Origin of the sequence: Aeromonas piscicola (assembly GCF_000820005.1) — a bacterium.
Taxonomy (GTDB): Bacteria; Pseudomonadota; Gammaproteobacteria; order Enterobacterales; family Aeromonadaceae; genus Aeromonas; species Aeromonas piscicola.
Genome location: NZ_CDBL01000052.1, coordinates 168,557 through 224,240 on the forward strand (window position 1 = coordinate 168,557; position 55,684 = coordinate 224,240).

Annotated in this window: 54 protein-coding genes and 1 riboswitch (2 of these 55 cut by a window edge); of the genes, 27 read left to right on the top strand and 27 right to left on the bottom strand. The window is 60.9% G+C overall.

All coding sequences use genetic code 11. The features are described from left to right. Positions 1 to 781: the final stretch of an alpha-amylase family protein gene (locus tag BN1128_RS11420; protein WP_042868788.1), read on the top strand. Its footprint begins 836 nt before the window's first position; 781 of the gene's 1,617 nt are visible here — the last part of the coding sequence; the start codon falls outside the window, past its left edge; its stop codon occupies positions 779 to 781. 55 nt (positions 782 to 836) lie between these two features. Here BN1128_RS11420 and BN1128_RS11425 read toward each other — a convergent pair whose 3' ends face one another. Beyond that, a complete protein-coding gene (locus BN1128_RS11425) occupies positions 837 to 1,373 on the bottom strand; it encodes an MgtC/SapB family protein (protein WP_042868790.1) in 537 nt (178 codons plus the stop codon). 24 nt (positions 1,374 to 1,397) lie between these two features. Beyond that, complete coding sequence (locus BN1128_RS11430) at positions 1,398 to 2,840, bottom strand: RimK family protein (protein WP_042868792.1); 1,443 nt, start codon at positions 2,838 to 2,840, stop codon at positions 1,398 to 1,400. A 186-nt stretch (positions 2,841 to 3,026) separates the two neighbouring features. Here BN1128_RS11430 and BN1128_RS11435 point away from each other — a divergent pair, with 186 nt between their 5' ends. The 3 genes from BN1128_RS11435 to BN1128_RS11445 are packed head-to-tail and all read left to right on the top strand — an operon-like array spanning position 3,027 to position 4,631. Then, positions 3,027 to 3,557, top strand: a complete 531-nt coding sequence (locus BN1128_RS11435) for a GNAT family N-acetyltransferase (RefSeq protein ID WP_042868794.1) — start codon at positions 3,027 to 3,029, stop codon at positions 3,555 to 3,557. A gap of 25 nt (positions 3,558 to 3,582) precedes the next feature. Beyond that, positions 3,583 to 3,828: a DUF3624 domain-containing protein gene (locus tag BN1128_RS11440; protein ID WP_042868795.1), complete on the top strand. Its 246-nt coding sequence runs from the start codon at positions 3,583 to 3,585 to the stop codon at positions 3,826 to 3,828. A 56-nt stretch (positions 3,829 to 3,884) separates the two neighbouring features. Next, a complete protein-coding gene (locus BN1128_RS11445) occupies positions 3,885 to 4,631 on the top strand; it encodes an SDR family oxidoreductase (protein ID WP_042869346.1) in 747 nt (248 codons plus the stop codon). A gap of 61 nt (positions 4,632 to 4,692) precedes the next feature. Here the strand turns inward: BN1128_RS11445 and BN1128_RS11450 are convergent, their stop codons facing one another. Beyond that, positions 4,693 to 6,165, bottom strand: coding sequence for a C69 family dipeptidase (locus BN1128_RS11450; protein WP_042868797.1), 1,473 nt, complete (start codon positions 6,163 to 6,165; stop codon positions 4,693 to 4,695). 474 nt (positions 6,166 to 6,639) lie between these two features. Here BN1128_RS11450 and BN1128_RS11455 point away from each other — a divergent pair, with 474 nt between their 5' ends. After that, positions 6,640 to 7,092, top strand: coding sequence for a hypothetical protein (locus tag BN1128_RS11455; RefSeq protein WP_042868799.1), 453 nt, complete (start codon positions 6,640 to 6,642; stop codon positions 7,090 to 7,092). 228 nt (positions 7,093 to 7,320) lie between these two features. Here BN1128_RS11455 and BN1128_RS11460 read toward each other — a convergent pair whose 3' ends face one another. Further along, a complete protein-coding gene (locus BN1128_RS11460) occupies positions 7,321 to 7,902 on the bottom strand; it encodes a hypothetical protein (protein WP_042868801.1) in 582 nt (193 codons plus the stop codon). A 201-nt stretch (positions 7,903 to 8,103) separates the two neighbouring features. Between BN1128_RS11460 and BN1128_RS11465 the strand changes: the two genes are divergently transcribed. Further along, the gene (locus BN1128_RS11465; protein ID WP_082030403.1) at positions 8,104 to 9,279 is read left to right on the top strand and encodes an iron-containing alcohol dehydrogenase; all 1,176 of its coding nucleotides are present in this window, start codon (positions 8,104 to 8,106) and stop codon (positions 9,277 to 9,279) included. 146 nt (positions 9,280 to 9,425) lie between these two features. Here the strand turns inward: BN1128_RS11465 and BN1128_RS11470 are convergent, their stop codons facing one another. The 3 genes from BN1128_RS11470 to BN1128_RS25385 form a co-directional block, all read right to left on the bottom strand. Next, on the bottom strand, positions 9,426 to 10,052 hold the full coding sequence (locus tag BN1128_RS11470; RefSeq protein ID WP_042868803.1) for a glutathione S-transferase family protein: 627 nt from the start codon (positions 10,050 to 10,052) through the stop codon (positions 9,426 to 9,428). A 110-nt stretch (positions 10,053 to 10,162) separates the two neighbouring features. Further along, positions 10,163 to 11,431, bottom strand: coding sequence for an O-acetylhomoserine aminocarboxypropyltransferase/cysteine synthase family protein (locus BN1128_RS11475; RefSeq protein WP_042868805.1), 1,269 nt, complete (start codon positions 11,429 to 11,431; stop codon positions 10,163 to 10,165). Between the two features lie 158 nt (positions 11,432 to 11,589). Then, entirely contained in the window at positions 11,590 to 11,769 is a 180-nt protein-coding gene (locus BN1128_RS25385) for a hypothetical protein (RefSeq protein ID WP_209428568.1), read from the bottom strand. 97 nt (positions 11,770 to 11,866) lie between these two features. On the opposite strand from BN1128_RS25385, the gene sgrR reads away from it, so the two are divergent. The 4 genes from sgrR to BN1128_RS11495 all read left to right on the top strand — a co-directional run bounded on the left by sgrR (position 11,867) and on the right by BN1128_RS11495 (position 17,252). Beyond that, the gene (gene sgrR, locus BN1128_RS11480) at positions 11,867 to 13,543 is read left to right on the top strand and encodes an HTH-type transcriptional regulator SgrR (protein WP_042868807.1); all 1,677 of its coding nucleotides are present in this window, start codon (positions 11,867 to 11,869) and stop codon (positions 13,541 to 13,543) included. A 192-nt stretch (positions 13,544 to 13,735) separates the two neighbouring features. Next, complete coding sequence (katG, locus tag BN1128_RS11485; protein WP_042868809.1) at positions 13,736 to 15,913, top strand: catalase/peroxidase HPI; 2,178 nt, start codon at positions 13,736 to 13,738, stop codon at positions 15,911 to 15,913. Positions 15,914 to 16,110: 197 nt separating this feature from the next. Then, the gene (locus tag BN1128_RS11490; protein WP_042868811.1) at positions 16,111 to 16,506 is read left to right on the top strand and encodes an acyl-CoA thioesterase; all 396 of its coding nucleotides are present in this window, start codon (positions 16,111 to 16,113) and stop codon (positions 16,504 to 16,506) included. Between the two features lie 32 nt (positions 16,507 to 16,538). Beyond that, on the top strand, positions 16,539 to 17,252 hold the full coding sequence (locus BN1128_RS11495) for a hypothetical protein (protein ID WP_042868813.1): 714 nt from the start codon (positions 16,539 to 16,541) through the stop codon (positions 17,250 to 17,252). Between the two features lie 48 nt (positions 17,253 to 17,300). Here BN1128_RS11495 and BN1128_RS11500 read toward each other — a convergent pair whose 3' ends face one another. Both BN1128_RS11500 and BN1128_RS11505 read right to left on the bottom strand, forming a co-directional pair. Continuing rightward, entirely contained in the window at positions 17,301 to 18,053 is a 753-nt protein-coding gene (locus BN1128_RS11500) for a lipase secretion chaperone (RefSeq protein ID WP_042868815.1), read from the bottom strand. Beyond that, positions 18,050 to 18,961 carry a lipase family alpha/beta hydrolase gene (locus BN1128_RS11505; RefSeq protein ID WP_042868817.1) on the bottom strand — a complete coding sequence of 304 codons (912 nt, stop codon included), beginning with the start codon at positions 18,959 to 18,961 and terminating at the stop codon, positions 18,050 to 18,052. Before BN1128_RS11505 ends, BN1128_RS11500 begins: the two co-directional genes overlap by 4 nt. 290 nt (positions 18,962 to 19,251) lie before the next feature. Here BN1128_RS11505 and BN1128_RS11510 point away from each other — a divergent pair, with 290 nt between their 5' ends. Next, positions 19,252 to 19,677, top strand: coding sequence for a hypothetical protein (locus tag BN1128_RS11510; protein WP_042868819.1), 426 nt, complete (start codon positions 19,252 to 19,254; stop codon positions 19,675 to 19,677). 21 nt (positions 19,678 to 19,698) lie between these two features. Beyond that, positions 19,699 to 20,313: a superoxide dismutase gene (locus tag BN1128_RS11515; protein WP_042868821.1), complete on the top strand. Its 615-nt coding sequence runs from the start codon at positions 19,699 to 19,701 to the stop codon at positions 20,311 to 20,313. Positions 20,314 to 20,385: 72 nt separating this feature from the next. Here the strand turns inward: BN1128_RS11515 and BN1128_RS11520 are convergent, their stop codons facing one another. The 3 genes from BN1128_RS11520 to BN1128_RS11530 form a co-directional block, all read right to left on the bottom strand. Next, complete coding sequence (locus BN1128_RS11520; RefSeq protein WP_042868823.1) at positions 20,386 to 21,312, bottom strand: SanA/YdcF family protein; 927 nt, start codon at positions 21,310 to 21,312, stop codon at positions 20,386 to 20,388. Between the two features lie 216 nt (positions 21,313 to 21,528). Further along, entirely contained in the window at positions 21,529 to 24,276 is a 2,748-nt protein-coding gene (locus tag BN1128_RS11525; protein WP_042868825.1) for a collagenase, read from the bottom strand. Positions 24,277 to 24,794: 518 nt separating this feature from the next. Beyond that, a complete protein-coding gene (locus tag BN1128_RS11530; protein WP_042868828.1) occupies positions 24,795 to 25,127 on the bottom strand; it encodes a hypothetical protein in 333 nt (110 codons plus the stop codon). An 88-nt stretch (positions 25,128 to 25,215) separates the two neighbouring features. After that, positions 25,216 to 25,302: riboswitch (cyclic di-GMP riboswitch) on the bottom strand. 870 nt (positions 25,303 to 26,172) lie between these two features. On the opposite strand from BN1128_RS11530, the gene BN1128_RS11535 reads away from it, so the two are divergent. The 6 genes from BN1128_RS11535 to BN1128_RS11560 all read left to right on the top strand — a co-directional run bounded on the left by BN1128_RS11535 (position 26,173) and on the right by BN1128_RS11560 (position 32,140). Beyond that, positions 26,173 to 26,718, top strand: coding sequence for a fimbrial protein (locus BN1128_RS11535; protein WP_042868830.1), 546 nt, complete (start codon positions 26,173 to 26,175; stop codon positions 26,716 to 26,718). Between the two features lie 99 nt (positions 26,719 to 26,817). Beyond that, positions 26,818 to 27,198 carry a hypothetical protein gene (locus tag BN1128_RS11540; protein WP_042868832.1) on the top strand — a complete coding sequence of 127 codons (381 nt, stop codon included), beginning with the start codon at positions 26,818 to 26,820 and terminating at the stop codon, positions 27,196 to 27,198. A gap of 68 nt (positions 27,199 to 27,266) precedes the next feature. Further along, a complete protein-coding gene (locus BN1128_RS11545; RefSeq protein WP_042868834.1) occupies positions 27,267 to 29,801 on the top strand; it encodes a fimbria/pilus outer membrane usher protein in 2,535 nt (844 codons plus the stop codon). A 10-nt stretch (positions 29,802 to 29,811) separates the two neighbouring features. Then, entirely contained in the window at positions 29,812 to 30,543 is a 732-nt protein-coding gene (locus tag BN1128_RS11550) for a fimbrial biogenesis chaperone (protein ID WP_042868836.1), read from the top strand. A gap of 5 nt (positions 30,544 to 30,548) precedes the next feature. After that, positions 30,549 to 31,577 carry a fimbrial protein gene (locus BN1128_RS24645; RefSeq protein ID WP_082030404.1) on the top strand — a complete coding sequence of 343 codons (1,029 nt, stop codon included), beginning with the start codon at positions 30,549 to 30,551 and terminating at the stop codon, positions 31,575 to 31,577. Between the two features lie 11 nt (positions 31,578 to 31,588). After that, on the top strand, positions 31,589 to 32,140 hold the full coding sequence (locus BN1128_RS11560; RefSeq protein ID WP_042868840.1) for a fimbrial protein: 552 nt from the start codon (positions 31,589 to 31,591) through the stop codon (positions 32,138 to 32,140). 2 nt (positions 32,141 to 32,142) lie between these two features. Here BN1128_RS11560 and BN1128_RS11565 read toward each other — a convergent pair whose 3' ends face one another. The 7 genes from BN1128_RS11565 to BN1128_RS11595 all read right to left on the bottom strand — a co-directional run bounded on the left by BN1128_RS11565 (position 32,143) and on the right by BN1128_RS11595 (position 40,859). Beyond that, entirely contained in the window at positions 32,143 to 33,366 is a 1,224-nt protein-coding gene (locus BN1128_RS11565; RefSeq protein ID WP_042868842.1) for a winged helix-turn-helix domain-containing protein, read from the bottom strand. Between the two features lie 301 nt (positions 33,367 to 33,667). Further along, positions 33,668 to 35,074 (bottom strand): AMP-binding protein, encoded by a 1,407-nt coding sequence (locus tag BN1128_RS11570; protein WP_042868843.1) that lies wholly within the window; start codon positions 35,072 to 35,074, stop codon positions 33,668 to 33,670. 10 nt (positions 35,075 to 35,084) lie between these two features. Further along, on the bottom strand, positions 35,085 to 36,014 hold the full coding sequence (menC, locus tag BN1128_RS11575; protein WP_042868845.1) for an o-succinylbenzoate synthase: 930 nt from the start codon (positions 36,012 to 36,014) through the stop codon (positions 35,085 to 35,087). Beyond that, a complete protein-coding gene (gene menB, locus BN1128_RS11580) occupies positions 36,014 to 36,874 on the bottom strand; it encodes a 1,4-dihydroxy-2-naphthoyl-CoA synthase (protein ID WP_042868847.1) in 861 nt (286 codons plus the stop codon). Before menB ends, menC begins: the two co-directional genes overlap by 1 nt. Before the next feature lie 162 nt (positions 36,875 to 37,036). Further along, positions 37,037 to 37,795 (bottom strand): 2-succinyl-6-hydroxy-2,4-cyclohexadiene-1-carboxylate synthase, encoded by a 759-nt coding sequence (gene menH / locus BN1128_RS11585; RefSeq protein ID WP_042868849.1) that lies wholly within the window; start codon positions 37,793 to 37,795, stop codon positions 37,037 to 37,039. Continuing rightward, the gene (gene menD / locus BN1128_RS11590) at positions 37,785 to 39,503 is read right to left on the bottom strand and encodes a 2-succinyl-5-enolpyruvyl-6-hydroxy-3-cyclohexene-1-carboxylic-acid synthase (protein ID WP_042868851.1); all 1,719 of its coding nucleotides are present in this window, start codon (positions 39,501 to 39,503) and stop codon (positions 37,785 to 37,787) included. Before menD ends, menH begins: the two co-directional genes overlap by 11 nt. Before the next feature lie 36 nt (positions 39,504 to 39,539). Next, positions 39,540 to 40,859: an isochorismate synthase gene (locus tag BN1128_RS11595; RefSeq protein ID WP_042868853.1), complete on the bottom strand. Its 1,320-nt coding sequence runs from the start codon at positions 40,857 to 40,859 to the stop codon at positions 39,540 to 39,542. A gap of 207 nt (positions 40,860 to 41,066) precedes the next feature. Here BN1128_RS11595 and BN1128_RS11600 point away from each other — a divergent pair, with 207 nt between their 5' ends. The 5 genes from BN1128_RS11600 to BN1128_RS11620 all read left to right on the top strand — a co-directional run bounded on the left by BN1128_RS11600 (position 41,067) and on the right by BN1128_RS11620 (position 45,877). Continuing rightward, entirely contained in the window at positions 41,067 to 41,972 is a 906-nt protein-coding gene (locus tag BN1128_RS11600; RefSeq protein WP_042868854.1) for a 1,4-dihydroxy-2-naphthoate polyprenyltransferase, read from the top strand. Positions 41,973 to 42,223: 251 nt separating this feature from the next. Continuing rightward, positions 42,224 to 44,350, top strand: coding sequence for a pyruvate/proton symporter CstA (cstA, locus tag BN1128_RS11605; protein WP_042868857.1), 2,127 nt, complete (start codon positions 42,224 to 42,226; stop codon positions 44,348 to 44,350). Between the two features lie 59 nt (positions 44,351 to 44,409). Then, positions 44,410 to 44,607 carry a YbdD/YjiX family protein gene (locus tag BN1128_RS11610; RefSeq protein WP_025325546.1) on the top strand — a complete coding sequence of 66 codons (198 nt, stop codon included), beginning with the start codon at positions 44,410 to 44,412 and terminating at the stop codon, positions 44,605 to 44,607. A gap of 24 nt (positions 44,608 to 44,631) precedes the next feature. After that, positions 44,632 to 45,645 (top strand): CobW family GTP-binding protein, encoded by a 1,014-nt coding sequence (locus BN1128_RS11615; protein WP_042868859.1) that lies wholly within the window; start codon positions 44,632 to 44,634, stop codon positions 45,643 to 45,645. Between the two features lie 13 nt (positions 45,646 to 45,658). Beyond that, the gene (locus BN1128_RS11620; RefSeq protein ID WP_042868861.1) at positions 45,659 to 45,877 is read left to right on the top strand and encodes a DUF6500 family protein; all 219 of its coding nucleotides are present in this window, start codon (positions 45,659 to 45,661) and stop codon (positions 45,875 to 45,877) included. 72 nt (positions 45,878 to 45,949) lie between these two features. Here the strand turns inward: BN1128_RS11620 and BN1128_RS11625 are convergent, their stop codons facing one another. Beyond that, positions 45,950 to 47,395, bottom strand: coding sequence for a PepSY-associated TM helix domain-containing protein (locus BN1128_RS11625; RefSeq protein WP_042868863.1), 1,446 nt, complete (start codon positions 47,393 to 47,395; stop codon positions 45,950 to 45,952). Positions 47,396 to 47,672: 277 nt separating this feature from the next. On the opposite strand from BN1128_RS11625, the gene BN1128_RS11630 reads away from it, so the two are divergent. Beyond that, a complete protein-coding gene (locus tag BN1128_RS11630; RefSeq protein ID WP_042868865.1) occupies positions 47,673 to 48,086 on the top strand; it encodes a hypothetical protein in 414 nt (137 codons plus the stop codon). 116 nt (positions 48,087 to 48,202) lie between these two features. On the opposite strand, the gene BN1128_RS11635 is transcribed toward BN1128_RS11630, so the two are convergent. Next, a complete protein-coding gene (locus BN1128_RS11635; protein WP_042868866.1) occupies positions 48,203 to 48,493 on the bottom strand; it encodes a YkgJ family cysteine cluster protein in 291 nt (96 codons plus the stop codon). 114 nt (positions 48,494 to 48,607) lie between these two features. Further along, entirely contained in the window at positions 48,608 to 49,987 is a 1,380-nt protein-coding gene (gene dbpA, locus BN1128_RS11640) for an ATP-dependent RNA helicase DbpA (protein ID WP_042868868.1), read from the bottom strand. Between the two features lie 563 nt (positions 49,988 to 50,550). Between dbpA and BN1128_RS11645 the strand changes: the two genes are divergently transcribed. Next, a complete protein-coding gene (locus BN1128_RS11645; RefSeq protein ID WP_042868870.1) occupies positions 50,551 to 51,756 on the top strand; it encodes a NupC/NupG family nucleoside CNT transporter in 1,206 nt (401 codons plus the stop codon). 111 nt (positions 51,757 to 51,867) lie between these two features. Here BN1128_RS11645 and BN1128_RS11650 read toward each other — a convergent pair whose 3' ends face one another. From BN1128_RS11650 to BN1128_RS11665, 4 genes are all read right to left on the bottom strand, one after another. Further along, complete coding sequence (locus BN1128_RS11650) at positions 51,868 to 52,368, bottom strand: metal-dependent hydrolase (RefSeq protein ID WP_042868872.1); 501 nt, start codon at positions 52,366 to 52,368, stop codon at positions 51,868 to 51,870. Positions 52,369 to 52,459: 91 nt separating this feature from the next. Further along, positions 52,460 to 53,017, bottom strand: a complete 558-nt coding sequence (locus tag BN1128_RS11655) for a cytochrome b/b6 domain-containing protein (RefSeq protein ID WP_042868874.1) — start codon at positions 53,015 to 53,017, stop codon at positions 52,460 to 52,462. A gap of 48 nt (positions 53,018 to 53,065) precedes the next feature. Then, on the bottom strand, positions 53,066 to 53,335 hold the full coding sequence (locus BN1128_RS11660) for a PepSY domain-containing protein (RefSeq protein WP_042868877.1): 270 nt from the start codon (positions 53,333 to 53,335) through the stop codon (positions 53,066 to 53,068). Between the two features lie 119 nt (positions 53,336 to 53,454). Next, a complete protein-coding gene (locus BN1128_RS11665; protein WP_042868879.1) occupies positions 53,455 to 53,907 on the bottom strand; it encodes a YaiI/YqxD family protein in 453 nt (150 codons plus the stop codon). Between the two features lie 104 nt (positions 53,908 to 54,011). Between BN1128_RS11665 and zntB the strand changes: the two genes are divergently transcribed. Both zntB and BN1128_RS11675 read left to right on the top strand, forming a co-directional pair. Next, positions 54,012 to 55,004, top strand: a complete 993-nt coding sequence (gene zntB, locus BN1128_RS11670; RefSeq protein WP_042868881.1) for a zinc transporter ZntB — start codon at positions 54,012 to 54,014, stop codon at positions 55,002 to 55,004. Between the two features lie 9 nt (positions 55,005 to 55,013). After that, positions 55,014 to 55,532 (top strand): mechanosensitive ion channel domain-containing protein, encoded by a 519-nt coding sequence (locus BN1128_RS11675; protein ID WP_042868883.1) that lies wholly within the window; start codon positions 55,014 to 55,016, stop codon positions 55,530 to 55,532. 42 nt (positions 55,533 to 55,574) lie between these two features. Here BN1128_RS11675 and BN1128_RS11680 read toward each other — a convergent pair whose 3' ends face one another. Next, on the bottom strand, positions 55,575 to 55,684 hold the 3' portion of the coding sequence (locus tag BN1128_RS11680; RefSeq protein ID WP_042868885.1) for a hypothetical protein. The gene runs 139 nt beyond the window's last position; the window shows 110 of its 249 coding nt (coding positions 140-249); its start codon lies beyond the right edge, outside the window; the stop codon is at positions 55,575 to 55,577.

Here is a 55,684-nt window from a genome sequence, read left to right on the forward strand (position 1 = left end):
TCGCGCCCAGGCTTACGGCAGCAGCGACAATCCGGCGCTCTCCTCGGCGTTCGACTTCCCGTTGCGCTACGGCCTGGTGCAGGCGCTAGCGGTGGAGGAGTCCGGCAAGGGCGGGCAGGGGGCCAGCGTGCTCGATGCCAGCTGGAACAAGGTGGAGAACTACCCCAGCCACGCCATGCCGAACCTGATGCTGGGCAACCACGATCTGGTGCGTTTCGGCGATCTGCTGGAGCGTGGCAATTTCAATCCGGCGGACTACTGGCAGCGCCACAAGGCGGCTTTCAGCTTCCTGGCGGCTCGCTCCGGTCCCATCACCCTCTATTACGGCGAGGAGTTTGGCGACGAGGTGCCGGGCTTTGCGGCGCAGGTGAGCGGCGACTGTGCGGCGCAGGGGCTCTGTGACGATCACGTGGCCCGCAGCGATGGCAAGGTGCCGGTTGCCACCGGCTTCGTGCCGAGCAGCGATCAGGCCGAGCTCAAGCAGTGGCTCAGCCAGCTGCTGGCCCTGCGTGCCAAGCATCCCGCCCTCTATCAGGGTGAGCGGGTCAAGCTGGTGGCCGATGGCAGCATCTATGGCGACATCAAGCAGACGGCGGCGGAGCAGATAGTCTACCTGCTCAACGTTTCAAGTACGCCCCAGAGCTATGCCCTGCCGGTCGGCAAGCTGCGCAGCGGCAGCGCCCTGCTGGATCTGCAGAGCGGCGAGAGCCTGGCCATAGGTGGCAGCAGCGTGACGGTGGACTTGCCGCCGCTGAGCGGTCGCTTCCTGCTGTTGCAATAAGGCTGGCGAGTAACAACAAGGGCTCCGATATGGAGCCCTTGTTCATTGTGGCGGGTTACTTCTCTATGCCGCTGCCCAGTTCGTCCTGATGGGCATTGGTGGCGGGGGCGTGACCATTGCCGTGGCGCCAGCTCTCCAGCCGGTTGTGCACGCCGCGGCGCAGGCTCTTGAAGCTGGTTTCGAGATAATCCACGCCTACCAGTATGGCCAGGGTGACGCCGGTAAGCAGCACGGCCTGGTGCAGCATCTGCATGCCGATGAGGGCGCCGAGGGCAGCCAGCATCCAGACGGTGGCGGCCGAGGTCACCCCCAGTACCTGGCCATCCCGGGTCATCATGACGCCGGCGCCAAGAAAGCCGATACCGGTGATGAGCTGACCCAGTACCCGCGCCCGATCGGCACTCTCCGGGCTGACGGCGGCACCGATGGCGAGAAAGCAGTAGGTGCCGAGTACGATGAGCGAGGAGGTGCGGATGCCGACCGGCTTGCCGCGCAGTTGCCGCTCCAGCCCCACGAGGGTGCCACACACCAGGCAGGCGAGGATGTTCTCCCAGCCAAGGGGCGCTATGTCCCACCAATCCGTTGTCATCATAATCACCTCTGCTGTCGATGCTTGTTATCCTGCCGCGCTCTGCCCCCGGTTTTCCAGCCGTTGCCGGAAGGCCTTGGCCAGGCGCTCGTAGAGGTCCTTTGCCTCCCTGTCTTCAATATCGCCACGTATCCAGGGATTGTCGATGATTTCCAGCAGCACGCAGTCGCGATCCTGCTGGCGCAGATCCACCCCGAACAGGCCATTGCCGAGCTGGTGTACGGCGCGCCTGGCGGTCTGCAGCACCCGCTCCGGCACCTCGGTGAGTGGCAGCGCCTCGATCCGACTCATGTCGAGGGGATGCTTGCGGCGGCGGATGCGATTGCCTGGCTCGGGCCGGTATCGGCGACAGGCGAACAGCGGCGAGCCGTCGAGAAAGCCGATGCGCCAGTCGAATTCGGCGGGGATCCGGCTCTGTACCAGCAGCAGGGCGGAGCGGCCCAGCCCCTCGTCCAGCAGGCGGGCCAGCTGCTGGGCATCGCTGGCCATGGCGAGATCTCGCCCCTGGGCGCCGTCGGGTATCTTCACCATCAGCGGCAGGCCGAGCCGCTGCACCAGCTCGTCCACCTGATGACGGCCACGACGGGTCACTACCATGGTGGGCGGCATGGGCACGCCGCTGCGCACCATCAGCTCGTAGAGGTAGAGCTTGTTGCTGCAGGCGAGGATGGCGCGGGAGCTGTCGATCACCGGCATCTTGAGCTGCTCGGCGCGGCGGGCAAATTCGAAGGTGTAGTGGCCGACCGCCGTTTCGGAACGCAGCCAGAGAGTATCGAACTCCGGCAACCGCTCGATGGCGGACGGCGCCAGCCTCTCGGCCTGGATCCCCTGGGCGGCGGCGGCCCGGATGAAGCGATCCAGCGCCAGGGCATCGCTGCTGGCGCGGCCGTCATCGGGATCCACCAGGATGGCGAGCTGGTAGAGCGGGGCTGCGTGCTCCTCGTCGCCGGCACCGACCAGCGCCTGGGCGTGGTGCAGCATCAGCGCCTTCTCGCTTTGGCTCAACTCCAGCGGCGACAGGCTCTGTTGCTGGCGCACCGACCAGCCGTGGCGGCCGCGTTTCAAGGTCAGCTCCTGCAGCGGCAGCTGGCTCAGGCCGTAGTAGTAGCGGGCCAGCCCCGCCAGCTCGCTCTGTTCGCTCTGGCCGAAGATGGCGCGTACCCGAATGCGATCCTCGCTCTGCTGGGCCAGCCAGCCCTGTACCTTGCGCCACAGCTTGGCCGGCGGCTGCTGGGGTTGCAGCACGCTGATGGCCTGCAATCCCGGCAGGCAGTGGTGGCCACGGGCCTGGGCCAGCAGAGAGCAATAGTAGCCCGCGCTCAAGTGCTCCAGATTGCGGCAGAGGTTGATGATGCGGGGTCGGCCGCCAGTGGTCGGCACGCCGTGTTGCAGATAGGTGCGGGCAGTCAGCAGATAATCGGCATGGCAGGGCCAGTCGCCCAGCTCTTCGACGATAACGTAGGTACTCATATTTTCGGCTCCACAGATCAGACTGCCTTGAATGGCAGGATCCCCAGTGGGCTTCGATGCACCGACAAGCACGACAATGGCGCGAGGGGAAACAAGAGGTTACAGTGCCTAATATTCTGCTTTGGTAACTTGTGATACAAGTCGCATTTCTGGTGCTGAAGATAAATAACCGAACAAGGACTCTCCGTGTTGACCGTACGAGCGGCCCAAACCGATGATTTGGGCGCCATCGTTAAGCTGGAACGCTACTGTTTTCCCCCCGAAGTCGCCTTTGGCCGCAGCCGCTGGCACTATCTGCTTACCCATGCCAAGGGACGCACCCTGCTGGTGCTGGATGAGAAGGATCAGCTGATGGGTTATCTCAGTCTGCTGGAGCACAGGGGCTGGGATCGACTGGTGATCCAGACCCTCGCCATCCGCTGGACCATCCGTCGCCAGGGCTGGGCCCGTCGCCTGCTGGAGCAGGTGATCCGGGAGGGGCTCGAGGCTGGCTGGGGGGCGATCCGCCTCGAGGTGGGCGATGCCAATGAAGAGGCGCTGGCCCTCTATCAGGCGCTGGGATTCAAGGCTCAGCAAAGGTTGCCGGACTATTATGGCCGCGACCAGCATGCCCACCGGCTGGTGCTGCCGCTGGTGAGCGACGAAGTTCGCACCCTCAGGCGCCAGCGGCGCAGTGCCGTGCACAAACAGCATGGCGCCGCCAAGCCCGCACCTTGAGCAGCCATGAATCTGGAGGATCGGCATGAGCTGTGATGACTGTCTGGCCACCGCCATCAAGGTCAAACTGGGGCGCTGCCCGGTCTGCGCCGGCCAGACTCTCGTCATCGGCATGGTCGGTTGGCTGGCGTGGTGGTGGTTTGGCGCCGATACCTCGGTCAATGCCCTCACCGGCCTGCTGTTCGCGCTGGGGGGCTCGGGCCTGTTGCTGCTCCATCTGGTGGTATTTGTCTGGCGCAAGGCGACCGGACGTGAATTGAGCGATGAATGAATCTGAGTGGATTCAAATACATAAATAACAATATCGGTGTAGATATGGAGGTTCAGATGATTGCAATGGTAACGGGCGCCTCGTCCGGTTTTGGTGAAGCCATCAGCCGCCAGCTGGTGCAGGCGGGCTACAAGGTGATAGGTACGGGTCGCCGCGCCGAGCGGCTGGCCGCACTGGCTGACGAGTTGGGCGAGCAGTTCCTGCCGCTGGTGTTCGACGTGCAGGACAAGGGCGCTACCCAGGCCGCCATCGCTGGTCTGCCTGCCGCCTGGAGCGAGGTGGATCTGCTGGTCAACAACGCCGGTCTGGCGCTGGGGCTGGAGCCCGCCCACAAGGCGGATCTCGAAGACTGGGAGCAGATGATAGCCACCAACATCAGCGGTCTGACCCTGCTCACCCGACTGCTGCTGCCGGGCATGGTGGCGCGCAATCGCGGCCACGTGGTCAACATCGGTTCCATCGCCGGCACCTACCCCTATCCGGGCGGCAACGTCTACGGCGCCACCAAGGCATTCGTGAAGCAGTTCAGCCTCAACCTGCGCGCCGATCTGGCGGGTACCGCCATCCGCGTCACTAACGTGGAGCCGGGTCTGTGTGGCGGTACCGAGTTCTCCAACGTGCGCTTCCACGGTGACGACGCCAAGGCCGCTACCGTCTATCAGGGGGTGCAGGCCATTCAGCCGGAAGACATCGCCAATACAGTGCTCTGGGTCAGCCAGCAGCCCGCCCACGTCAACATCAACAGCATAGAAATAATGCCGGTGGCCCAGACCTTCGGTCCGCTCCATATCAGCCGTGGCTGAGTTCCCTGCTTGATGAAATGAAAGAGGAACCCCGGGGTGCCTCTTCTGTTTGCTGAGCCGGTCAGAGGCTCATGATCTTCTTGAACTCCTCCTCTGAATATTTCTTCTCCGTGCTCTTGGTGAGATCCGTCATCAGCTTGTAGCGCAACTCTTTGGCCATCTGGTAGGTCTGCTCCAGCTGGCCGTAGGAGTAGTCGGCGGCCAGCCCGAGCGCGGTGGGCTTGTCGCTGGCATAGGTCTGCTTGAGGGTCTTGTCGAGGACGGCGACCTCCTTGTAGAGCTTGGCGCTCTCCTTGCTCCAGACGCCCCGCAGCAGCGGCAGGTATTTGTCCGGGTTGGTGTTGGCCAGCGCGGTCAGGCTGCGGAACTGCCAGTAGGCGGAATCATCGGAGTAGCTGTCGCTGCCGGTGCGATAGGGCAGGGGGTAGGATTCCAGGGTGTTGTAGAGTGGCACCATCACGGATTCGGCCAGCACGCCGTAGCTCTGCCAGATCAATCCCTGCAGCTCCTTGGGCATCTCCTTGCGCAGCTGGATGACGTGGGATTCCAGCTGGCGATCGATGCGGATCGGCCGCTCCGCCTTGCCAGCGAGCGGCGTGCCGTCATAGGTGGCGCTTAGCACTTTGGCCACGTCCGGTACGGCTATGGGGGTATCCGGCTTCATGAACAGCGGGTATTGCGCCTGCCGGGTCGCCTGCTGGTGGGAGGCTGTCAGCATTTGTTGGCCGAGCCACTCCCGATCCACGTTATAGGGGTCGGCAATGACCCCGAACGCCTTGGCGAAATTGAAGTCCTTGGGGTCGGCGTTATCCAGCAGCTTGTGCTCGCGCACGAACTCCAGCAGCTTGGGCGAATGGAGTACATCGGCGCTGTCGAGATTGATGCCGTGGATGCGCAGGCCGTTGGCCACCATGGCGTAGCTGTCGTCCGGCACCCGCACCGCGATCCAGTGGTGGCCGGAGCCGATCTCCATCAGCCAGGCCTCGTTCACATCCGCCAGATAGAGGCTGTTGCCCTCACCGGCACCATATTGTTCCACATAGCGGCCAAGCAGCTCGACCCCCTCCTTGGCCGTTTTGGCCTGCGGCAGGATCAGGGTTGGGATGATGGCCTCGATGACCCCCTTCTCGATCAGCGGATCCGCCTTCTGGGCCTTGTCGTTGACCTCGGCACTGGTGGTGGCCGAGAGGGCGACGTTGAACTCGTTGATGCCGCGCTCCTCATAATATTTGCCCGCCGGGTCGCTGGTGGCTGCGTCCCAGTCGCGAATGGCGGAGTAGGCGAGGAAGGCCTTGGGCATGGGCACTTCCAGCCCGTTGCCGAGCTTCCAGATCTTGCCCTCGTTCTGCTGGGCGGGTCGGAAGGCCAAATACTTGTTCCAGTTGTTGACGCCAAAATCCTCGTTTCTGGCGATCATCACGCTGCCGTCGGCACTGGCGCCCTTGCCGACGATGAGGCCGGTACAGGCGTCGGCACTGGTGCCAAGCAGGGTGAGCAGGGTGGCGGAGAGGAGACTCAAGGTGTGTTTTTTCATGGCATTGCCCGAAGCGTAACTGTGAGTGAAAGTCAGGCGGTGGGATGGGATGCGCGCTGCCGCAGGCCGACGGCGGCATGTGAAGTATGCCGGTGGATTGGTCTGCCGATCATTGATGTCGCAAACATTTCATCCATAACACTGCTTGCTGGTTCTATCGTGCGCCAAAATTGTATGCTTCTGTAGTTGTTTGTTTTGTGATCTACGCGCTAATCCTTGGCTTTCTCTGGCAGAGGCATTCGAGTGTAGAGAGATGTGCCGCAATATCATGACAGGGCGGCGCAGGAGTCATGATTCTGACGCTCGGCTGCGGCGCGGTATGGGCGTGGAGCCAGCCTGGATGCGGGATCCCGGCTCATCTGGCAAGTTGGCCTGTAACTTGCTGGTTTAATTGACAATGGTGGGGCCTGCCGCCCCATGTGACCGGATCGGCCAACGCGCCATGCCGGATATGCGTACCGAATTGGAGCCCCCATGGATATCAAACCCTACAGCCAGCAGCTTGCCCAGAGTGCGTCCAATTCCCGCGCCCTCGCCACCCTCAGCGGTGCCGACGGTGGTCAGGGTGGCGGCTGGGAGGAGCTGGTCAACCTCTCCTCCCAGCGGCTGACCAGCAAGGCCCAGCAGACGCTCACCTATGAGCACCTGGCCAAGAACAGCAAGCTGCCGCCGGCGCTGGACATAGGTTCAGACAAGGGCGGCATGATGCAGCAACTGGTAGACAAGGCGCTGGGGTTTGATCGCAAAAAATTCAATGAGATAGAAGGTAAGCTCAAGGAGATCGCCGACAACAGGCAGCTCTCTGCCGAAGAGCGCGAGCAGCAGAGCAAGGCCTTGAACGAGCAGCGGGACGCCATGCTGCAGGATGCCATGGATCGCCTCACCGGCAAGAAGAGCGAGCCAAAGGAAGAGACCAAGAGCGCCTGAGTGCTGGCCGGCGTGACTCGAACGGCAATCCGTGGTCGCCGGGGCAAGCAGTTGCCCCTGTCGGGTGTCATGGCCGGGTTGATGACCTGGCAACGTATGGGCCAGCCGGCGCCGCAAAAGAGGCAGCAAAAAAGGGAGGGGGGATGCCGCTCCCTTTTTTGATCGGGCTGAGCCGGCTAGCGCGGCCCAGGCGCGCCAGCAGAGGGATTTGCTACTTCTTCTCCGTCACTATTTTTTCTCGGGTACTATGCCGATGCCCACCGCCTGGGTCTGGACAGCCTTGATCTGATCCCCCTTGGCGATCAGGGCAAACTGCGCCGGGTTGTGTACCTTGAGCACCAGGGTGTGATCCACCCCTTTGACCGTGACCGTCTGCTGCGCCTTGTCGACGGCGATGACGTCCCCGTACAGGGTTACCTTGACGCCAACCCCGGCCCCCGGCTTCTGGCCAGCGGCGGCCTTGTCCGCATCCACCTCGACGACGCGCTGTCTGACGCCTGCCGTGCCCTTGAGCAGTTCCAGATCCAGCATCTGCAGGTATCTCAGCGCCACCACGTCGCCAACCTTGAGGTTTTGCAGGTTGGTGACCTGCTCACCGGCGACTATGTCGAACGCCTCACCGGCGGCATTCTTCAGGCTGACCTTGCGGCTCGCCATGTCGATGGCGGTCACCGTTGCCTGGGCGGTCACGGCTTCCAGCAGATTGGCCTTGCCTGGGGCGGTCGCGACTTCGGTGACCACCTCGGCGGCTTGCACCAGACAGGTCGAGAGGGAGAGCAGACCGGCAATCCATGCATGCTTCAATTTCATGTTTCAGACCTTATGACGGGAAAGGAGGATATGAGATGGGAGGGGTGAGCATGTGGGCCCGGATGGGGCATGGCACCGCCTTCCTGACAGACCATAGCAGAGTCGCATCTGGCCACCCTGCCGGACTCGAACGCAATGCGTGTTTTGATAGCCAGCTCCCGTTTTTTGACCTCATGGAGCCACAGGCGCACAATTCCCTGCATGCATTCAAGCGAGGGCTCTGCCGTGTACAACTTCCAATATGCCAATCCTACCCGCGTCTGTTTCGGTGAAGGCCAGATCGCCAGCCTGCCCGATCTAATCCCGGCGGGCAGTCGCCTGCTGGTGCTCTACGGCGGTGGCAGCATCAAGCAGAATGGCGTCTATGAGCAACTGACCCAGGCATTGGCGGGGAGGGATTGGCAGGAGTTCCCCGGTATAAGTGCCAATCCCCAGTACGATCAGCTGATGGAGGCGGTGGCACTGGTGAAGCGCGAGCGCATCGACTTCCTGCTGGCGGTCGGCGGCGGATCCGTGGTGGATGGCACCAAGTTCGTGGCCGCCGCGGCCTGCTTCGAGGGGGCGGATCCCTGGGAGATACTCCTGCACAAGGCGCCCATCAAAGCAGCATTACCCCTGGGTTGCGTGCTGACCCTGCCCGCCACCGGCTCGGAGAGCAATCCCGCTGCCGTGGTGAGCCGGGGAGAGGCCAAGCTCTCCTTCATGAATCCGCTGGTGCAACCTGTGTTTGCCGTGCTCGATCCCACCACCACCTACAGCCTGCCCGCCCGCCAGATCGGCAATGGGGTGGTGGATGCCTTTGTCCACATCATAGAGCAGTACCTCACCTTCCCGGTGGGGGGCGAGGTGCAGGACAGGCTGGCGGAAGGCTTGCTGCAGGTGCTGGTGGACAACGGTCCGCGGGCACTGCGCGATCCCACCAACTACCAGGTGCGCGCCAACCTGATGTGGGCGGCGAGCCTTGCCCTCAATGGCCTCATCGGCCGTGGCGTGCCGCAGGACTGGTCCACCCATGCCATCGGCCACCAGCTCACCGCGCTGCACGGGTTGGATCATGCCCAGAGCCTGGCTGTGGTGCTGCCCTCCCTGCTGCGTGAGCAGGCGGCCCAGAAGCAGGAGAAGCTGGCCCAGTTCGCCGAGCGGGTCTGGCATTCGAGCCGGGAGGACAAGGCGCTGCGCATCGAGGAGGCTATTATCCGCACCGAGCAGTTCTTCCAGCAGATGGGGGTGGGCACCCGTCTTGTCGACTACGGCCTGAGCGAGAGCTGCATCCACGGCATCTGTTCCAACCTCAAGCGCTTCGGCCTGACCGCGCTCGGGGAGCAGCAGGATATAGATCCGGACAAGGTAGCCAGGATCCTTTCCCACGCTCTTTAAGTCTGAGGTGCCAGTGCCGGGCAATAAATAATAGTGGAGCGGATATTCTCCCACGCACTCTGATCATTTGGCTGACGAGCTGCAAAGAAAACGCCCCGATTGTCGGGGCGTTTTGCATTCCGGGGTGAGGCGCCGGGGGGATAGGATCAGGCGCCCAGATCCAGCTCGCGCTCCAGTGTCACCGCCTTCTGGCGGGCCGGATGGGTATTGAGGCGCTGCCAGTAGGCTTGCAGGTGCGGGAAGTGGGCCAGCTGGCCGCTTTGCGCCAGCAGATCCACCAGGAAGGAGTTCATGATGTCGGCGCCGGAGAGGCGATCCCCCACCAGATAGTGGCGGCTTGCCAGTACATCGTTGAGGTAGCCCAGCACCTTGGCACACTCCGCCTTGGCGTAGTCCGGCAGGAAGCGCATCGGGCTGCCATCTTTTCTCACGAACATGTCGAGCAGCAGCGGCAATATGCCTGAGCTCTCGGCAAAGTGGAGCCACTGCAGGTATTCGGGGTAATCGGGACTATCCTGGGCCGGCGCCAGCCGTTCGGCCGCGTATCGAGCAATCAGGTACTCGGTGATGGCGCCGGACTCTGCCAGTACGCGGCCTTCCAACTCGATGACCGGCGACTTGCCGAGGGGGTGGATGGCCTTGAGTTCGGGCGGCGCCAGAAAGGTGGTGGCGTCGCGCTGGTAAGCCTTGATCTGGTAGGGCAAGCCCAGCTCTTCGAGCAGCCAGATGATGCGCTGGGAGCGGGACTTGTTCAGGTGGTGCAGGATTATCATTGAAACCTCGATTCGGTGGCAGGAGTCCGTATACGCGTCGGCGGGGTGGCTGGTTCACCGGCATGGAGAAATCAAGAGAGCGGGCAGTGCCCGCTCTCTTGTTGGCTGACTCAGGCCTCCAGCGCCTGATCCAGATCCGCCAATATGTCCTCGATCGCTTCTATCCCCACCGACAAGCGGATCATCTCCGGCTTGACCCCGGCCCTGACCTGTTCCTCCTCGCTCAACTGGCGATGGGTGGTAGAGGCGGGGTGGCAGGCCAGCGACTTGGCGTCGCCGATATTGACCAGCCGCTTGAAGATCTTGAGCGCATCGTAGAAGCGCACTCCGGCCTCATAGCCCTCCTTCAAGCCGAACGAGAGGATGGCCGACGGCCGACCGCCCATGTACTTCTCCGCCAGCAGATAGTGGGGATGTCCCGGCAGACCGGCGTAGCTGACCCAGGCTACTTTCGGGTGATGCTTGAGGTGGTGGGCGACCTGAAGGGCGTTGTCCACGTGGCGCTCCATGCGCAGGCTCAGGGTTTCAAGCCCCTGCAGCAGCAGGAAGGCGTTCATGGGGGCCAGCGCCGCGCCGGTATTGCGCAGCGGCACTGTGCGCACCCGGCCGATAAAGGCGGCGGGGCCGAAGGCCTCGGTATAGACCACACCGTGGTAGGAGGGCTCGGGCTGGGTGAGCTGGGGGAAGCGTTCGGCGTTATCCGCCCAGGGGAACTTGCCCGAGTCGACGATGACGCCGCCCAGCGAGTTGCCGTGACCGCCGACATATTTGGTCAGGCTGTGCACCACTATGTCGGCGCCGTGTTCGATGGGTTTGCACAGCACAGGGGTGGCGACCGTGTTGTCGACGATGAGCGGCACGCCACGGGCGTGGGCCACCTTGGCGAAGGCGGCCAGATCGACGATGTTGCCCGCCGGGTTGCCTATGCTCTCGCAGTAGACCGCCTTGGTCTTGTCGTCGATGAGGGCGGCGATGGCCTCGGCGCTGTCATCTTTGGCGAAGCGCACCTCGACCCCGAAGCTCGGCAGCATGTGGGCGAACAAGGTGTAGGTGCCGCCATAGAGCTGGGGGGTGGAGACGATGTTGTCGCCGGCGGCGGTCAGCGCCTGAATGGCGTAGGTGATTGCGGCAGAACCCGCCGAGACCACCAGACCGGCAATGCCCCCCTCCAGCGCGGCCATCCGCTGTTCCAGCACATCGTTGGTGGGGTTCATGATGCGGGTGTAGATGTTGCCCGGCACCGCCAGATTGAACAGATCCGCCCCGTGCTGGGCGCTGTCGAACTCGTAGGCCACCGTCTGGTAGATGGGCACGGCGACCGCCTTGGTGGTGGGGTCGTGGGAAAAGCCGTGGTGCAGGGCCAGGGTCGCATCTTTCATCACACACTCCTTGTTGGATGTTGCTGGGTAGCAGTTATAGATGGATAGACGTCCAATCTATCAGGCCCAGCGCCGATGTAAACCACCCAATCCGGCAAAGTAATTGCGCCCGCTGACGATGTGCGTCTTCCTTGAGCGCCCCGTGTGAGGGATGGCACTCAGAGACGGCGACGATACTCCCGATCGTCTATCTGGTGCATGTCCCACTGCATCAGGCGGTTGAGCTGGCTCATGGGATCCTCGATCAGGGTTAGCGGCTTGGGCAGTATCCGCTTGAAGTAACGACACAGGGTCTGCTGGATCCGGTTCGGTTTGAGGGGGCTGGCGTGGCTCATCATGGTGTTCCTCTGCTGTGGTTCTCACGTTCGCCAGCAGTATTGAGCTAAAATACGGAAGTAAAAACTGATGACTTACAGCAACAGGATTTCCTCTTTTATGCCGACCGGTCGCCTTTACCAGCAGTTTCAACGACTCTCCCAGCAGCTTGGCTGCGATGAGCGGGAGGCAAGCCTCGCCGAGGTGGCGGATCTGCTCTGTTGCACCCCGCGCAACGCGCGCCTGCTGCTGCGCCGCATGCAGGATCAGGGCTGGCTCAGCTGGTCGGCCGAAGCCGGACGGGGGCGGCGCTCCCGGCTGGTGCTGCTTGACAGCCAGGAGAGCCTGACCCGGCGCCGGCTGCGGGATCTGCTCAGTCAGGGCCAACTGGCGCAGGCGGTGCGGCTGGCGGAGGATCGCCTCGATCTGCTCACCCCGCTGCTGATCGAGCAGCTCGGTCAGGCCACCCGCGAGGGGCGCCAGATCCTGCGGGTGCCCTACTACCGGCCGCTGCCGCAGTTGCTGCCTACCGGCCCGATGCGCCGCTCCGAAATCCACCTGAGCCGGCAGATCTTCAACGGCCTCACCCGGCGAAATGAGGAAAATGGGGAAATCGAAGGGGATCTTGCCCACCACTGGGAGTGTCTGGGCCCCTGTCACTGGCGCTTCTACCTGCGTCCGGCGGTGCGTTTTCACCACGGTCGCGAGCTGGTGGTGGAGGATGTGATAGAGAGCCTGCTTGCCCTGCGGGATCGCCCGCTGTTCGCCCATCTGGATCGGTTGGATAGCCCCTGGCCACGCACTCTGGATCTCTTTCTCGACAGTCCGGATCCCTGGCTGCCCCACCTGCTGGCAGAGCCGGTGGCGACCATATTGCCGCGGGAGCTCAAGGGGGAGGCGGGCTTTGCTCTGCAACCGGTGGGCACCGGCCCCTACCGGGTGGCTGCCAACGATCCGCTGCATCTTTGCCTTACGGCATTCGACGACTACTTCGGCCTGCGAGCCCTGCTCGACGAGATCGATATCTGGATGCTGCCGGAGCTGGCGGATCGACTGGAGACCCACCTGCAGCTGGGGCGCGACAGCCCGGAGCTGGGCACCATGCGCGGCGAGTCGGAGCTGGAGTCCGGCTGCTACTTCCTGCTGCAGGATGATCGTTCCGGATCCTTGCAGGATCCCGCCCTGCGTCAGTGGCTCGGTCAACTGCTCAATCCGGTGGCCCTGATGGGGCGGGTCGCCCCCGAGTTGCAGCGGGGCTGGACCAGCGCACTCGGCCTGCTCCCTCACTGGCGCGAGGCCCAGCCTGCGTCATTGCCAACGCCGGAGCAACTGCCGACTCGACTGGTGCTGGCCTGTTTCAATCAGCACCTGGAGTTCAACGAGTGCGCCAACGCCATGAGCAGCCTGCTAGGGTCGCAGGGAATTGAGCTGGAGGTGCGCACCCTGGATTACGGTCGCTGGGTGAGCGGGGTGGATGAAGACGTGGATCTCTGGCTCGGCACCCTCAACCTCGAGCACGCCGGTTCCTTTGCCCCCTATGCCTGGTTGCAGGGCACCCCGCTGCTGCGCAAGGTGTGGGCCAGTCAGTACGAGCTGTGGCAGGGGTTGATGCAGTGGCGGGCCAGCGGTGCTGAGCCGGGCCCGCGCGCCCTGCTGGCCCGGGGGCAGCAACAGGGCTGGTTCGTGCCCCTGTTCCACCACTGGCTGGAGCTGGAGAGCCGGGTCGGTGTGCACGGGGTGCGCATGACGGCGCTCGGCTGGTTCGATTTTCGCAGTGCCTGGCTTCGCCCCGAGTAAGGACGAGCTTGTGTTGCGGGTTGAACCTGTCTCGCCTCACCTTGTACCTTTCAAGGTGCTCTTCCGGCAGATCGTCATCCTGTTTTGATTGCCGTTTTTACTATGGGTCGGCGGGTCTCAGTTCATTGGACATTCAATTCCAAAGTGCCATGCTGGTTCAGGTTATGGAAAGCAGAGCAAATGAGGAAAAAGATGAGCAACAATTCAGAACGTTCCCAAGGAAAATGCCCGGTCATGCACGGTGGTACCACCTCCGGCGAGCAAGCCAACATGGCATGGTGGCCGAAAAGTCTCAACCTCGACATTCTCCATCAGCACGACACCAAGACCAATCCGCTGGGGCCCGGTTTCAATTACCGGGAAGAGCTCAAGAAGCTCGACATGGCCGCCCTCAAGCAGGATGTGACTGCCCTGATGACTGACAGCCAGGATTGGTGGCCGGCAGACTGGGGCCACTACGGCGGCCTGATGATCCGCATGGCCTGGCACTCGGCCGGTACCTACCGTATCGCCGACGGCCGTGGTGGTGGCAGTACCGGTAATCAGCGTTTTGCTCCGCTCAACTCCTGGCCTGACAACGCCAACCTGGACAAGGCCCGGCGTCTGCTGTGGCCCATCAAGAAAAAGTACGGCAACAAGATCAGCTGGGCCGATCTGATCATTCTGGCCGGCACCGTGGCTTATGAGTCCATGGGGCTCAAGACGTTCGGCTTCGCCTTTGGCCGCGAGGATATCTGGCACCCCGAGAAAGACATCTATTGGGGCGCGGAGAAGGAGTGGCTGGCACCGAGCAGCAAGCCCGGTGGCCGTTACTCTGGCGAGCGGGATCTGGACAACCCGCTGGCGGCAGTGATGATGGGGCTCATCTACGTCAACCCGGAAGGGGTCGACGGCAATCCGGATCCGTTGAAAACAGCCAAAGACATGCGGGTCACCTTTGCCCGCATGGCGATGGATGACGAAGAGACGGTCGCCCTGACGGCCGGGGGGCACACGGTAGGCAAATGTCACGGCAATGGGGATGCCAGGCTGCTCGGGCCCGAGCCGGAAGGTGCCGCTGTCGAGGATCAGGGGCTGGGCTGGCTCAACAAGACCCAGCGCGGCATTGGCCGCAATGCGGTGACCAGCGGCATTGAAGGTGCCTGGACCACCCACCCCACCCGTTGGGATAACGGCTACTTCTACTTGTTGTTCAACTATGAGTGGGAACTGAAAAAGAGCCCGGCCGGTGCCTGGCAGTGGGAACCCGTCAACATACGGGAGGAGGACAAGCCGGTGGATGTGGAAGATCCCGCCATTCGCCATAACCCCATCATGACAGACGCCGACATGGCGCTGAAGTTCGACCCCGAGTACCGCAAGATCGCCGAGCGTTTCCGCGCTGATCCGGCGGCCTTCTCCGATGCCTTCGCCCGCGCCTGGTTCAAGCTGACCCACAGGGATCTGGGGCCGAAAACCCGCTACGTGGGGCCTTATGTGCCGGCTGAAGAGCTGATCTGGCAAGATCCGGTGCCCACCGGGCGTACCGATTATGACGTGGCTGCGGTGAAGGCCAGGATTGCCGCCAGTGGCCTCTCCATCAGCGATCTGGTCAGTACTGCCTGGGATAGCGCCCGTACTTTCCGGGGCTCGGATCTGCGTGGCGGTGCCAACGGTGCCCGTATCCGGCTGGCCCCGCAGAAGGAGTGGGAAGGCAATGAACCAGCCAGACTGGCGCGGGTACTCAAGGTGCTGGAACCCATCGCCGCCGCCAGCCAGATCAGCGTGGCGGATGTGATAGTGCTGGCGGGTAACCTGGGTGTTGAGCTGGCGGCCAGGGCCGCCGGGGTCGAGGTGACAGTCCCCTTCAAGCCGGGTCGCGGTGATGCGACTCAGGCCCAGACCGATGTGGCGTCATTCGACGTGCTTGAGCCGTTGGCCGACGGTTACCGCAACTGGTTGAAAAAGGACTATGCGGTCACGGCGGAGGAGCTGATGCTGGATCGTACCCAGCTGATGGGGCTGACGGCCCATGAGATGACGGTACTGGTAGGTGGCATGCGAGTGCTCGGAACCAACCATGGCGGCACCCGGCACGGTGTCTTTACCGAGAGGGAAGGGGCCTTGACCAACGACTACTTCGTCAACCTCACCGACATGGCCAACACCTGGCACCCGTCGGGAGAGCGTCTGTATGAAGTGCGCGATCGCAAGAGCGGCAAGCTGAAATGGACGGCGACCCGGATCGATCTGGTGTTCGGCTCCAACTCGGTACTGCGTGCCTACGCCGAGGTCTATGCCCAGGATGACAACAAGGAGAAGTTCGTCTGCGATTTCATCAGTGCCTGGAACAAGGTGATGAATGCGGACCGCTTTGATCTGGTGAGTTAAGGCTGACCCGACGGCCCCGCACACCCGGGTGTGCGGGGTATTTTTTTGTCCTGAACCAAGGCTTGCCAGGGGTTGCGACAAAAATTGGCCAGCACCGGGGTAAGCGCATCCCCTGTCCTTTTGGGCGGGATATCAGGTAACATCTTGATTCATTGATGATGGCTAGCTGCCAAGCCCTTGCTGACAAGGAGTCGCCCATGCTGGAAATGCAGATCCAACCCCGTTTTCAAGAGACAGATGCCCTCGGCCACATCAACAATACGGTGCCGGCGGTCTGGTTCGAGGCGGCGCGGGATCCCCTGTTTCGCATCTTCTCTCCCGAGCTGGATGTGCATAACTGGCACCTGATCATCGCGGGCTATACGGTACAGTTCAAACGGGAGCTGTTTTATGGCCAGCAGGTATCGATCAACACCGGGGTGCGCCGCATCGGCTCCAGCTCCTTCACGCTCTGGCAGGAAGCCTGGCAGGGCGGTGAGCTGGCCGTCACCGGCGAAACGACCCTGATCCATTTTGACTATCAGACCCGCCAATCCCTGCCCTTGAGTGACAAGCACAGGGACGCACTGCGGGCCTGGTTGATAGAAAGTTAACCTTGGCCTTCCGGCCAATCACAGGACACTTAATGCGCAATACCGTGATCGCCCTGAGTCTGGGCTTGGGACTGGGGCTCTGTTCCCTGCCTTCCGTGGCTGCTTCTCTTGCGGAGCAGTTCACCCTGATGGAGCGGGGGGCCGAGAGCGCCCTCGACACTCGCCTGTTCAGCCACGATGGCGTCGACATCAAGGCCTGGATCGATGGCACCCCCGTTATCATAGCCGTGCCCATCATGAACGAGCAGGGCAAGCTGGAAGGGGAGAGCCGTTACTACTTCAAGGGCGGCAAGCTGTTCGGGGTGAAGGAACCAGCGGCACAGTTCGCCTTTGACGACAGCGGCAAGCTGACCCGCTGGCTGGACAACAAGGGCCAACCGGCAGAGTTCGTCAGCAAGATCAGTATGCAGCAGCGCGAGGCCTGGCTCACCAAACGGGCCGCGGAGCTGAGCCAGCTGTTTGCCCAGAGCCCGGCCGAGCAGAAGGCGGCTAAGGGGGGCGTCAAGCTGAAGGGGGCGGACCTCGCCCACTGGCTCTGCAATGGCAAGCTGATGGATCTCGCCAGAGGGGACAAGGTGATCTTCGAGCAGGCGAAGCTGAAGATTGCCAAACAGGGTGTAGAGGGAGAAGTGTCCCTGCGCCAGGATAAGGGGTGGCAGGATCTCTGCCTCAAGTGCGAGGTGCAGGGCACACAAGTGACCCGCCTCACCTGGCAGCCGCTGCCCGGTGCCAACAAGCCGCAATAAGCACGGTTGCAGCATGAAAACAGGGGGCCGTCAGGGCCCCCTTGTTGTTTATGGTTGTTCCCCGAGCCGCAGCCGGGTCAACGCCTCCACCCGCCGCCATTGCTCGGCGGGAAACCAGCGCGCCAGTATCTCCTGCTGCTGCTCGACCCGATCAAGGGTGGGCAAGGGCTTGAGCTCGGCCAGATAGCCCGCCAGCTGTCGCTCGAACCCTTGTTGGCCCTGCTCCAGCTGATGCAGCCGATCCACCGCCTCAGGCCCCAGCCTCTCCAGCAGCACTGTGTCGCGCTCGGCGGGCGCCAGTGGCTCCAGCGCCTGCAGATCGCCGAGCAGGCGGCTGTTTGCTTCGGCCTCCCTGAACCACTGGGGCTGTTCCGCCAGCCAGAGATCGAGCTCACCGGCCAGCATCTTTTTGTCGGCCTCGCTCGTCTCTGCCAGCGCCTTGCGGCGCAGGGTCCACTGCTCCATCAACCTGTCCTCGGCAAACAGCTGCTCCTGCTCTGCCGGGGTGAAGCTCTGCTGGCGCAGCTGCTCGCGCTCGTCAAACAGCACCTGCAGACTGGCGAGGCCTGGATCCGCCGGCACCGTCAGGCTGCCCTCCGCCGCCAGAAAGCTCTGGTAGCGGGCCAGCAGTTCGTCCTCCGCGTTCGTCTCCCCCCGTTCCAGACGCTGGGCCAGCTGGTGGCGCAGGACTCCCTGTTCGGGGGCTGCCGTCAGATCTGGCGGCGGGTCGGGCCAGAACAGAACGGCTCCCAGCAGCAGGGCCGACCCCAGAGACACGGCGATCAGCAGGGATCTTTTCATAGCCCCAGCCCCTGCAAGCGATTGGCGTGCTGGCGATAGAGAGTGACAGGATCGGTTTCAAACAGGTGGTGGATGCCGAACGACTGGTTCACCTCGTCCAGATGGTTCATCCGGTAGCCGGTGCCGATCACCTTGCCGAGATGGCTGCTGCACACCCCGACCAGCCCATCGTTGGGCTCGCTGAAGAAGTTGCCGGTGAGGGCCAGCGCGGGATCCACCGGATCCAGGATGTTGGTCATGTTGCCGCGCCCGCTCCAGGAGAAGTAGTAGACGCCGTTGGCGGCCTGCAGCGGCCCTTCACCGCAATACTGGCCGGGTAGCCCCTCGGGGTAGCGTTGATTGAAGCGTTGGGCACCCGAGCTGGTCAGGGCATCGAGGGCGGCGAGGGGATCCTGCGGCAGCTGGCTGCCGCCGGAGAGCAATGAGATAACGCCGGACAGCGCCGAGGCGGCGGCCACCGCCAGCTTCTCGGCCACCGAGCCAGGCGCCACCCTGGCGCGCACCAGATCGGCGATTTCTGAGCCATAGTTGACCCCTCCCACACTGGTGGCGGAGGCGACCAGCTCGGGGGCGACCGAGGCGACGTAGCGTATGGTGGGGCCGCCGTGGGAGTGGCCGATGAGGTTGACCTTGTCGGCTCCCGTGATGGCGAGCACCTGCTGCACCTGCTTGAGCAGCTGTTCACCGCGCAGCTCCGAGCTCTCGGTGGCGGAGACCTGCGCCACGTAGACCTGGGCGCCGTCCCGGGTCAACGCCTGGGGGATCCCGTAGAAGTAATCGACCCCGAGCAACCTGTCGAAGCCGAACAGCCCGTGCACCAGCACTATGGGGTAACGGGTCTGGGTATAACCTACCGCCTGGCCCAGCATGGGCAGGGCGCACAGCAGCACCAATAGCCATCTTTTCATCGTCATCATCCTTGTGAAAACAGGCTGTCGCTCCGACAGCCACCGGCTTCATGCCAGTGCCAACCAGCATGGCGAATCGGGCGACTTGCATCTGTGCAAGTGATCACTAAACAGACAGATTCAAAAAAGCCTTACCCATATGGGCAGGGTAGTCGGGGGCGCTGGCACAAGTATCCCTTGTGTTCGGCATCCACATAAGTTAAATAATAATTATTATCATTTGAGTGGTCGGGATCATGACGGGAACCTGGGTGAAGGGATGGGTCGGCACGAACGACGCGGACAGCAGCATGGTGCACTGGAAAGTGCAGACCCTGAGTGGCAATCGCCACTTCGATGCCGGCGAGCACGCCAAGGCGCTCTCCTATTACCAGCAGGCGTTGTGGCTGGCGCGCCAGCAGTTTGCCTGCTGGCACGATGCGGACGAGGCGGTGGCCGCACTGGTGGTGGCTCACCACAATCTGGCGGATCTGCTGGTGGCCATGGCGCTGCCGGAGCGCGCCGCCGATCTGCTGTGCCATATCCACGACTGTCTGCTTGCCACCAGCCAGTCCCCCGCCAGCCCCGGCCCCTTGCGGGATGCCGCCCTGCGCCACACCCGCAGCACCCGTACCGAGCTGCTCGCCTTCGTGCGCAAGCACGGTACCCAGGCTGCCATTCAGCGCTGTCTCGGCCAGTGTCTATGTCAGACCGAGCCCGCCCATCAACTCCATTAACCACAATAAAAAGAGGTGATCATGAGCCATACCTTGCCAGCCCTTGCCTACGGCTACGATGCGCTGGAACCCCACATAGACGCGCTGACCATGGAGATCCATCACAGCCGTCACCATCAGACCTACATCACCAATCTCAACGCCGCCCTGGCCGAGCACCCCGAGTTGGCGGCCCTGTCGGTGGATGCGCTGCTTGCCCGCTTCGACAACCTGCCGGTGAAGGTGCAGGGGGCGGTGCGCAATCACGGCGGTGGTCACGCCAACCACAGCCTGTTCTGGCTGGTGATGAGCCCGCAAGGCGGCGGTGAACCGGGCGGCGAGCTGGCCGAGGCGATCAATCGGGAACTGGGCGGACTGGATGCCTTCAGGCAGGCGTTTACCCAGGCTGCGCTGAGCCGGTTTGGCAGCGGCTGGGCCTGGCTGGTGGTGGACAAGGAGGGAAGATTGCGGGTGGAGAGCAGCGCCAACCAGGACAGCCCCCTGATGCAGGGCCATGTACCCATACTGGGGCTGGACGTGTGGGAGCACGCTTATTACCTCAAGTACCAGAACAAGCGGCCCGATTACATAGCCGCCTTCTATCAGGTGATCGACTGGGACGAGGTGGCACGCCGCTATCGTGCCGCGCTGGCATGACCGCCGGCAGGATTGTGCACTCAGCCAAATGAAAGAGACCCGCCTGATTGCGGGTCTCTTGTTTCTCTCTTGTCAGGGCGTCGAAGCGGGGGCGGCGCCACTGGTTGCCGGGCCGGTCGAGAGCGCCGCGCTGGCTGCGGCGGCAGCCTTGGCTGTATCCGCCTCCTTGCTTGCGGTGGCCGCGCTGGTCGACATGGTGGAACTGGCGGTGAGCGCGGCGTCAGTGGCGGTGGCTGCACTGGTCGCCGTGGCCGTGCTGGCGGCAGGCGCAAGCGGCGGCTTGTGGGCTACGGGCGGGATGGGCAGGCAGGGCTGGCTTGCGCCTATGGTGCTCAGGGCCTGACAGGGGGTGGGGCCACCGATGACGATGGGCTCGCCGAGGAACTTGGGCCCCTTGTCCAGCACGTAGAGATCGAGCAGCCCCATCAGGCGAGCGAATACCTCGCGTACCCGGGTCTTGATGCCCTGATAGGCGCTGGGATCCTTGGCGTTGAAGCCGACGGCCTCGATGCCGAAGTGGCGGGCGATGAAGATGGCGCGCTCGTTGTGAAAGGCCTGCGACACCACGGTGAAGTGGGCCTGACCAAACACCTCCTTGGCGCGCACTATGGAGTCCAGGGTACGAAAGCCGGCGTAGTCGCTGTAGATCACCTTGGCCGGAATGCCGGCCTGGATCAGGGCCCGTCGCATCTGGCGTGGCTCGTTGTACTGGACGGTAGCGTTGTCACCGGACACCAGTATGTAGTCCACCTTGCCATTGTTGTAGAGCTCGGCGGCGGCCTTGATCCTGTACTTGAAGTAGTGATTCGAACTGCCGCCAATCAGGTACTTGGAGGTGCCGAGCACCAGTGCGACCCTGTTGTAGGGCACTGCATCGACGTCGTCATAGGTGTAATGACGGGCGTCCGAGACGGTCCACTCGCTGTAGCCCAGCAGCATGGCGGCAGCTACCAGCAACAGGCAAAAGCAGGCGAGGAGGATCTTGGCAAACTTCTTCATGCGCGGTGCAGTTCGGGTCTGAAGTAGGAGGTGACAGAGGGTCATTCTATTACAAGTTGCCGCTGCACGTCAGGCTTGATAACTGCCTATGGCGTCACTCGGGCAGAGGCTGTCGCATCTGGCTGTCTTCTAACCGCTTGATCCCTCACCCATATAAAGTACTCATATAAAAACAGAGGGCAGCCGTGGCTGCCCTCTGCCGCTAACGCCTCACCCTCAGTGGGAGGAGTCGTTGGCCTTGCACTCGTCAGATTCCTTGTTGGCCTCCCACCAGGGCAGCAGATCGTGGCTCAGCCAGCTCTGGTAGGCTTCGCTGTCGCTCGCGATCAACTGATCCAGCTCGGCTTCGAAGGCGCTCATCGCCTGCTGCTGGTCCGGGTTGCGCAGGGCCTGAGCCATGGCAAGCCAGTTGGCACCGCGGCCGGTCTCGTTCAGGAAGCGATGCACCGTATAGGACCAGGAGTAGACCATCTCGCCACCCTTGTCGTAATCCAGGTGGAGTATGTCGGCCAGGCTCGGTCGTTCGGTCGCTGGGCGACCCGCCACATTGTCCATGCCACGGGCGAAGCACTGACCGTGGGCGATGAACTCCGCCAGCCCTTCCGACCACCAGGTGGTGCGATTGAGCGGGTAGTGACCGAAGCTGCCGTACTGGTTGAAGCGGCCATCCAGATAGTGCACGTACTCGTGGCGCAGGTTCCACACCTGGAAGGCGGGGCGCTTCCACTCAGCCTCATAGGCGAAGAAGCGGGCCTGATTGCCGGGGCGAGCCGGATCTCCTTCGATATAGATGCCGCCGTTGTCGGTGGAGACACCACCAAACAGGGCGCCGCCGTAGCGTTTCCAGTCGGCGGAGGAGTTGAAGATCACCAGCTCCAGTGCCTCGTTGTTGTCATCCGCCACCGGCTGCCAGCCGGTTTCCATCTGCTGATGGAACTGCTGCTCCTCGGCGCCCAGCTCGCGGCAGATGCCGTCGGCTTGATCCTGGCTCAGTTCTTGGGCCCGCAGGCGCAGGGTCGGCGAGCAGGTGTGCTCGAACGGCAGCACATCCTCCAGCCGTATCGGGGTGCAGAGACCGGCAAACTCGCCGCTGATGCAGGCTTCGCTGGTGCGGTCCGTGTAGGTCAGATAGTAGGTGGAGAGGGTCAGTGACATGTCTTCCAGCAGATCCTGGCTCTGCTGGCCACCCGGGATCAGGCTGTGATGACGGATGAGGTCGATGACTGAACCATCCAGCAGCTTGCGATAGTTTTCGCTCTCGTCGGGACGGGTATAACGGGCGACCCGATAGAGGCGGGTGTAGGCATCCAGCACGTTGTTGAGCAGGAACAGATCCTTGCCATCCCGTCCTTGCCACAGCGACAGCTCGCTCATGCCGAGGGCATGCAGCTGTTTGCGCAACTCGCCATCCTGCTGGCGGAAATCGGCGGCGAAGGCATCGCTGTAGTCACTGGCGAAGTCGAGGAAGTTGAGCAGATCGAACAGACCCGTTGCCCAGGCATGCTGACCATTGATCTCGCTGGCGTGGCGGGTGCTGTAAGCCAGCATCTGGTTGAACTGGCCGAGCAGGGTACCGAACCGGCTCTGTACCGCCGGGCTCTTGAACTGGCCATGCAGGGCGATACTCCAGGCACCCATGACGGCTCCCACCTCATCGCTGGCCTGCTCCGGATAGAGCAGCGGATGGGCGCCGAGCGCGGTCAGGGCTTCGGCCAGCGCCTCGGCGGCGGCCGGGCCATCTTCCTTGTGCTTGCCGTAGTTGTGATAGTTGTGGGCGCGCACATACTCGAGCAACAGCTTCATGGCCGGATGGGCGGGCTGATTGGCCGCCAGCAGGCTTTGTATACCCCGCGACACGGCCAGCAGCTTGGTGTCATCGTGGCCATAGTTTTCCTGCCAGACGGGAGCGGGCTGGCCGCTGGCGTCCTGCACTATCCTGGCGGCGTCGGCATCCAGCAGATCCGTGCCCGGTTGCTCGGGCTCGGAGCAGGCGCGACCATCGGCGCGGCGGCAATCGAGCTGCTCCTCTTTGCTGGCCAGCACTATGGGGCGATTGAGCACTCGGCTCTCTTGCCACTCGTCGGTCTGTGGCAGTGTCTGCCATTCGTTGCCACCGACCGGGTATTGATAGCCGGTGTCTTTCAGTACTACCTGCACCTCGCTGCCGGCGGGCAGGGTCTGGCGGCAAACCCGATAGCTGATGGTCTTGTCCCCTTCCTGGCGGGTCTGGGGTTCATCGCACTCCTGCTGGGCCCTGGTTTCGTCCAGCTGCCAGCTGTACTGGCGCCAGACGTGGATCTCGCTCACCTGGCTGGCGGCCTGACTGCCTGGCACGGGTTGCAGGCGGAAGAAGATCCGCTCGAGGCGGCCGTCCCGCTCGTTGGGCGTCTCTTCCAGCACGCTCAGTTGCTGCCAGTTTTGTGGCTGATATTGCCAAACCTGCTCGGCGCAGCGACCCTGGGCGTTGAGCTCGCAGCGATCCAGCTCCTGCTCGCTGTGACCCAGTATGATGCGCTCGGCCAGCGGCATACGATCCTGGCGCGGTGCGGTCGGGGTGCCGGTCAATGGCTCCCAGCGGCCCTGCTCCAGGCCGTAACCATAGTCATAGCTGCTGGCCGGGATGGCCTTGCCTGCCGGCACCACCTGCTCGCAGCTGAGGTAACGGATCTGCCAGCCCTGCTCGATCTTGAGCTGCGGCTCGCCGCACTGCTGTTCTGCCTGCGCGGTCAGATTGACATCGCTCCAGTCGAAGCGGCGGTAGACGCGCAGTTGCTGATAGGGGGCATCGTCATTGCGGGCGCTGAGCTCGTAGGTGACTTCGGTGACGCGATCGCTTAGCTGGCGGCTCGATTCACCGCTCAGCCGGTACTGTTGCCAGTCGGCGGGGGAATAATTGGCCAGCGCCGAGGTGGCGAGCAGGCCCGGTGCTGCCAGAAGCAGCAACCTTGTACCCAGATTGTTCATTTTTATCCCTTTGGATGAGAGTCTGCGTGGTTATCGCGGGCAATGTACTCAGTTCCAAAAGGGTATCAACTCACCAATCAGGCCATATAAATCATTTATTTAGCTTGGTTCATAACAAAGTCAGCCCCATTGGGGGCTGTAGTGATAGCAAGGACTCATCTGCCATCTGGGGGGGATCTCAGCATCCAGTCGGTGAAGGCTCGGTTCCAAGTGTGGACGGTACGGCGTGGACCATGGATCCCGTGCCCGCATAGTGCATAGGAATAGGAAAAGCAGGCAGGTGTATGCGATTGAGGGTGCGTGGAGAAAAGGCACAACATAGAGGGCCCCCTGGCGCAGGGGAAAATAACAGTACGGGAGGTCAGTAAGCGGTAGCGCAACGCCGACAAGAGTCCGACAAGATGGAGCAGGGACCTGGGTCCTTCTTGTCTACAGCGCTTGGTCAGCAGGTCGTGGGCAAGCTGACGCACTTGCCCGGAATCGCAAGCGCCTTGGCGCTGCGGCTCGATCCTTGTGAGTTAGAGGTAGCTCACTGTCACTATGGCCATCTTGGTGCTGCCCTCTGACAATTTGTAATTCAGGGTGCTGCTGAGAGTGTTGAGGTTGCCAGCTTGCTGCAGGCTGGCCAAATCCAGGGTCTGGCGTTGAACGCCGGAATAGCAGGTCACGCTGTTGTCGGAAAAATCACACGGCGTTTCGTAGATGGTCCCGGTGAAGGTCACGCTGCCATTCTGAGCCGAGGCTGTGCCGGGCAGCAGTGCGGCGCCAAGCAGCAAGGCGGTGGCGGCAGAGGAGGCGTAACTGAGAATGCTTTTGCGGACGGAACCGGCAGAGGTGTTGGAGGTGTTCATTTTATGTCCTTTTCGTTACATGTTGTTGTACGAAAAGGGCAACGCAATCAAAGAGAATGGCATACAGCTTATGACATCACTCTTCTCAGATGGCAGCTCCGCTGTCTTAGGCATTTAAACCCTTAGACCGGTGGCTTTGCGTCCCGACCTTTCGACCGGTTTGCCCTTTACTCTATGTTTAGATGATAACACCCTACTTTGAGAAATCAATCGGCATAAAAAAGCATGAGATATGGGTCACAGATAGCAGGAATAATGAATGCCTGATTTGGGTATATATTGCTGACCTACTGCGGGAATGGAATTGTTGAGTGTCAACATAATCGTCATAAAACAGCGCGATAGTGCCCCCTCCCATCAATTGAGCCATGTAGGTATTAATGAGAAGGTTATTCATACCAGGTACGTAACAGCGGCCATTTACTGCTCATATGCCATAGGCTGTCATTATGATTACCTGATTACCTGATTACCTGATTACCTGATTACCTGATTACCCAGCTACTTGGTGAAGATGAGAGAGACAATTTGATTGGTCAGAGACGTTTATTTTTATTGGCTGATGTTGTTTTTTTGTTAATTTGGTTTGCAGTGTGAGTTGGTTGTGAAATTCACTATTGTTGGTCGAATGACTTGTATGGTGGTTAATTATTTTTCATTGTTTTGAAATGTCATGTATGTTTGTAAGTCCATGATTTTAAAGTGTTTATAAATGAATTTATAAAAATCAAAATGTATTTGATGTGCATCAAATGTGTCGTTAATTTATCCACCGAGCAAAAGTTGAATTCGGTTTTCTGTGCAGATGACATGGATGTATGCAGTCGTGCAGATGAGAGGTGGCGGGAACTGCCTCTAATACTGTAAACAGCCTTTGCTTGTTTGATATGCACAGATAATTGCACCAGTGGCCATATCTCATTAATGAGGCGTCGGTCTGCTGACAGTTGCTGAGCAATAATATCGCGGCATCATCGAAAATCATGACTCCAGCTTGATCCAGATGATGCCGCACAACAACACACGTTAATGTAGGTATATACGAATGAACGCTAATAAAATCTTGGTTGCTATGGGTGTTGGTTCCATTCTGCTGTGCGGCTCCGCTGTTGCTGCCGGTGGCGCTGGTTCAGGCAAAGTCACTTTCAACGGTGAAATCATCAATGCTCCTTGCTCCGTTGCTCCCGAGTCTGTTGACCAGGTTGTAGAGATGGGCCAGATCAGCACCAAAGAGCTGGTCAGTGGCGGTGAGTCCAACTCCAAGCCGTTCAGCATCAAGCTGCTGAACTGCGAAATCTCCGACAAGGAAGATGCCGTCAAGGTGACCTTCAGTGGTGCCAAAGATCCGGTAGATTCCAGCCTGCTGCTGATCGGTGGTGGTCAAGCTGCCGGCGCTGGCATCAAGATGACTGCTCCAGGTACTGGCGCAGATATCGTACTGGGTGAACCCACTGCTGCGTTTGGTCTGGTAAACGGTGACAACGAGCTGCCCTTCAGCGCCGTGCTGAAAGGTTATGCCGATCAGACTGCCAACCCGCTGAAAGCCGGTGCTTTCACTGCAGTGACCAACTTTACTCTCTCCTACGAGTAATTGGCTGCCTTAACGTGTGACAAGGGTTGTGGTGGTGCAAGCCACCACAACCTCACACATTCTGTTTCCTCGTATCGAACCTTGATCATGAAAACTTCAATGATGGTGCCGGTAGTGCTGCAGATGGTGATGATGGCGGGGCCTGTTCTTGCCAATGAGATAACGGATGGCCTGGCTGAATCTGGGTGTACTCTGGATGTTTTACACAGTATCCCTCAGCAAGCCCAACACCAGGGCACGCTGAAAATCAGCGGGTGTCAGGCTGAAGGCACATCACTGCCTTTTATTGCCATGTCCGTGCGCAGTGCCATGAACGATGAATTGAGCATCATCAGCAATGGCCAATATTACAAGGTATCCGGCGAACGCTTTATTGTCTCGGATATTGTCAACAGCGATCTGGAATTCAATTTGAAAATAAATGGCAACCAGCTGTTTATTTCAGATAGAACGGCGCTGTTTGAACTCGATTATATGTAAGCAAGTTCATTGCTTAGTGTAGATACCTCATTAATGTGAGACCGTTATGCCATCCCTAGAGTAAATTTATGAGCGTTTCAACATCAAACTCTGCAAGAAAAAAACATTATTCAAAGATGGCTTTTATGTTATGCGTGCCCGGCCTGATGGCGGTGGCAAACCACGCATGGGCAGAAACGGAGTTTAATATTGACGCGCTCGATCTGGACGAACGGACCAAGATCGACCTCTCCCAGTTTGCCGATGAAGGCTACATTCTGCCCGGTGACTACTACCTCGAGATCGAGGTCAACAAGAACAAGCTGCCCCTGCAGAAGATCCCTTTCTACGAGACCGATGGCGGCAAGGGCAAAGGCGGGGTTGCCTGTCTGCCGCAAGAGGTGATCCCCAAGCTGGCGCTGACCGATGAGGCCATGGCCAAGATAGATACCTGGCACGATGGCCAGTGTGCCAACCTGCTGGCGCTGGACGGGGTCGTGATCTCGAACGACATCGGCAATGGCCTGCTCAGGATTGCCGTGCCCCAGGCGTGGATGAAATACAGCGACCCCAACTGGATTCCACCTGAGCAGTGGGACGTGGGTATTACCGGTCTGATGCTGGATTACAACATCAACGCCCAGGTCAATGAAGGGAGTGACTACTCCAATAGCAATATCAGCAGCTATGGCACCCTGGGGGCCAACTATGGCGCCTGGCGCCTGCGTGGTGACTATCAGGCCAGCTCTTATTGGGGTGATGATGAGCGGTCGTCAGCCGAGCTGAATCGTATCTATGCCTATCGCCCCTTGACCGACATGGCGGCCAAGCTGACGGTCGGCGAGCAGCAGCTCAACTCCCAGCTGATCGACGGCTTTCGCTACACGGGCGTGAATCTGGCCAATGACGAGCGCATGTTGCCGCCGAGCCTGCAGGGTTATGCGCCCGAGGTGAGCGGCATCGCCAAGACCAATGCCAAGGTCACCATTTCCCAGTCCGGCCGCATCATCTATGAGACCAACGTGCCAGCCGGCCCGTTTCGTATTCAGGGGCTGGACAGCTCGGTGCGCGGTCGTCTCGACGTACGGGTGGAGGAGCAGGATGGCAGCGTCAGCTCGTTCCAGGTAGACACAGCGACCGTCCCCTACCTGACTCGCCCCGGCTACGTCAGATACAATCTGGCCGTCGGTGCTCCCTCCGAGCTGGGGGATTCCGCCCACGACGTGCATGGCCCGGCGTTTGTCACCGGCGATTTCTCCTGGGGGGTGGCGAACTCCTGGTCACTTTACGGTGGCAGCCTGGTCGCTGGCGAATATAACTCCATGGGCCTGGGGATTGGTCGCGACCTTTATGCATTCGGCGCCATCTCTGCCGACCTGACCCAATCCATTTCGAAATTGCCGGGCCTGTCGACCAAGATTGGCCAGTCGGTACGCGTGAACTACGCCAAGCAGTTCGATGAATACAACAGCTCGATCACCTTCGCGGGTTATCGCTTCTCCCAGCATAACTTCATGACCATGTCGCAATTCTTGAGCAACAAGGATCGGCTGGAGAACAACAATACGACCTCGAGCGATGACTACAACACCTGGGGTGACAAGGAGCTATATACCATCACTGCCAACAAGACCTTCTGGGCGGATGATGCGGCCAAAGCTCTGACAATCTATCTGGACTACACCCACAGAACGTACTGGGATCACGAGGCAGAGGATCGCTACGGCCTCTCCATCAACAAGAACGTGAGCATCGGCAGCTTCAAGGATATCTCCGTCTATGTATCAGCCTACAAGACCAAGACCGAGAACTACGAGGATGACAAGAGCGTCATGTTGACCCTGAGCATGCCGATCGGGGACAGGAAGAGCGCGGGATACAGCGTGCAGTCCTCTAATGGCAAGGTAACCCATCTGGCTACCTATCAGGATTACAGTCGGCCGGATGATACCTATCAGCTGGGGGCGGGCGTGCAGAGCAATGGCCACGCCGTGGCGCGTGGCTACTATAACCACAACGGAGATGTAGGTGCCGTCAGCCTCAACGCCTACAGCGTGCAGAGCGAGTACACCTCGGTCGGAGCCAGCCTGCGCGGCGGTCTGACGGCGACCGAGCATGGGGCGGCGCTGCACCAGGCAACCCGACGCGGTGGCACCCGCATGATGGTGGACACCGACAAGACCTCCGGCGTCTCTTTCAACAACGGCCGCGCCGTGACCAACCGTTTTGGCGTCGCTGTGATCAGTGACATGACCGACTATCGCAAGAGCGACACCCGGATAGACGTGGATCAGCTGGGCGATGACATAGATGCCATGAATGCCATCAAGCAGGGGACCCTGACCGAGGGTGCAATTGGATATAATGCCTTCGAAATGGCCGAAGGGTTCAAGTTGCTGGCCAATGTCAAACTGCCCGATGGCTCAGTTCCGCCGTTTGGCGCCACAGTCGTCAAGGATTCCGGTCGGGTGCTCTCGGTGGTGGATGAGGATGGCCTGGTCTATCTGACCGGGGTGAAACCGAATGAAGCGTTTGAACTGTCCTGGGGCGGGGCTCGCCAGTGCAAGATAGTGGCGCCGCAACAAGTAACCGATCTGTCGATGAAGACTCTCACTTGCAAGTAATGGGATACCGATGAAAAAGCTGCTCTCTTATACCTGTCTGGCCGTGCTGGGCATGACCTCGCTCAACGTCAGTGCTGCCATAGTGCTGGATCGTACCCGTGTTGTGTATCCCGGCGGTGCCAAATCCATCAGCCTCAACATCAAGAACGAGAACCAGAAGCTGCCCTACCTGGCGCAGGCCTGGATTGAAGACACCCAGGGCCAGAAGATATCTTCTCCCTTCGTGATATTGCCGCCGGTACAACGGGTGGATGCCAATCAGAAGTCGATCGTCAGGATCGCCAGCGTGCCCGCCATTGATGCGCTGCCCAAGGATCGTGAATCCATCTACTACTTCAACCTGCGCGAGATCCCGCCCAAGAGCGAGAAGAGCAACGTGATGCAGATTGCCGTGCAGTCCAAGATCAAGTTGTTCTACCGCCCCGAGGCCATCATCCCGGAGCGCGGCGCCGTCTGGCAGGATCAGGTGTTGATCACCAAGCAGGGCACGACCCTGAAGGTCAACAACCCGACCCCTTACTACATCACCTACGTGGGCCTCGGCCATCCGCAGGGCAAGGAGCGGACCACCATCAAGGGTTTCTCCGCCTTTATGGTTGAACCCAAGTCAGAGCAGACGGTCACCATCCCGGAAGCGTTGGGCAACCAATTTGTGATCAGCTACGTCAATGACTACGGCGGATATATGGATATCAAATACCAGTGCGCAGGCAATGCCTGTAAAGCCATCAAGAGCGAGTAAGGCCTATGCTACGTTCCATCTTCTGTTCAAGCCTTATGCTGTTTGCAGGAACGGTATTGGCAAATGGCTATGTGACGCCCAACCCAACCCATGATTACTATATATCGTTGGACAAGGCTGATATTCAAAACAAACCTGGTTTTACTACCAAGGCATTTGAGTGGAACTTGGGTGGGCAATATTCAGGTATCGTTACCTGCCCGGATAGAAGCATTCCACAATCACCTGTGTACTATAAGTCAACTATGACGGATGGCTTGCCTCAAGCTGGTGATGGTTTTGTAAAACTAAATGACTTTCTGGATATGAAGGTCGAAATTTGGATAGCCGGTTGGAAGAAAAAATTTGTTACAGCCCCATTTCCGAATGAAAGTAACGATTACCCAAATTACTCTTGTACTAAGGGGAAAGAGACAAGAATAAGTAATTTCGAAAGTGGTAGCCGCGGGCGAGTAACCTTCCGTGTAAGAAAACAAATAATTAACGGCGTACAAATATCAGATCGTCAAGTGGTAGAGATGTATGGCCGCTTAGGGTCTACCACTACAGATTTCAATAATTTGCCAATGTCTCGAATTACGATTACATCTGCAATTTTATATGTGCCAGAAGAGTGCGTGATTAATGGTGGGCAGACTATTGAAGTAGAGTTTGGTGATTTGCCGGGCTCGGGATTGGATGGGAATAATTTTGAAAAGACGGTCCCTCTGACATTTCAATGCCGTGGTGGTGTTTTCGAAGGGGATGCCTTGAAGATCAATCTTGGTATTTCTGGAAAACCGACCTCTTTCAGTCAAGACTATCTGCGGACAACCCGGGATGGCTATCAAGGTGGAAATGTCATTTCCGATTTGGGGATCAAGTTCAAGCAGTTGGATGGTTCTCAGCTGCATTTGAATACGTTTTATCCGGTTTCCATGCAGGGAAATATTGGTGACTGGGGCTTTATTGCCGCGCCGGTAACACTAGCAGGTGCGGATATCCCAGCAGGTGACTTTTATGCTACTGCTACTATTGTTGCCGAGTTCCAATGAGGAGTTGTTTTATGCTACGGACATTGTGGATAGGCTTGGCGCTGTGCCCGTTGTTGGCGGTAACGGCAGCTCCCCGTGCCAGCAATGACCTGGAATTGCTTGGCAATACGGTCCATCTCCATGGCCGGATCATCGACCAGCCCTGTGTGGTTGCCCCTGAATCCCTTGAGCAGGAGGTCGAGATGGGGGTGGTCGATGTCAGGGAACTCTATGCCAACGGGGCTGGGGCTCAGGTGCCCTTTGTCATCCGCCTGACCAACTGCAAGCCGGGTATATTCCGCATGGCCAAGGTGACCTTTACCGGTGCACAGGATGCCCAGCTCAGCGGCGGCCTGGCATTTTCGGCAGGCTCCGCCAAGGGCGCCGGCATCCGCCTGTATGACGTGACCCAGTCCCCCTTGACGCTGGGAACGCCCTCCCGTGGTTATCTGCTGGGTGGCACGACGGAGAATGAACTACAATTCTCTGCCCGGGTGGAAGGGTACCCGGCAGCCTTGGCTGCCAAGAATATCCAGCCCGGTGACTATACAGCCGTGGCCAACTTCATCGTCTCCTATGAATAACCTCAAAGGTCATTGCGCTGGATGACCTTTAAATTATCTCTGCTGGGCCAGGAGATAACACCGCCCATATAGCTGGACAGATATATCCCGCCTGGCAGCTGAATAAACAGCGACTTCTGTTTGGGTGGGGTCAGGGCAGCTACCAGAGTGGCGACCATACCATTGCTGATCAGTGCCTTCTGGTCGATAAAGTTGACTATGGTATTCTTTATTTCGACCGCAATATCATCCTGATCCCGCTCTATATCGCCAACGGAATCCAGATTGAACAGGGTTTGCCCCTGATGATCCGTTGCTATCACAGTGGCCACGACAATTTCTCTGTTCATGGTCACTATGATTTTGCTTTTTCTGGTGATCTCGACCCAGTTATCCGGGGCCTGGCAATTGCTGTGATATCTGACGGTGGCATTCGGATAGTTATAGTAATTATGGGAAACGTTCTTTCCCTGCAATGCAATGGTAGTCATGACGCATTGCAATTCCTCGGCGATTGAATGGCCAGCTCTCAGCAGGAAGACATTTTCTGACAACTCTTTGTTTTTATTATCAATGGAAAAGTAGCTGATAGCTTCCTTTCCGATGAGAATGGAAACACGTTCGTCTTCATAATGCGGCACTCTTTTGACAAGCGGTGCCAGCGTATCAATCTTCAATTTCAACGCATTCTCTGTCTCGCTGGTCGTATACAGAGAAACATGGCCGAGGTTAATCGTTCTGAGGGTATTTTCATTGCTGTAATGATAAATAAACGCTGCCAGCGAGGAGGCCACCACAATCAGCAGTGCAAACAGCATGATGCGCTTTGGGTTGAAATAGCGATCGTATTTTCTGCGAGAGTATTGTCTTCTGGCCAGCGGTGAGGCTGCTGGTGTTTCTGCCCTTGCCTCCGTATTCTCAGCCTCCCCGGTGACCTCAATCGGGGCACAGAAGATATAACCTACCCTGGGGATGGTATCAATTGCGTCCAGCAAACCAAATGATTCCAGTTTTCTCCTCAGGGAGAGGATCTGTCGATTAAGGTTGGTGTCAGTATTATCCTGATTTGGCCACAAGGCTTCCTGCAGTATGTTTCTGGGAATGACACTGCCTGCCTCATCACACAGCATTTCGAGTAGCTCGGCCTCTTTGTTACTGAGTTTGATGTCTTTCTCGTTCTTTGAGAGCCTGAATATTGCAGCGGAGAAATAAATATCCTCTGCAATCTTATAAATTTTGTTACTCATGTGTGACTCGTCTTACCGCCAAGGAGTGCATTTTACCACCATGTCGCAGTTGTTCAAATAATGAAAAAACTACAATATCTTTAATTATCAATCGTTTATGTTTCCATTGAGGTGCCTGGCAGCGGGTATGGTACTACAGGTTATTAATTTGGTTCAAAAAATGCTCAAAAAGATGACCATTTATGTAATCGTTCTCACTCAGGATGAAGATAGAAGGATAATATTGGCCTTGAGCGGGGTTTCTCTTGAATAAGGTGCGTACCAACGGCTCCTGCCGTGTCGGAAACTGTCGTATGACACCTTATTGCTTGAAGATAGATGGCTGATGCAGCTTTCGCTGTGGCTTGAGAGCCCCGCCCATGTCGGGCCAGGGTTGCCAGAGGTCGGGCACCATGAAGCCGGGCAGAGTGGCGCGGATCCAGGCGGCCAGCTCAGGATAGGGTACAGGCTCGCCGTGCCAGTCGATGAAGGCGGCGGGGCGTTGCCCCCACTCGTCGCTCGGCATGGGCACTACCAGTGCCTGCGCCACGGCGGGATGATCCACCAGCCGCTGCTCTATGGTTTCGGGCTGTATATTCTCCCCGCCCGAGATGAACAGATTGTCGATCCGCCCCTCCACCACCAGCTCGCCGTCGGCGGTGACATACCCCTTGTCGCGGGTGTGAAACCAGCCAGTCTCGTCGAGGGGCCGCTCTAGTACGCCCTCCTTGAAATAACCGGCAAACAGGGTGTCACCGCGCACGCAGATTTCATCTTGCTTGATGCAGACTTCCCGCCCCGGCAGCGGTTTGCCAACCACGCCGGCGGCGGATGGCTGGCCGGTGCAGACCTGGCTGCCCATCTCGGAGAGGCCGTAACTCGACTTGGGGGTGAAGCCCATGGCCGCGAGGCGAGCAACCAGCGGCTGCGGGATGGCGGCTCCGCCGAGCAGCAGCTCGCGCAAGCGGGTGCGGGCGGGGTCGAAGCCCTCCGCCAGCAGCCGCCAGAGCTGGGTCGGCACCAGCGAGAGGTGGGTGATGGACTGGTGCTCGAGGCGCGCCTTGAGGGGCTGGCTGCGATCGTCCAGTACCAGGCTGGCGCCCGCCAGAAAGACCCGGAACAGGATGGCGTAGCCGCCGACGTGAAATAGTGGCAGGGAGAGTAGCCAGCCGCACTTCTCATCCAGCGGGATCAGAGAGGCTGAGCCTCGCGCCGAGGCCAAGTGATTGGCGAGGCGATGCACCACGGCTTTCGGTGTGCCGCTGGAGCCCGAGGTGAGGATCATGTTGTTCAACTGAGCAGGCGCGAGCGGCCAGGGCTGATCGGCCGCCACCAGTTCAGTGTTGAAATCCAGTCGCAGTGAGCACCCACTTCCCGCCGGAATTTCGCCCGCCGACCAGAAGGCGGCCACGTCCAGCTGCTGCGCCAGTTCGGCTTGTCTGGTCAATGGAAAGGCGGGATTGAGCGGGCAGAAGACGATGCCGCTGCGCACACAAGCCCAGGCCAGCAATACGTCCGGCAGGGCGCCACGTACCACGGCAGCCAGCCGGTCGCCGGCTTTCAAGTCAGCCAGCGCCAGCTGCCGACACAGGCTGTTGAGCCGTGCATCCAGCTGCTGATAGCTGAGGGGGCTTGCTGTGTGGATGGCGATCCGGTGGGGCGCGGCTTGTGCCCAGTGGCGCACCGGACATGGCTCTAAATGGGAGTGATGGTCAGATGTCGGCAGCATTAAGGCCCCTTCAATCACGGTGAAACAGGGGCTCCAGCAGGCCAAGGTCGGGTTTGCCTTGCTTGTCCAGCAGATCGCTTGCCAGCCAGCGTTTGGTGTCCAGCCCCGGCGCCTGATCCGGCGCCCATTCACCCGCGAGACGGGCGAGCTGGCCGAGGCCGACCCCGGACTCGAAGCAGGAGGAGACGATCACTTTCAGGCGCAGCTCGCGGGCGCGGGCCACCAGGGCCTCGCTGTTGGCCAGCGAGCCAAGCAGCGTGGGTTTGAGCACCAGGGCTCTCAGCTGCGGGATAGGCTCCCAGGGTTTGCCCTGTGCCAGCAGCTCGTCGATGGCCACCGGCATGCCGGTGCGGTTTGCCACGAAGGCGATGTCGTCAAAGTTGGCGCAAGGGTCTTCCAGATACTCGATCCGGTTCGGATCGAGATGGCCGCAGAAGGCCCAGGCCTCCTCACGGGTCCAGCCCTGGTTGGCGTCCAGCACCAGCTTGAGGGTGGGGATGCGATCGCACAGCAGGCGGATCAGCGCCAGCTCGTCGCGCATGGGATAACGGGCCACCTTCAGCTTGGCCTTGCTGGGCGTCTGATGCAGCCAGTCCTTCCAGTGTTTGAGCAGCTCCTGGGGGGAGCCTTGAATGAGGGGATAGGGCTCGGGCAGGGTGGCCGTCTGTTCGGGCCAGACCCGCCGCGCACAGTCCAGACCAAATTGCACCGAGGGCAACAGGGGCGCGATGGGCTGCCCCTGAGCCAGCTGCTCCAGACAGCCGATGGCCTCGGCTTGCGCCTCGGCCAGGGTCTCTTTGGAGAAACCGGGCAGGGGGGCTATCTCCCCCCAGCCCTTGTCGATGCGAACCAGCAGGCCCTCTCGCGCCACCTCCACCTTGCCGTGAAAGGTCAGGGGCTGGGTAAAAGGCAGTTGGTAGCGATAGAGAGCGAGTTTCATCAGGGATTCCGCTTGTATTTGGAGAAGTCGGGACGGCGTTTCTCGTTGAACGCGTTGCGCCCTTCCTGACCCTCTTCGGTCATGTAGAACAGCATGGTGGCATTCCCCGCCAGCTCCTGCAAGCCGGCCTGGCCATCGCAGTCGGCGTTGAGGGCCGCTTTCAGGCAACGCAGTGCCATCGGGCTGTTCTGCAGCATCTCGCGGCACCAGCGCACGGTTTCGCGCTCCAGTTCCGCCAGCGGCACGACAGTGTTGACCAGCCCCATGTCGAGCGCTTGCTGGGCATCGTACATGCGGCAGAGGAACCAGATCTCGCGGGCCTTCTTCTGGCCGACGATGCGGGCCATGTAGGAGGCGCCCCAGCCGCCATCGAAGGAGCCGACTTTCGGGCCTGTCTGGCCAAACTGGGCGTTGTCGGCAGCGATGGTCAGGTCGCACATCATGTGCAGCACGTGGCCGCCACCGACCGCATAACCGGCCACCATGGCCACCACGGGTTTCGGGCAGGTGCGGATGTCGCGCTGGAAGTCGAGCACGTTGAGATGATGGGTGCCTTCGTCATCCTGGTATCCACCGTAGTCGCCACGGATCTTCTGATCGCCACCGGCGCAGAACGCCTTCTCGCCGAAGCCGGTGAGTATGATGGTGCCGATATGATCGTCATAGCGGGCATCGGCCAGCGCCTGCAGCATCTCTTTGACGGTGCGGGGACGGAAGGCGTTGCGGACCTGGGGACGATTGATGGTGATCTTGGCAATGCCATCGCCGGACTTGTGATAGAGGATGTCCTCGTAACCGGCGGAGCAATCGCGCCACTCGACAGGTGCGTACAGTTCCGCTTCCGTCATTGCCTCAATCATGTTTTTTTCCTTCTGGTCTGGTCGAACCCAGATTGAGCAATCGCGTCATTTGAACGGGGGCATACAGTTCAGCTTTCGTCATTGCTTCAATCATGTGCACGCTCTTTTTCTTGTTGGTAATAAGCCCGCAATGCCGGCTCGGGTAAAGGGTGTCATGCCGTTTTATGGCGTACTCGCAACCCACTCCCGCAGGAGTTGGGCAAAAGTCTCGGGCTGGCTGGCGTGCAGATTGTGGCCGCCATCCAGGGTCAAGTGATTGATATTGCAGCCCTGATTCACCAACTGGCAAGCCAGCTGATGGAATTTGTGATCCCGGCTGCCGGAGAGCCAGGTCACTGGCAACCGGGTGCTGACGAGCCAGGGCGCGAGATCCGGCTGCTGGCCCAGCGAGGTGGCGCGCAGCATGGTCGCGATGGCAGTGCCCTGGTTGCCAAGGCGACGAGCTGCCTGGCGGGCACGAGCCGCCTCATCGAGGTCGGCGAAGACCACCTGCTGATACCAGTCGGCCAGCACCTCTGTCAGCGGTTCGCGCTCAAAGCGCCGGGCCCAGCCCTCATCGTGTTCGATGCGAGCTGCCCGCTCGGCCAGCGGCAGGCCGGGATGACAATTTTCCAGCAGCAGGGCCTGCAATCCGGCAGGGGATTGGCTGGCGTGATAGAGGGCGAGCCGCCCGCCCAGCGAATAGCCGGCCAGTCGGTACTGCTCGATGCCGAGTGCCTTTAGCGCATCACAGAGCCACTGATGAGCCTGCTCGAAGCCGGTCACGCTCAGCCCTTGATTGCTGCCGTGGCCAGGTAGATCCAGCGCGTGGCAAGCTATTCCTGGCACGGCTTCAATGACTGGCTGCCAGTCGCGACCATCGCCGAGCAGACCGTGCAGCAGTACCAGAGGCAGTTCGCGGCTGTTCGGGTTAGAGGCCACGAATAGCCGCTCCCAGCGCCTTGAGATCCTCGGCGACTTCACTGCTCGGTACCTTGATTTCAATCAGGGTTACTTTCTTTTCCAGCGCCGGTTTTTTCAGGGCTGCGGTGTAGGCCTGCTCGAATTCAGCCAGCGTGGTTGGCGCCCGATAATGGAGGCCGAACATGGCTGCGGCATGCTCGAAGTGCAGGCCGTGGGGCAGGCAGTAGTAGGTCTCCAGCAGCCGATCGCCGGTGGGCACCGGCAACATGCGAAAGATGCTGCCGCCGTCGTTGTTGAGCAGGATCACCACCAGCGGCCGGCTCGATTTGCCGAGCAGGGCCAGACTGTTGAGATCGTGCAGGGCACTGAGATCGCCAATCAACAGGGTCGTTGGCTGCTCGCTCGACTGGGCAAAGCCATAGGCGCTGGCGATCAGGCCGTCGATGCCGGAGGCGCCGCGGTTGGTCATCACCCGGCTCGGTCCCTTGCCCGCTTCGCCGAGCATGTCCATCAGCCGGGCCGGCATGCTGTTGCCAACAAACAGCTGACCTTGAATGAGGGCGCCCAACCGATGGCAGACACCGAGCTCGGAGAAGCGATCGCAGGCGCTGCGGATCTGGCGGGTGGCGCTCTGCTGGCGCTCCGCCAGCCGGTGCCAGGGCAGGTGGCGAGTGCTCACTTTGTGGGTCGCGGCGAAGATGGCGGGCTCGCACACCAGACGGCGGCGCAGCCGGTAATCGGGATCGAGTCGCGCCGGCTGCGGGTCTATTAGCCAGTAATCCTGCCAGGGGTGCTGCTTGATGAACTGGCCGAGCCGCTTGGAGATGAGGCGGGCACCGAATTGCAGCAGTACTTCCGCGCGGGCCAGCTCGGCCACGAAGCAGCTGTTTTGCAGGGCGAGATCCATGTGGATGAGGTTGCGGGCATCGAAGCGGATCTGGCTCTGCAGATCCGCCAGCAGCGGCCAGCCTAGGCGCTCGGCAAGCTCGGCCACCACCTGCGCCTGGGCGGGATCCTGAATGCGTCCGGCGACTATGATGCCGCGTTTGCCCTGCAAGGCCGCCCAATCGGGCTGGCGGGGACAGATCTGCTCGTTCTGCTGCCAGGGGCTCCAGGGTTCGCTTGAATGCAGCCAGTCACCGAGGGGGGCCAGGTAGTCGCTGAAGTCTTGATATGCGTCGCCGGGGTAGAGCGGTTCCGGGTACATGCAGTTGAAGTGCACCGGCCCCGGCGTCAGCGCCTGCTGGGCCAGCGCCTGATCCACCGAGCTCAGCACGAAGGCCGCGGGTATGGTCGGGGTGGGGCTCGGCAGGTTCTGTTGATAGACGGGGTAGCGACCGAAGATCCCCTGCTGATCGATCGCCTGGTTGGCGCCGTTGTCGATAAGCTCGGGCGGGCGATCGGCCGAGAGGATAATCAGCGGCACGCCTGTGAGTTGCGCCTCTGCCACTGCGGGCCAAAGGTTGGCGACCGCTGTGCCTGAGGTCATGATCACTGCCACCGGTCGGCCACTGCCCTTGGCCAGCCCCAGCGCCATAAACCCCAAGCCCCGCTCGTCAAAATGGAGGTGGCGGCGAAAGCCTGCATGGGCGGCCGCGGCCATGGTGAGCGGCGCGGAACGTGAGCCCGAGGCCAGCGCTATGTCTCGCACGCCGAGGCGATAGAGCTCTTCCAGCAAGAGGGAAGACCAGACGTGATTGAAGGTGGCATGTTGACTGGCAAACATGAGGCTCTCGCTGAATGAGGGGTCGATGAGAAAACGCTATCCCAGCAGGGAGAGCACATTGGCGATCTTGTTGTCGAGTTCGGCCCACTCGGCGGCGGGCTCGGATCCCGCCACTATGCCAGCCCCGGCATAGAGTGTGATGGTCTGCGCCGTGACGCGGGCGCTGCGGATGGCGACCGAGAACTCCGAGGTCTCCCGGCTCAGCATGCCGCAGGCGCCGGCATACCAGCCGCGATCATGGGGCTCGAACTCGCGGATGAAGGCCAGTGCGGCTTCGCGCGGGGCGCCGCCCACCGCGGGGGTGGGGTGCAGGGCGTCCAGTAGTTGCCAGTCACACACCCCGGGTTTGAGTTCGGCCTCTATGTCGCACTTGAGGTGCTGCAGTAGCCGCAGTTTCAGAATGCGCGGCTCGGTCAGGCTGGCGCCCGTGGTGAGCGGTGCCAGTCGGCTGAGGATGTCGGCGTGTACCAGCCGGTTCTCCAGCCGGTTCTTGCTGTCGGCCAGCAGCTCGGCGGCCAGGGCCGCGTCGGTCGCCTCGTCGCCGGAGCGGCGTATGGTGCCCGCCAGTGCCTCGGTGAAGAGGTGGCTCCCTTCCCGGCGGTAGAGCCGCTCGGGGGAGCAGGAGATGAAGCTCTGCTCGGGGGAGAACTGAAAACCGAAGTGGAAGCAGTCCTGGGCGTGCTGCGCCCACTGCGCCAGCAGGGACCAGGGGCAAATGTGATCGTCGTGCAGCTGGCGGGAGAGCAGGCTTTCCCGCGACAGCACCACCTTGGGGGTGTGCGCCTGAAAATCGGGCGCCGTCACTCGCTCGACCAGCGTCTGCCACTGGGTGGGGCCTGGGCAATCCTGGCGCTGCCAGCTGTGGGGCTGCAACGCAGGCAGGGGCGCCTCCGGTTGCAGGGCCGCGAGGGCCGTCTCGGCCGCCTGCAGCTCGGCATCCAGATTGCCGTCGGTCAGCCAGAGATTGAGGCAGAGGCTGACACACTCGCCCCGGCGTACCAGCTCGATGCGGGGCAGCACGAAGCGGCAGGGGCCAAAACCCTGCCAGCCGGGCTGAGCGGGATCGAACGCCAGTCCGCCGTAGTAGCGCGGGCTGTCGTCGTGGGGCTGGCCCGTGTGCGCGCAGACCTGCTGTATGTCCTGCGGCCGGGTCAGCTCGCGAATGCAGCCCAGCGCCACGTATTCGGGCTTGTCGTGCCCTCTGGCATGCCAATAGATACGGGGATAGAGGGTCTGCGCCGCGAGCCAGCCCAGGAAGGAGCGGATCTCGATCGCCACGCGCAGCCGCACGAAGCCGCTGGCGTTGCCATGACGCAGGGCGTCCAGTTGTTGCTTGATATGGGTCTGAGCCAACATGGATTTCGTCTATGAGCCGATAGTGACGGTCAATCCTGCAGAAGGATGCCGTTGGTTTATGCCAAAGGAGCGATTATTCCTATATATTATCTGCCCATTCGTCCATGTAAATCGCCCGGGGAGCTGACTCCCGAGGGGCCAAGTATACCGAAATCCGGTTCGATAACCCTTAACACGATCAATATCTGATTGTTTGGCCATCACAATATGACAAATACCTTCTCTATCTGGTTGCTGGCGGCGCGTTTGCGAACACTGCCGCTCGCGTGCTCCTCCATCTTGCTGGGATCCGGGCTCGCGGCCAGCCGTGGCGCCTTCGATGGCACCATAATGGTGCTCTCCCTGCTGACCGCCATACTGCTGCAGATCCTCTCCAACCTGGCCAACGATTACGGGGATGCTGTCTCCGGTGCCGACAATGGCGAACGGATCGGTCCCCAGCGCGCCGTGGTCTCGGGCCTCATCACCCAAAAGCAGATGTGCATGGCCATGGGGCTGACCGCCCTGGCCGCCGTGGTGAGCGGCCTCGCCCTGCTGGGCTGTGCTTTTGGCGATCAGTGGCTGCAGATCCTCACCTTCGTGGTGCTGGGTGGCGCGGCCATAGTGGCGGCCATCACCTACACGGTGGGCAAGACCCCTTACGGCTATCGGGGCTTCGGCGATATCTCGGTGTTCCTGTTCTTCGGTCTGCTGGGGGTGCTCGGCTCTTACTACCTGTTCACCAAGACGCTGCAGTGGGATCTGCTGCTGCCCGCCACCGCCTGCGGCCTGCTGGCGACTGCGGTGCTCAACATCAATAACGTGCGGGACATAGAGACGGACGCGGTCAGCGGCAAGATCACCCTGGCGGTGCGGCTCGGTCGCAACCGCGCCATCGCCTATCACTGGCTGTTGCTGGGGGCGGCGCTGGTCAGCACCATCGCCTTTCTGCTGACCCAGCCCGCCAGTTTCTGGCCCTGGATCTTCCTGCCCGCCATGAAGCCGCTCACGGACGCCGCCAAGACATTGCGCACGAGCTTCGATGGCGAGGTGTTGACCGGCGCCCTCAAGAAGACCGCCATCAGCGCCTTCCTGTTCAGCCTGCTGCTCTCCATCGGGCTGGCGCTCTCCTGATGAGGTGATGACGTATAAAGGGCTCCGAACAGGGGCCTTTTTTATAGGCATCTCCGCCGGTTTTTCCAATCATTTCAGTCTCATCAAGTTCACCATTCCCCAAACGGCCGTGATCCGGTCGGCAATATTGAGAAATTTTCCGGCCAGCGAGTTGAGTTGTGACAGGCCCCGATTGTAGCGCCAGAGCGATTGCTATAGAGATGTAACCGTATCTGGTTGCACATGTAAAAAATGATGGCGGGAGCAGACTGATGGACAAGTTAGGGAAACACCTGGGATGGGGGCTGATGGCGCTGGTGGGCGCCAGTTCGCTCGGCTATATCGCCCTCAACCGGGGCGAACAGATAAACGCACTCTGGATCGTGGTCGCGGCTGTGTGCGTCTATCTGATCGCCTATCGCTATTACGGCCTGTTTATTGCCAAGCGCGTGCTGGCGGTCGACAGCACGCGCATGACCCCGGCGGTGCGTCACAACGACGGTCTGGACTATGTGCCGACCGACAAGAAGGTCTTGTTTGGCCACCATTTCGCCGCCATTGCTGGCGCCGGCCCGCTGGTCGGTCCCGTGCTGGCGGCCCAGATGGGTTATCTGCCCGGCATGCTCTGGCTGCTGGCCGGGGTGGTGCTGGCGGGGGCTGTGCAGGACTTCATGGTGCTGTTCGTCTCCACTCGTCGAGATGGTCGCTCCCTCGGTGAGCTGGTCAGGGCGGAGATGGGGCCCACGGCAGGTGTCATCGCCCTGGTCGCCACCTTCATGATCATGGTGATCATACTGGCGGTGCTGGCGATGATAGTGGTCAAGGCGCTCGCCCACAGCCCATGGGGCACCTACACGGTGGCCTTCACCATACCGCTCGCCATCTTCATGGGGATCTACATCCGCTACCTGAGGCCGGGTCGCATCGGCGAGGTATCTGTGATCGGTTTGGTGTGCCTCATTTTTGCCATCATCTCCGGTGGCTGGGTGGCCGAGAGCAAAACCTGGGCACCCTATTTCGACTTCGACGGCGTGCAGCTGACCTGGATGCTGGTGGGCTATGGCTTCGTCGCCTCGGTGCTGCCGGTCTGGCTGCTGCTGGCGCCCCGTGATTACCTCTCCACCTTCCTCAAGATCGGCACCATAGTTGGCCTCGCCATCGGCATACTGGTGACCCAGCCGACCCTGCAGATGCCGGCGCTGACCCAGTTCATCGACGGCACAGGCCCGGTCTGGGCCGGGGATCTCTTCCCCTTCCTGTTCATCACCATCGCCTGTGGTGCCGTCTCAGGTTTCCACGCGCTCATCTCCTCCGGCACCACACCCAAGATGCTGGCCAACGAGAATCAGGCCTGCTTCATCGGTTACGGCGGCATGCTGATGGAGTCCTTCGTCGCCATCATGGCGCTGGTGGCCGCCTGCGTCATCGATCCGGGTGTCTACTTCGCCATGAACAGCCCGATGGCGGTGCTGGCGCCGGCAGGCACCACAGACGTGGTGGTCTCCGCCGCCGCCGTGGTGAGCAACTGGGGCTTCCAGATCACCCCCGAGACCCTGACCCGCATCGCCAGCGAGGTGGGTGAGCAGAGCATCATCTCCCGTGCCGGCGGTGCCCCGACCCTGGCGGTCGGCATGGCCTACATACTGCACGGTGCCCTCGGCGGCCTGATGAACGTCGCCTTCTGGTATCACTTCGCCATCCTGTTCGAGGCCCTGTTCATCCTCACTGCGGTGGATGCGGGGACCCGTGCGGCGCGCTTCATGCTGCAAGATCTGCTGGGGGTCATCTCCCCGGCCCTCAAACGTACCGACTCCCTGCCGGCCAACCTGCTTGCCACCGCCCTGTGCGTGCTGGCCTGGGGTTACTTTCTGCATCAGGGGGTGGTGGATCCCCTCGGCGGCATCAACACCCTGTGGCCGCTGTTTGGCATCGCCAACCAGATGCTGGCGGGCATGGCGCTGATGCTCTGCGCCGTGGTGCTGTTCAAGATGAAGCGTCAGGCCTATGCCTGGGTGGCCCTGCTGCCCACCAGCTGGCTGCTCATCTGCACCCTGTCTGCGGGTTGGGAGAAGACCTTCAGCGACAATCCCAAGCTCGGCTTCCTGGCCATCGCGAACAAATTCCAGGCCATGATCGACAGCGGCACCATCCCGGCCCAGTACACCGAATCCCAGCTGGCTCAGCTGGTGTTCAACAACCGGCTGGATGCGGGGCTGACCATCTTCTTCATGCTGGTGGTGGTGGTGCTGGCCGGTTTCTCCCTGAAGACGGCCCTCAAGGCGCTGAAAAATCCGCAGCCGACCGCCAACGAGACGCCGTATCAGGCTATGCCGAAACAACCGGGTTCCGCCCGTCCCACGTCTGACGACGACGCCGGGCTGGCCCCCAGCCTCAAGTAAGTCAGCAGGCCGGCACCCCAGGGTGTCGGCCCCTCATCGATGGCGAACAAGGAGCAAGCATGTTCGATACCCTGGCCAAGGCGGGCAAGTATCTGGGGCAGACCGCCAGACTCATGGTGGGTGTGCCCGATTACGACAACTACGTGCAGCACATGCGGCTGACTCACCCGGAGCAGACCCCCATGAGCCATGACGAGTTCTTTCGCGAACGCCAGGATGCCCGCTACGGCGGCAAGAATGGCGGGCGCTGCTGCTAGGTTTCACATCACAGGATCCCCATCATGACGAATGCTGTAGCGGTCACCTTGCTGACCGGTTTTCTCGGCGCCGGCAAGACCACGCTGCTCAACCATTTCCTGCACCACCACGCCGATGCCTCCGTGGCCATCCTGGAGAACGAGTTCGGTGCCGCCAACATAGATGGCGACTTGTTGCTGCGGGGAGAGGGGGTGAGCGTGGTCGAGCTCAGCAACGGCTGCGTCTGTTGCAGCGTGCGCGGTGAGTTTCGGGCCGCCCTGAGCGATCTGTTGGCCCGACGTGCGGCGGGGGAGCTGCAATTCGAGCGGCTGATTGTCGAGACCACAGGGCTCGCCGATCCGGCCCCCATCATCCAGACCTTCTTTGTCGAAGAAGAGTTGTGCGATGCCCTGCGCCTCGATGCTGTCATCACCCTGGTCGATTGTGAACACATAGGCCGCCAGCTGGACGAGCATCCGGTGGCGGCGGCCCAGATAGGCTTTGCCGATCGCATCCTGCTCACCAAGACAGACCGGGTGGACGGGGCGACGCGGGAGGCGGCCATAGCGCGAGTCCACGGCATCAACCCCAAGGCGCAGATCCTCGACATAGTGCAGGGGGAGTGCCCGGCGGAGCTCTGGCTGGATCTGGATGCCTTCAGCCTGAGCGACGAGCTGGCGCTGAGTTCAGGCCTTTGCATTGTGCGGGCAGGGCAGCAGGGCTTCGAGGCGTTTCGCCCGCTTTCGGCCCGACCGCGCTCCTGGCAGGATGCCATCTCGGCCCATCTGTTCGAGGGGGGCGAGCTGGATTTGAAGCAAATAGGCGCCTTCATGGAGCAGTGTATCGAGTTGCATGGCAATGACATGCTGCGCTACAAGGGAGTGCTGGCCATCGCGGGTGAATCGCGCCGGCTGATAGTGCAGGGAGTACACAGGGTGGCGGGGTTCGATTACGGCTCTCCCTGGGAGGAGACGCCTCCTCAATCTCGGCTGGTGATCATCGGCCGCTACCTGCCCGTCGAGGCGCTGCGGGCGGGGTTTGCCCGCACGCAAGCATGAGGGGAAAAAGCACATGCGCGGATCATTGAAAAAGAAAATCATCCAGGTCTGCCACCAGAAGATTGCGCAGAAGGGGGAGGCGGTGGGCGTCTCCTTCTATGCGTTTTTTGCCAACCGCAATGATGATCCCGAGTTGTTGATGGAGGCGGCGACCTGGTGGATCCAGACCCAGAGACTCGACCATTTCGAGAAGGCGCGGAAGATCATCGCGCTGGTCGAGGCGATGGAATAATAGGGGGGATGAAACAAGAAGGGCTCCTGATGAGGAGCCCTTCTTGTTTGCCGCCATCGTCGGCGAGTGCCCTCAGCTGGCCCGTGCCAGGCGGGTGGCGCGGCGGGAGAAGATCAGGTTGTCCAGCAGCCAGATGATGACCATGGAGGCGCCCACCAGCGGGAAGCAGATGCCGAGCAGCACCAGCACGGCGATGGCGCCGCGCATGGGGGGCAGTTTGGCCGGCAGCGGCGGGGCGGCGAGACGGCCCTGCGGGCGGCGGCTCCACCAGATCCAGAGGCCGCTCACGGCGCTCAGCAACACCATCAGGCAGATGAGCAGCATGGCGAGCTGATGGGGCCAGCCGTAGAGCTTGCCGGTGTGCAGCATGACGCCGGTTTCCACCGTCTTGGCGACTAGGCCGTAATCCTGCCAGCGCACGTCGGCCAGTACCTTGCCGCTGTACTGATCTATGTGCAGGGTGGCATCGTTGCGCGGATCATCGGCGAACAGGGCTATGGTGTAGACGCCGCTCTTGCCGGCCGGCGGCGTGATGCTGTAGCCCGGGGTGACCTGGCGTTCGTTGGCAATGTCCACCACCTGTTGCAGCGGGATGCGGTGTTCGGCCATCACCATCCCCTCGTGTTCCCCGCCATGGTTCATGGCGCTGTGATCGTGACCTTCCGCACTCTGCGGCATGGCCGTGTCAGCCATCGCCATGGAGGCCATCTCATCGGGCTGTGTCGAGCTCGGCATGGGGGTGTTCTCCATCGCCCAGGGCACAGTTTGGTCGTGGGCCTGGTTCAGGCTGCGGGCAAGCGGCGTGGATGCGGGCACCTGGTTCCACATGGCGGCCGGGAAGCGGTTCCAGACGTTGGCGAACTGATCCCCCCAGAAACCGGTCCAGGTCATGCCGCTCAGCAGCAACAGCAGCAGGAAGCCCGCACCCCAGAAACCGACTACGGCGTGCAGATCGCGCCACCAGAGGCGTCCGCGCTGGTTCATTCTGGGCCAGAGGATGCCGCCCACCCCCGGCCCCTTGCGTGGCCACCACAGATAGAGGCCGCTGACGAGCAGCACGATTCCCCAGCCGGCGGCCAGCTCGATCAATCTATCCCCCGTGGTGCCGAGCAGCAGCTCGGCGTGCAGGGCACGGGCCACCGCCTGCAGATTCCATTGGTTGTCCAGGGTGCCGAGCAGGGCGCCGCTGGCAGGATCGAGGAACAGGGTCAGCTCGCGGCCGCCCTGGCGGACGATGAACTGGGCGCTGGCATCCTGGCTGACTGGCGGCAGGTACTTGCTCAGGCTGGCGTCCGGCATGGCCACCATCGCCTTGACCAGCAACTGATCTGCGCTCAGGGTCTGGCTGGCTGGCGTCACCTTCATCAGCTCGGGATACATGAGATTGTCGAGCTGGGGCTTGAACAGGTACACAATGCCGGTGAGCGAGAGCAGGATCAGGAAGGGGGCGACGAAGAGGCCGGCGTAGAAGTGCCAGCGCCAGATCCGCTGGTAGTGACTCGAGTCCCGGTTTTTCATCTCTGATCCTTGCGTTGATGACCAACGTTTCAGCTGGTGGAATGTTTATGGCGGCGCGAATGATAACAGCAACGTTTTGTTAACTGCAACAGAACATGATGGGAGGGGCGGCGGATCAAAATTGCCGGGGTAGCTGTGCCGGTCAGGGGCTTTCAGGCGATGGAGCCTGGGCTTGGCCATGCGTGGTGGCGTGGACTTTTGGTAGATAAATCCTTACCTTGTTGCAACATGTCACCGTTTTGGTGCAGTGGGAAAGGATCCAAGGAAGGAGACTGGCGTGAAGTTGCAACCACACGGCCATTTTGAGATGCAGCGGCGTGGACAGGTGCTGATCTGTCAGCCGAGCGGCCCCTTCAACCTGGCGGGGGCCATAGCCTATGAGGCCGCCTTCAGCCGACAGATAGCGGAATTGCGCGATGCGCCCTGGGGGATCGTCGAGGTGGCGACCGAGTTTGAGGCAGCAGGGCCCGAGGTGCTTGCCCGCTTTCGTCGGCAGTTCGGCTGGTGCGCCGCCAATGGCTGCGCTTTTCTGGCGGTGGTGCTGGCGGGAAGCTTCAAGCAATACCTGGCCGATCAGGTCTTCAGCGAGCTGCCATTCCAAGCGATCCGCTACTTCGAGCAGGCCGACGAGGCGCTGTGCTGGCTGGAGCAGCGGCTGGCCGCCGATCCGGCTCCGCTCACTCCAGCTTGATAAACCATTTGTCGCGCTCGTCGACGTAATCGGGTTCACCCATCTCGAACTCGCGGCAGATCAGCGGTCGTATTTCATAGAAGCCGCCCGTCGTTAATAGGCTTGCTATCCCTTGGTCAACTCAGGTTGATAAACCATTTGTCTCGCTCGTCGATGCAGTCGGGCTCACCCATCTCGAACTCGCGGCAGATGAGGGGGCGAACCTCATAGATGCGGCACATCATGGTATTTCGGTCCAGCGCCGCACACCAGCCATCTTCCAGCCGGTGCATCACGGGCACCTGTCCCTCTATCTCGTCCACGTAGCGATCCGGTACGCCGGTATCGGTAAACAGCATGACTTCGAGGCGGCAGCAACAGGCTTCGCAGTTCTGGCAGCTGACGTCGGCTTGGGGTTCTCTGTTCATCTGTGTTGTCCATGCCATGGGAATGGCACATGTGCGATAAAAAACAGGCGCCTGCAAAGGCGCCCGTGCTGTGGTTCGTGACGAGTCGGGCAGGTGTCATGCCCGACTGCATCGTTAACCCAGTTTGCGGGCGCGGTAGGTGCGCCCCTTGATCTTGCCTTCCTGCAACCGCTTGAGGGCGGCGCTCGCCACGCTGCGCTTCACCGCCACGTAGGAGTACTGCTCGGAGATCTGGATCTTGCCAACATCGGCCCCGGCAATGCCGCCTTCGCCAGTCAGGGCGCCCAGGATGTCACCGGCGCGCACCTTGGTCTTGCGGCCCGCATCGATGGAGAGGGTGGCCATCAGCGGCGCGATCGGTTTGATCTCGCGGCCAATCTCGGCCAGATCCCCTTGCGGGATGGGAGCCTGCTGGTACTCCTCGATAAAGTTGACGCGCTGGGCCTCGTTCGGCTGATACAGGCTCAGGGCCAGACCCTGCTGGCCGGCACGACCGGTACGACCGATGCGATGCACATGCACCTCGGGATCATAGGTCAGCTCGAAGTTGATGACGGCGCCCAGCTCCTTGATGTCCAGACCACGGGCGGCCACGTCGGTGGCGACCAGTATGGTGGCGCTGCCGTTGGCAAAACGCACCAGCACCTGATCCCGCTCGCGCTGCTCCAGGTCGCCGTTCAGCGCCAGCGCCGAGAAGCCTTTGGCAGCCAGGTGGTCGGCCACGTCGTTGCAGGCCCGCTTGGTGTTGCAGAACACCACGCAGGAGCTCGGCTGGTAGTGGCTCAGCAGCCAGGTCAGGGCGTCGAGGCGCTGGCCGGCCGGCACTTCATATAGCTTCTGTTCGATGGCGCTGCCTTCGTGCAGTGACTCCACGCTCACCTCGACCGGGTTGCGCTGCACGCCGCGGCTCATCTGGGCTATCCCTTCCGGGTAGGTGGCGGAGAACAGCAGGGTCTGGCGGCGCTCGGGCGCATAACTGATGACCTTGTTGATGTCTTCGCCAAAGCCCATGTCCAGCATGCGATCCGCTTCGTCCAGCACCAGCGTCTCCAGGCTGGACAGCTCCAGGGTGCCCTGTTCTAGGTGCTTGAGAATGCGGCCCGGGGTGCCGACGGCTATGTGGGCACCGAAGCCCAGAGTGGCCGATTGCGGCGCGGTCGGGGTACCGCCACACAGGGTCACCAGCTTGACGTTCGGCAGGGCGCGGGCCAGACGACGGATCTCCTGAGCGACCTGATCCGCCAGTTCGCGAGTCGGGCAGAGCACCAGCGCCTGCACGTCGACGCGGTTGACGTTGAGTCGGGAGAGCAGACCCAGGGCGAAGGCGGCCGTCTTGCCGCTGCCGGTTTTTGCCTTGGCGATCAGATCTTTGCCATCGAGCACCAGGGGCAGGCTTTGGGCCTGGATCGGGGTCATCTGCAGATAACCCAGACTGGCGAGGTTTTCGAGCAGGGCGGGGGAGAGGTTGAGGCTGCTAAATTCGCTGTTGTTCACAAAAGGACTCTATTTCGGAGAAAACGGGGATGCGCTAACGCTAAGGCCGCGCATTGTACCAGAATGCGGCCTCGGGTGTGGCGGATTTTTGAACGCCTGAGCAAAGGGACCTGGAGAGGTGCGTGCAGGAAAAAGCGGGGCCTTTCCTGCTTGTGTGCACGGAACAGAATGCAAAACAGCGTCAAAAATAGTGCGACTACGAAGGCGCCGTTCATCGCAAATAAGATAAACGTTTGTCACTCTGGTTTGATTAAATATTTTTGTCTCAAATTTAACCTGACCGCTACGACGGGGCGGTCAGCGTTTTAAGTGAATGTTAATATTGTGTTGTTTTGGCTCTTGCTGGTTGAGATGTTTATTTGTAATTGGCTGTTTATTATCTGTTTTTATATTTACTGAACAGTGATTAGATGTCGCGCTGATTGTTTAATTAATTTAAAAACGTTTGTATTATCCAGCATGCATATTTTTACCGCAGATTGTGATGGCTATCTGATTTTTAAATATGCAAATGTCTATGATGGCGCCGGTCAAAAATAACAATTCACTCAGGTGCTACTGGTATGGAATACGTCCACTTTGTGCTCGGACTCGTGATGGTCCTCGCTCTCGCTTTGCTGGCTAACCGCCACAACTGGAAACAGATCAAACTGCGCTATATCGGCCAACTGCTGGTGGTCGAACTGGCACTGGCCTGGTTCATGCTGAACTCCGAAGTGGGTCTGGCTGTGGTGGGTGGCTTCGCTGCCGGCTTCACCAAGTTGATGGAGTTTGCCAAACAGGGTACCGACTTCGTGTTCGGTGGCCTGGTCAACGAAGGGGCTTTCTCCTTCTTCCTGATGGTGCTGATGCCCATCGTCTTCATCTCTGTGCTGATCGGGATCCTGCAGTACATCCGTCTGCTGCCCATCGTCATCCGTGGCATCGGCACAGTGCTGGCCAAGATCAACGGCATGGGCAAGCTGGAGTCCTTCAACGCCATCAGCTCCATGATCGTCGGCCAGTCCGAGAACTTCATCGCGCTCAAGAACACACTGCCGCACCTGAACGAGAAGCAGATGTACACCCTGGCGGCGACCGCCATGTCCACCGTCTCCATGTCCATCGTCGGTGCCTACATGCAGCTGATCGAGCCGCGTTACGTGGTGGCCGCGCTGGTGCTCAACATGTTCAGCACCTTCATTGTGCTGTCACTGATCAACCCGTATGAGCCGGACAACTCGGTCACCGACCTGAAAGCCATCGCCGAAGGCGACGAGCACCATACCCCGAAGAAAGAGAACTTCTTCGAGATGCTGGGCGAGTACATCATGGCCGGTTTCTCCGTGGCCGTGATCGTGGCCGCCATGCTGGTGGGCTTCATCGCCCTGATCGCCCTGGTCAACTACCTGTTCGAGCTGGCGTTTGGCGTCAACTTCCAGTACGTCATGGGCTACCTCTTCTATCCGATCGCCTGGATCCTGGGTATCCCGAGTGGTGAGGCCCTGCAAGCCGGCTCCATCATGGCGACCAAGCTGGTGACCAACGAGTTCGTGGCCATGATGGATCTGGGCAAGATCGCTGCCGAGCTCTCCCCGCGCACCGTCGGCATTCTCTCCATCTTCATGGTGTCGTTCGCCAACTTCAGCTCCATCGGCATCATCGCCGGTGCCGTGAAGGCGCTGAACGAAGAGAAGGGCAACATGGTCTCCCGCTTCGGCCTGAAGCTGGTGTACGGTTCTACCCTGGTGAGCCTGCTCTCCGCCGTGATTGCCGGTGTGATGATCTAATCGCACCTCGCCATCACCATGACAAACCCCTGCCTCGGCAGGGGTTTGTTTTTTTCAGGGGGGAGCAAAAGAGCCTCCCGTTGATCCGCAGCGGTGCCGGTCTGGGCCCGCTCAACCGGCCCAGTGGTTCCAGTAACCGGCGGCCAGCAGGGTGAGGGTGCAAAAGCCGGTTTCGATGGCGCCACCACTCTTGAGGGGCAAGCCCGGCAGCCGGTAGCGGCGCTTGAGGGGCCAGAACAGCGGTATGCCGGCGGGGGTGAGCCAGTCCCCCAGCAGGTGGCTGAGGTAGCCGATGATGAGCGCATCCTTGACCCCGGCGGGCAGCAGTTCGGGCGCCAGGCTCTGATCCAGCCCCCATACGGCCACGGCCACCGCTAGCAGGCTGTGGGTGAAGCCGCGATGACCGAACAGCCGTGACAATGGCTTGGAGATCCAGGGCAGCCGCTGACCCAGCACTGACTTGGGGTGGTCGAGATCCGGCAGCAGGGCGCTGGCCAGCGCGGCGGGTATGGTCTGCCACAGACTGGCATCGGCCAGGGCCGGCGTGAGCTGGAGCTTGTGGGCGAGCAGGGTGCAGGTGACGGAAAACAGCAGGTGCCCTTGGGCTGTCATGGTGGCTACGGCATGGAGAAATGGCGGCGCATCTTACCAGTGTCGCGGGCCATTGCAGCAAAAAACCGGGGCCGGCGGACCGGCCCGGTCATTAACTGCGCGGATCTTCCACCTTGGCATCGGCGGGCACCCGTTTTTTGCCCAGCACCATGGCGCGCAGCAGATCGCTGCGGGTGAGGCGGTCGGTTAGGATCACCACGGCGGCATGGACTCCGACGGCGGCCATCAGAGTGTTGGCGATGACACCGTGCAGCTCTTCCATCCAGTCTTCACCCCAGAAGGCATCCCAGGTGGTGAGCCAGCCGGTGGTGATAGTGCCGACCAGTGACAGTAGCAACAGCCAGATCATCAGGGCGCCGAGCGGATTGTGGCCGAGATAATAGGGGTGGCGGCCCTGTGCCAGTTGGCGAAGGTAATAACGAATGCGGGCCGGTGTCGGCCACCACTGGCGGAAGCGGGCATAATGGGGACCGACCAGACCCCACAGCAGCCGGATCAGCAGCAGGGCTGCCAAGGTATAGCCGACGTATCTGTGGTTCTTGCTGCCCTCTTCCAGTACGAAGAAGTTGAGCAGGCAGAGGATCACGGTCGCCCAGTGAAACACCCGGATGAGGGGATCCCAGACTTTCACTTCAGACGGGGTTGTCATGGCAAGGCTCCATCAAGGGGGCCGGCGACAGACCGGCCCATGGCTGGGTTATTCGTCTATCTCTTCTTTCACTTTCTTCAGATCGGTCGGGTCGAAGTAGATCTCGACCTTGCGCTTGTCCTTGTCCCAACCGTAGATCTCGTAGCAGTGGGTCTTGGTCACCTTGAACTTCTTGATGTCGTAGCCCATCGCCTTGATCTGCTGCTGGGCATCCGCCTCGCTCAGCCATTGGCTCTTGTCGGTCTGGGTACACTGGGGATCAGCCAGAACGGCGCCGCTGAACAGGGGGATCAGTAACAACAGAGGGGTCAGTTTCATGTGTGCTCCTTGCGGGTGAGTGTGAAACAGCCACAAGGTTAGGGCACCAAACTTAAGGAAAAATTAAGTACAAGGGGGTAGGAATGAATATCCCCGGCTGGATGCCGGGGAGGCCGCAATCAGCTCAGCTTGCCCTTTAGCAGCCACTTGTCGAGGGCGTTGGCGAAGCGTTGTTTGTCGGCGGCGTTGAAGGGGGCCGGGCCACCGGTCTGCACCCCGGCCGAGCGCAGCTCTTCCATGAAGTTGCGCATGCCGAGCCGCGCCTGAATGGTTTCGCGGGTGTAGATCTCGCCGCGGGGGTTGAGCGCCTCGCCACCGGCATCTATCACCCAGGAGGCGAGCGGTATGTCGCCCGTGATCACCAGATCCCCCGGCGTGACCTGCTGGGCGATGACATGATCCGCCACATCGAATCCCTTCTCCACCTGCTGGGTCTTGATGAAGGGAGAGGGGGGCACGCGCAGCCCCTGATTGGCCACTAGCGTGGTGACGACCTGGGCGCGGTGGGCGGCGCGGTAGAGGATCTCCTTGACCGGGAGGGGGCAGGCATCGGCATCGACCCAGATGGGCATGGCATGGCTTCCTGTGTCTGAAATGAGGCCGCATCTTAACATGGCCAGCGCGGGCCGGCTGCCCCGGGGCTGAGTCAGGCCCAGCTTTCGTGTAAGCTGGGCCGATGAATCGGAACGAGAAGGACGAGCAGATGGATCGGGTGCCCAGTGACGTGATTTATGGCCTGACCCTGGATGGCAAGGGCGGCATGCAGCCGCTGGCGGCGGGGAGCGAGATACCGGGGGATAAACCCGGCTGGTTGCATCTGGATTACGGCAATCCGGAAGCGGCCCGCTGGCTGCTGCAGACCCCGCTGCTCAATGACGCGGCGCGCGAGTCCCTGCTCGGCCAGAGCAACAGGCCCAAACTGGTGCGGATGGGGGAAACCGTGCTGCTGATCCTGCGCGGCATCAACCACAACAAGGATCACAGGCCCGAAGAGATGGTGGCGCTGCGCATCTTCATCACCCCGGACCTCATCATCAGCAGCCGTCGTCGCGCCTTGTTGTCGGAGCAGGACGTGTATGGCCAGCTCAAGCTGGGGGGCGGAGCCGATACCCCGGCCGACTGGCTGGTGGAGATCTGTGATGCCCTGACCGACCGGGCGGGGGAATTTGTCGAGGAGCTGCACGATCAGATCCTAGATCTGGAGGAGATGGTGCTGATGCGCGACCTGCCCGCCAACGGCAGGCTGGCGCTGATCCGCAAGCAGCTCATCATGATCCGCCGCTACCTCTCCCCCCAGCGGGATCTGGTGGCGCGCCTCGCCAACGAGAAGATCAGCTGGCTGGACGAGGATGACAGGCGCCGCCTGCTCGATATCGCCGATCGGCTACGGCGCTGGCTGGACGATCTGGATGCCGGGGTGGCGCGCACCGCCGTGCTGGCGGACGAGATCAATAACCTGATGGCGGAGGCGACCAATCGGCGGGCCTACCAGATGTCGGTGATGGCGCTGCTGTTTCTGCCCGCCAGCTTCCTGACCGGTCTGTTTGGCATCAACCTGGGAGGCATTCCGGGGGCCGAGAGCCCGACCGCCTTCTGGGTCTTCTGCGGCTCGCTGGTGGCACTGGCCACCGGGCTGGCCGTCTGGCTCAAACACAGACGCTGGTGGTAAGGAGCCGTCATGACCATGTGGCAATCTTTTGGCGTGACCCTGCTGCTGTTGCTGGGTCACACCCTGATCCGCAGCCTCATTCACAAGAGTCTGCTGGCGTTGGCCCAGAGCCGGCAGGTGAGCGAGAACCGGGTGCTCTACGTGGAGCACGTGTTCCACTTCCTGCTCGGCTGCGCCACCTTGCTGATCCTGGCCGGGGTGTGGGGGCTCGACTTTTCCCGGCTGGTAGTACTCGCCTCCTCCTTCTTTGCAGTGCTTGGCGTCGCCATGGTGGCGCAGTGGTCGATCCTCTCCAACATCACCGCCAGCATCACCATCTTCTTCGCCTTCCCCTACAAGATTGGCGACCGGATCCGCATCCTCGACAAGGATGACTCAGTCACCGGCGTCATTACTGAGATAGGTCTGTTCTACCTGCGGGTGCGTGATGACAACGGCGATCTGGTCACCTATCCGGCCAACCTGATCCTGCAAAAACCGGTCAGGCGGCTGGAGGGCAAGGGGGCGGAACCGCTGCAACCGGAATGAGAAAAGGCTCCCTCGGGAGCCTTTCTTGATCCTGAATGCCACTCAGCGTTCGAAGAAGCGGTAGAGATGCTCGACCTGGATCGGGCAGTCCGCCACCAGATGTACGTGCTGGCGGGCCTCCTCGATCGAGCCGAAATAGCGGGGGCAACCCA

Bases quoted from the DNA above. Each gene is read 5' to 3' on its own strand.
- BN1128_RS11425 (WP_042868790.1), bottom strand. From the start codon at position 1,373: ATGATGACAACGGATTGGTGGGACATAGCGCCCCTTGGCTGGGAGAAC.
- BN1128_RS11430 (WP_042868792.1), bottom strand. From the start codon at position 2,840: ATGAGTACCTACGTTATCGTCGAAGAGCTGGGCGACTGGCCCTGCCAT.
- BN1128_RS11440 (WP_042868795.1), top strand. From the start codon at position 3,583: ATGAGCTGTGATGACTGTCTGGCCACCGCCATCAAGGTCAAACTGGGG.
- BN1128_RS11445 (WP_042869346.1), top strand. From the start codon at position 3,885: ATGATTGCAATGGTAACGGGCGCCTCGTCCGGTTTTGGTGAAGCCATC.
- BN1128_RS11450 (WP_042868797.1), bottom strand. From the start codon at position 6,165: ATGAAAAAACACACCTTGAGTCTCCTCTCCGCCACCCTGCTCACCCTG.
- BN1128_RS11455 (WP_042868799.1), top strand. From the start codon at position 6,640: ATGGATATCAAACCCTACAGCCAGCAGCTTGCCCAGAGTGCGTCCAAT.
- BN1128_RS11460 (WP_042868801.1), bottom strand. From the start codon at position 7,902: ATGAAATTGAAGCATGCATGGATTGCCGGTCTGCTCTCCCTCTCGACC.
- BN1128_RS11465 (WP_082030403.1), top strand. From the start codon at position 8,104: ATGCATTCAAGCGAGGGCTCTGCCGTGTACAACTTCCAATATGCCAAT.
- BN1128_RS11470 (WP_042868803.1), bottom strand. From the start codon at position 10,052: ATGATAATCCTGCACCACCTGAACAAGTCCCGCTCCCAGCGCATCATC.
- BN1128_RS11475 (WP_042868805.1), bottom strand. From the start codon at position 11,431: ATGAAAGATGCGACCCTGGCCCTGCACCACGGCTTTTCCCACGACCCC.
- BN1128_RS25385 (WP_209428568.1), bottom strand. From the start codon at position 11,769: ATGATGAGCCACGCCAGCCCCCTCAAACCGAACCGGATCCAGCAGACC.
- sgrR (WP_042868807.1), top strand. From the start codon at position 11,867: ATGCCGACCGGTCGCCTTTACCAGCAGTTTCAACGACTCTCCCAGCAG.
- katG (WP_042868809.1), top strand. From the start codon at position 13,736: ATGAGCAACAATTCAGAACGTTCCCAAGGAAAATGCCCGGTCATGCAC.
- BN1128_RS11490 (WP_042868811.1), top strand. From the start codon at position 16,111: ATGCTGGAAATGCAGATCCAACCCCGTTTTCAAGAGACAGATGCCCTC.
- BN1128_RS11495 (WP_042868813.1), top strand. From the start codon at position 16,539: ATGCGCAATACCGTGATCGCCCTGAGTCTGGGCTTGGGACTGGGGCTC.
- BN1128_RS11500 (WP_042868815.1), bottom strand. From the start codon at position 18,053: ATGAAAAGATCCCTGCTGATCGCCGTGTCTCTGGGGTCGGCCCTGCTG.
- BN1128_RS11505 (WP_042868817.1), bottom strand. From the start codon at position 18,961: ATGAAAAGATGGCTATTGGTGCTGCTGTGCGCCCTGCCCATGCTGGGC.
- BN1128_RS11510 (WP_042868819.1), top strand. From the start codon at position 19,252: ATGGTGCACTGGAAAGTGCAGACCCTGAGTGGCAATCGCCACTTCGAT.
- BN1128_RS11515 (WP_042868821.1), top strand. From the start codon at position 19,699: ATGAGCCATACCTTGCCAGCCCTTGCCTACGGCTACGATGCGCTGGAA.
- BN1128_RS11520 (WP_042868823.1), bottom strand. From the start codon at position 21,312: ATGAAGAAGTTTGCCAAGATCCTCCTCGCCTGCTTTTGCCTGTTGCTG.
- BN1128_RS11525 (WP_042868825.1), bottom strand. From the start codon at position 24,276: ATGAACAATCTGGGTACAAGGTTGCTGCTTCTGGCAGCACCGGGCCTG.
- BN1128_RS11530 (WP_042868828.1), bottom strand. From the start codon at position 25,127: ATGAACACCTCCAACACCTCTGCCGGTTCCGTCCGCAAAAGCATTCTC.
- BN1128_RS11535 (WP_042868830.1), top strand. From the start codon at position 26,173: ATGAACGCTAATAAAATCTTGGTTGCTATGGGTGTTGGTTCCATTCTG.
- BN1128_RS11540 (WP_042868832.1), top strand. From the start codon at position 26,818: ATGATGGTGCCGGTAGTGCTGCAGATGGTGATGATGGCGGGGCCTGTT.
- BN1128_RS11545 (WP_042868834.1), top strand. From the start codon at position 27,267: ATGAGCGTTTCAACATCAAACTCTGCAAGAAAAAAACATTATTCAAAG.
- BN1128_RS11550 (WP_042868836.1), top strand. From the start codon at position 29,812: ATGAAAAAGCTGCTCTCTTATACCTGTCTGGCCGTGCTGGGCATGACC.
- BN1128_RS24645 (WP_082030404.1), top strand. From the start codon at position 30,549: ATGCTACGTTCCATCTTCTGTTCAAGCCTTATGCTGTTTGCAGGAACG.
- BN1128_RS11560 (WP_042868840.1), top strand. From the start codon at position 31,589: ATGCTACGGACATTGTGGATAGGCTTGGCGCTGTGCCCGTTGTTGGCG.
- BN1128_RS11565 (WP_042868842.1), bottom strand. From the start codon at position 33,366: ATGAGTAACAAAATTTATAAGATTGCAGAGGATATTTATTTCTCCGCT.
- BN1128_RS11570 (WP_042868843.1), bottom strand. From the start codon at position 35,074: ATGCTGCCGACATCTGACCATCACTCCCATTTAGAGCCATGTCCGGTG.
- menC (WP_042868845.1), bottom strand. From the start codon at position 36,014: ATGAAACTCGCTCTCTATCGCTACCAACTGCCTTTTACCCAGCCCCTG.
- menB (WP_042868847.1), bottom strand. From the start codon at position 36,874: ATGATTGAGGCAATGACGGAAGCGGAACTGTACGCACCTGTCGAGTGG.
- menD (WP_042868851.1), bottom strand. From the start codon at position 39,503: ATGTTTGCCAGTCAACATGCCACCTTCAATCACGTCTGGTCTTCCCTC.
- BN1128_RS11595 (WP_042868853.1), bottom strand. From the start codon at position 40,859: ATGTTGGCTCAGACCCATATCAAGCAACAACTGGACGCCCTGCGTCAT.
- BN1128_RS11600 (WP_042868854.1), top strand. From the start codon at position 41,067: ATGACAAATACCTTCTCTATCTGGTTGCTGGCGGCGCGTTTGCGAACA.
- cstA (WP_042868857.1), top strand. From the start codon at position 42,224: ATGGACAAGTTAGGGAAACACCTGGGATGGGGGCTGATGGCGCTGGTG.
- BN1128_RS11610 (WP_025325546.1), top strand. From the start codon at position 44,410: ATGTTCGATACCCTGGCCAAGGCGGGCAAGTATCTGGGGCAGACCGCC.
- BN1128_RS11615 (WP_042868859.1), top strand. From the start codon at position 44,632: ATGACGAATGCTGTAGCGGTCACCTTGCTGACCGGTTTTCTCGGCGCC.
- BN1128_RS11620 (WP_042868861.1), top strand. From the start codon at position 45,659: ATGCGCGGATCATTGAAAAAGAAAATCATCCAGGTCTGCCACCAGAAG.
- BN1128_RS11625 (WP_042868863.1), bottom strand. From the start codon at position 47,395: ATGAAAAACCGGGACTCGAGTCACTACCAGCGGATCTGGCGCTGGCAC.
- BN1128_RS11635 (WP_042868866.1), bottom strand. From the start codon at position 48,493: ATGAACAGAGAACCCCAAGCCGACGTCAGCTGCCAGAACTGCGAAGCC.
- BN1128_RS11645 (WP_042868870.1), top strand. From the start codon at position 50,551: ATGGAATACGTCCACTTTGTGCTCGGACTCGTGATGGTCCTCGCTCTC.
- BN1128_RS11650 (WP_042868872.1), bottom strand. From the start codon at position 52,368: ATGACAGCCCAAGGGCACCTGCTGTTTTCCGTCACCTGCACCCTGCTC.
- BN1128_RS11655 (WP_042868874.1), bottom strand. From the start codon at position 53,017: ATGACAACCCCGTCTGAAGTGAAAGTCTGGGATCCCCTCATCCGGGTG.
- BN1128_RS11660 (WP_042868877.1), bottom strand. From the start codon at position 53,335: ATGAAACTGACCCCTCTGTTGTTACTGATCCCCCTGTTCAGCGGCGCC.
- BN1128_RS11665 (WP_042868879.1), bottom strand. From the start codon at position 53,907: ATGCCCATCTGGGTCGATGCCGATGCCTGCCCCCTCCCGGTCAAGGAG.
- zntB (WP_042868881.1), top strand. From the start codon at position 54,012: ATGAATCGGAACGAGAAGGACGAGCAGATGGATCGGGTGCCCAGTGAC.
- BN1128_RS11675 (WP_042868883.1), top strand. From the start codon at position 55,014: ATGACCATGTGGCAATCTTTTGGCGTGACCCTGCTGCTGTTGCTGGGT.